Source organism: Pantoea sp. Taur (assembly GCF_009830025.1).
GTDB classification, from domain to species: domain Bacteria; phylum Pseudomonadota; class Gammaproteobacteria; order Enterobacterales; family Enterobacteriaceae; genus Pantoea; species Pantoea communis.
Genome location: NZ_SZZZ01000001.1, coordinates 457,555 through 514,230, shown reverse-complemented (window position 1 = coordinate 514,230; position 56,676 = coordinate 457,555). Strand labels below are relative to the sequence as shown.

56 protein-coding genes and 3 pseudogenes (2 of these 59 cut by a window edge) are annotated in these 56,676 nt (G+C 54.3%); 24 read left to right on the top strand and 35 right to left on the bottom strand.

The features are described 5' to 3' along the window. The 5 genes in view from FD744_RS02370 to FD744_RS02350 are tightly spaced (at most 12 nt apart) and all read right to left on the bottom strand, a layout consistent with a single transcriptional unit that may run on beyond the window. Nucleotides 1-673: the 5' portion of an ABC transporter ATP-binding protein gene (locus FD744_RS02370; RefSeq protein WP_160867158.1), read on the bottom strand. Its footprint begins 32 nt before the window's first position; 673 of the gene's 705 nt are visible here — the first part of the coding sequence; its start codon is at nt 671-673; the stop codon falls past the left edge of the window. Then, a complete protein-coding gene (locus tag FD744_RS02365) occupies nt 666-1,397 on the bottom strand; it encodes an ATP-binding cassette domain-containing protein (protein WP_160867157.1) in 732 nt (243 codons plus the stop codon). The genes FD744_RS02370 and FD744_RS02365 overlap by 8 nt, the downstream gene beginning before the upstream one ends. Continuing rightward, nucleotides 1,394-2,425: a branched-chain amino acid ABC transporter permease gene (locus FD744_RS02360; RefSeq protein WP_160867156.1), complete on the bottom strand. Its 1,032-nt coding sequence runs from the start codon at nt 2,423-2,425 to the stop codon at nt 1,394-1,396. The genes FD744_RS02365 and FD744_RS02360 overlap by 4 nt, the downstream gene beginning before the upstream one ends. Next, nucleotides 2,425-3,294: a branched-chain amino acid ABC transporter permease gene (locus FD744_RS02355; RefSeq protein ID WP_160867155.1), complete on the bottom strand. Its 870-nt coding sequence runs from the start codon at nt 3,292-3,294 to the stop codon at nt 2,425-2,427. The genes FD744_RS02360 and FD744_RS02355 overlap by 1 nt, the downstream gene beginning before the upstream one ends. A gap of 12 nt (nt 3,295-3,306) precedes the next feature. Further along, a complete protein-coding gene (locus FD744_RS02350; protein ID WP_160867154.1) occupies nt 3,307-4,542 on the bottom strand; it encodes an ABC transporter substrate-binding protein in 1,236 nt (411 codons plus the stop codon). Nucleotides 4,543-4,988: 446 nt separating this feature from the next. Between FD744_RS02350 and nthA the strand changes: the two genes are divergently transcribed. The 7 genes from nthA to FD744_RS02315 all read left to right on the top strand — a co-directional run bounded on the left by nthA (nt 4,989) and on the right by FD744_RS02315 (nt 11,202). Beyond that, nucleotides 4,989-5,573 (top strand): nitrile hydratase subunit alpha, encoded by a 585-nt coding sequence (gene nthA / locus FD744_RS02345; RefSeq protein ID WP_160867153.1) that lies wholly within the window; start codon nt 4,989-4,991, stop codon nt 5,571-5,573. Nucleotides 5,574-5,585: 12 nt separating this feature from the next. Next, on the top strand, nt 5,586-5,888 hold the full coding sequence (locus FD744_RS25950) for an SH3-like domain-containing protein (RefSeq protein ID WP_160867152.1): 303 nt from the start codon (nt 5,586-5,588) through the stop codon (nt 5,886-5,888). 9 nt (nt 5,889-5,897) lie between these two features. Then, nucleotides 5,898-6,266, top strand: coding sequence for an SH3-like domain-containing protein (locus tag FD744_RS25945; RefSeq protein WP_160867151.1), 369 nt, complete (start codon nt 5,898-5,900; stop codon nt 6,264-6,266). Continuing rightward, nucleotides 6,259-6,726: a nitrile hydratase accessory protein gene (locus tag FD744_RS02330; protein ID WP_160867150.1), complete on the top strand. Its 468-nt coding sequence runs from the start codon at nt 6,259-6,261 to the stop codon at nt 6,724-6,726. Before FD744_RS25945 ends, FD744_RS02330 begins: the two co-directional genes overlap by 8 nt. A gap of 15 nt (nt 6,727-6,741) precedes the next feature. Next, nucleotides 6,742-7,728, top strand: a complete 987-nt coding sequence (locus tag FD744_RS02325; RefSeq protein WP_160867149.1) for a HoxN/HupN/NixA family nickel/cobalt transporter — start codon at nt 6,742-6,744, stop codon at nt 7,726-7,728. Between the two features lie 193 nt (nt 7,729-7,921). Then, nucleotides 7,922-10,213, top strand: coding sequence for a TonB-dependent siderophore receptor (locus tag FD744_RS02320; RefSeq protein ID WP_160867148.1), 2,292 nt, complete (start codon nt 7,922-7,924; stop codon nt 10,211-10,213). Between the two features lie 89 nt (nt 10,214-10,302). After that, the gene (locus tag FD744_RS02315) at nt 10,303-11,202 is read left to right on the top strand and encodes an alpha/beta hydrolase (RefSeq protein ID WP_160867147.1); all 900 of its coding nucleotides are present in this window, start codon (nt 10,303-10,305) and stop codon (nt 11,200-11,202) included. Nucleotides 11,203-11,242: 40 nt separating this feature from the next. Here the strand turns inward: FD744_RS02315 and FD744_RS02310 are convergent, their stop codons facing one another. The 5 genes from FD744_RS02310 to FD744_RS02290 form a co-directional block, all read right to left on the bottom strand. Continuing rightward, nucleotides 11,243-12,352 carry a lactonase family protein gene (locus FD744_RS02310; protein WP_160867146.1) on the bottom strand — a complete coding sequence of 370 codons (1,110 nt, stop codon included), beginning with the start codon at nt 12,350-12,352 and terminating at the stop codon, nt 11,243-11,245. Between the two features lie 195 nt (nt 12,353-12,547). Beyond that, nucleotides 12,548-13,567: a C45 family peptidase gene (locus tag FD744_RS02305; RefSeq protein ID WP_160867145.1), complete on the bottom strand. Its 1,020-nt coding sequence runs from the start codon at nt 13,565-13,567 to the stop codon at nt 12,548-12,550. Continuing rightward, on the bottom strand, nt 13,564-14,127 hold the full coding sequence (locus FD744_RS02300; protein WP_202403363.1) for a carboxymuconolactone decarboxylase family protein: 564 nt from the start codon (nt 14,125-14,127) through the stop codon (nt 13,564-13,566). Before FD744_RS02300 ends, FD744_RS02305 begins: the two co-directional genes overlap by 4 nt. Further along, nucleotides 14,124-15,452, bottom strand: coding sequence for an aspartate aminotransferase family protein (locus FD744_RS02295; RefSeq protein WP_160867144.1), 1,329 nt, complete (start codon nt 15,450-15,452; stop codon nt 14,124-14,126). Before FD744_RS02295 ends, FD744_RS02300 begins: the two co-directional genes overlap by 4 nt. 128 nt (nt 15,453-15,580) lie before the next feature. Continuing rightward, nucleotides 15,581-16,438: a MurR/RpiR family transcriptional regulator gene (locus FD744_RS02290; RefSeq protein WP_160867143.1), complete on the bottom strand. Its 858-nt coding sequence runs from the start codon at nt 16,436-16,438 to the stop codon at nt 15,581-15,583. Nucleotides 16,439-16,634: 196 nt separating this feature from the next. On the opposite strand from FD744_RS02290, the gene FD744_RS02285 reads away from it, so the two are divergent. After that, complete coding sequence (locus tag FD744_RS02285; protein WP_160867142.1) at nt 16,635-17,273, top strand: LysE family translocator; 639 nt, start codon at nt 16,635-16,637, stop codon at nt 17,271-17,273. On the opposite strand, the gene FD744_RS02280 is transcribed toward FD744_RS02285, so the two are convergent. The 5 genes and pseudogenes from FD744_RS02280 to FD744_RS02260 all read right to left on the bottom strand — a co-directional run bounded on the left by FD744_RS02280 (nt 17,244) and on the right by FD744_RS02260 (nt 23,447). Continuing rightward, complete coding sequence (locus FD744_RS02280) at nt 17,244-18,044, bottom strand: AraC family transcriptional regulator (protein WP_160867141.1); 801 nt, start codon at nt 18,042-18,044, stop codon at nt 17,244-17,246. The two genes, FD744_RS02285 and FD744_RS02280, sit on opposite strands and share 30 nt — an antisense overlap. Nucleotides 18,045-18,204: 160 nt before the next feature. After that, nucleotides 18,205-19,005, bottom strand: coding sequence for an inositol monophosphatase family protein (locus FD744_RS02275; RefSeq protein WP_160867140.1), 801 nt, complete (start codon nt 19,003-19,005; stop codon nt 18,205-18,207). 14 nt (nt 19,006-19,019) lie between these two features. Further along, nucleotides 19,020-20,081 (bottom strand): ABC transporter ATP-binding protein, encoded by a 1,062-nt coding sequence (locus FD744_RS02270; RefSeq protein ID WP_097118858.1) that lies wholly within the window; start codon nt 20,079-20,081, stop codon nt 19,020-19,022. After that, nucleotides 20,078-22,300, bottom strand: a pseudogene (locus FD744_RS02265) (ABC transporter permease). Before FD744_RS02265 ends, FD744_RS02270 begins: the two are co-directional and overlap by 4 nt. Before the next feature lie 118 nt (nt 22,301-22,418). After that, on the bottom strand, nt 22,419-23,447 hold the full coding sequence (locus FD744_RS02260; protein ID WP_160867139.1) for an ABC transporter substrate-binding protein: 1,029 nt from the start codon (nt 23,445-23,447) through the stop codon (nt 22,419-22,421). Between the two features lie 214 nt (nt 23,448-23,661). Between FD744_RS02260 and FD744_RS02255 the strand changes: the two genes are divergently transcribed. Next, on the top strand, nt 23,662-24,696 hold the full coding sequence (locus FD744_RS02255; protein ID WP_160867138.1) for a LacI family DNA-binding transcriptional regulator: 1,035 nt from the start codon (nt 23,662-23,664) through the stop codon (nt 24,694-24,696). A gap of 59 nt (nt 24,697-24,755) precedes the next feature. Continuing rightward, complete coding sequence (locus FD744_RS02250) at nt 24,756-26,039, top strand: histidine-type phosphatase (protein WP_160867137.1); 1,284 nt, start codon at nt 24,756-24,758, stop codon at nt 26,037-26,039. Here the strand turns inward: FD744_RS02250 and FD744_RS02245 are convergent. Then, nucleotides 26,023-26,934, bottom strand: coding sequence for a LysR family transcriptional regulator (locus tag FD744_RS02245; protein ID WP_160867136.1), 912 nt, complete (start codon nt 26,932-26,934; stop codon nt 26,023-26,025). The two genes, FD744_RS02250 and FD744_RS02245, sit on opposite strands and share 17 nt — an antisense overlap. A gap of 132 nt (nt 26,935-27,066) precedes the next feature. Here FD744_RS02245 and FD744_RS02240 point away from each other — a divergent pair, with 132 nt between their 5' ends. Continuing rightward, nucleotides 27,067-27,747, top strand: a complete 681-nt coding sequence (locus FD744_RS02240) for an SDR family NAD(P)-dependent oxidoreductase (RefSeq protein WP_160867135.1) — start codon at nt 27,067-27,069, stop codon at nt 27,745-27,747. Between the two features lie 80 nt (nt 27,748-27,827). On the opposite strand, the gene FD744_RS02235 is transcribed toward FD744_RS02240, so the two are convergent. Next, entirely contained in the window at nt 27,828-28,751 is a 924-nt protein-coding gene (locus FD744_RS02235) for a LysR family transcriptional regulator (RefSeq protein WP_160867134.1), read from the bottom strand. Between the two features lie 102 nt (nt 28,752-28,853). On the opposite strand from FD744_RS02235, the gene FD744_RS02230 reads away from it, so the two are divergent. Next, nucleotides 28,854-29,675, top strand: a complete 822-nt coding sequence (locus FD744_RS02230; protein ID WP_160867133.1) for an MBL fold metallo-hydrolase — start codon at nt 28,854-28,856, stop codon at nt 29,673-29,675. A 4-nt stretch (nt 29,676-29,679) separates the two neighbouring features. Beyond that, the gene (locus FD744_RS02225) at nt 29,680-31,023 is read left to right on the top strand and encodes an amidase (RefSeq protein WP_160867132.1); all 1,344 of its coding nucleotides are present in this window, start codon (nt 29,680-29,682) and stop codon (nt 31,021-31,023) included. A 27-nt stretch (nt 31,024-31,050) separates the two neighbouring features. Here FD744_RS02225 and FD744_RS02220 read toward each other — a convergent pair whose 3' ends face one another. The 4 genes from FD744_RS02220 to FD744_RS02205 all read right to left on the bottom strand — a co-directional run bounded on the left by FD744_RS02220 (nt 31,051) and on the right by FD744_RS02205 (nt 34,667). After that, nucleotides 31,051-31,458: a DUF2000 family protein gene (locus tag FD744_RS02220; protein ID WP_045833270.1), complete on the bottom strand. Its 408-nt coding sequence runs from the start codon at nt 31,456-31,458 to the stop codon at nt 31,051-31,053. 34 nt (nt 31,459-31,492) lie between these two features. Further along, nucleotides 31,493-32,350 carry an AraC family transcriptional regulator gene (locus tag FD744_RS02215; protein ID WP_160867131.1) on the bottom strand — a complete coding sequence of 286 codons (858 nt, stop codon included), beginning with the start codon at nt 32,348-32,350 and terminating at the stop codon, nt 31,493-31,495. Between the two features lie 28 nt (nt 32,351-32,378). Continuing rightward, nucleotides 32,379-33,665 (bottom strand): SLC13 family permease, encoded by a 1,287-nt coding sequence (locus tag FD744_RS02210; protein ID WP_202403379.1) that lies wholly within the window; start codon nt 33,663-33,665, stop codon nt 32,379-32,381. Between the two features lie 102 nt (nt 33,666-33,767). Beyond that, the gene (locus FD744_RS02205) at nt 33,768-34,667 is read right to left on the bottom strand and encodes a LysR substrate-binding domain-containing protein (RefSeq protein WP_160867129.1); all 900 of its coding nucleotides are present in this window, start codon (nt 34,665-34,667) and stop codon (nt 33,768-33,770) included. Between the two features lie 98 nt (nt 34,668-34,765). Here FD744_RS02205 and FD744_RS02200 point away from each other — a divergent pair, with 98 nt between their 5' ends. Continuing rightward, nucleotides 34,766-35,536: a 2OG-Fe(II) oxygenase gene (locus FD744_RS02200; protein ID WP_160867128.1), complete on the top strand. Its 771-nt coding sequence runs from the start codon at nt 34,766-34,768 to the stop codon at nt 35,534-35,536. Here the strand turns inward: FD744_RS02200 and FD744_RS02195 are convergent. The 8 genes from FD744_RS02195 to FD744_RS02160 form a co-directional block, all read right to left on the bottom strand. After that, nucleotides 35,521-36,609, bottom strand: coding sequence for a DUF2817 domain-containing protein (locus FD744_RS02195; protein ID WP_160867127.1), 1,089 nt, complete (start codon nt 36,607-36,609; stop codon nt 35,521-35,523). The two genes, FD744_RS02200 and FD744_RS02195, sit on opposite strands and share 16 nt — an antisense overlap. A gap of 24 nt (nt 36,610-36,633) precedes the next feature. Further along, nucleotides 36,634-37,404 carry a transporter substrate-binding domain-containing protein gene (locus tag FD744_RS02190; protein ID WP_097118844.1) on the bottom strand — a complete coding sequence of 257 codons (771 nt, stop codon included), beginning with the start codon at nt 37,402-37,404 and terminating at the stop codon, nt 36,634-36,636. A 181-nt stretch (nt 37,405-37,585) separates the two neighbouring features. Next, nucleotides 37,586-38,449, bottom strand: coding sequence for a PfkB family carbohydrate kinase (locus tag FD744_RS02185; RefSeq protein WP_160867126.1), 864 nt, complete (start codon nt 38,447-38,449; stop codon nt 37,586-37,588). A gap of 2 nt (nt 38,450-38,451) precedes the next feature. Next, the gene (locus tag FD744_RS02180; protein ID WP_058960291.1) at nt 38,452-39,309 is read right to left on the bottom strand and encodes a MurR/RpiR family transcriptional regulator; all 858 of its coding nucleotides are present in this window, start codon (nt 39,307-39,309) and stop codon (nt 38,452-38,454) included. Beyond that, the gene (locus FD744_RS02175) at nt 39,309-40,280 is read right to left on the bottom strand and encodes an ABC transporter permease (RefSeq protein ID WP_160867125.1); all 972 of its coding nucleotides are present in this window, start codon (nt 40,278-40,280) and stop codon (nt 39,309-39,311) included. The genes FD744_RS02180 and FD744_RS02175 overlap by 1 nt, the downstream gene beginning before the upstream one ends. Before the next feature lie 31 nt (nt 40,281-40,311). Beyond that, complete coding sequence (locus FD744_RS02170; RefSeq protein ID WP_160867124.1) at nt 40,312-41,814, bottom strand: sugar ABC transporter ATP-binding protein; 1,503 nt, start codon at nt 41,812-41,814, stop codon at nt 40,312-40,314. 16 nt (nt 41,815-41,830) lie between these two features. Beyond that, nucleotides 41,831-42,871, bottom strand: coding sequence for a substrate-binding domain-containing protein (locus tag FD744_RS02165; protein WP_097118840.1), 1,041 nt, complete (start codon nt 42,869-42,871; stop codon nt 41,831-41,833). A 50-nt stretch (nt 42,872-42,921) separates the two neighbouring features. Beyond that, on the bottom strand, nt 42,922-43,902 hold the full coding sequence (locus tag FD744_RS02160; protein WP_160867123.1) for a TIM barrel protein: 981 nt from the start codon (nt 43,900-43,902) through the stop codon (nt 42,922-42,924). 249 nt (nt 43,903-44,151) lie between these two features. Here FD744_RS02160 and FD744_RS02155 point away from each other — a divergent pair, with 249 nt between their 5' ends. The 3 genes from FD744_RS02155 to FD744_RS02145 are packed head-to-tail and all read left to right on the top strand — an operon-like array spanning nt 44,152 to nt 46,990. Further along, entirely contained in the window at nt 44,152-44,913 is a 762-nt protein-coding gene (locus FD744_RS02155; RefSeq protein WP_160867122.1) for an alpha/beta hydrolase, read from the top strand. 26 nt (nt 44,914-44,939) lie between these two features. Then, on the top strand, nt 44,940-45,614 hold the full coding sequence (locus tag FD744_RS02150) for a heavy metal response regulator transcription factor (RefSeq protein WP_160867121.1): 675 nt from the start codon (nt 44,940-44,942) through the stop codon (nt 45,612-45,614). Continuing rightward, a complete protein-coding gene (locus tag FD744_RS02145; protein ID WP_160867120.1) occupies nt 45,611-46,990 on the top strand; it encodes a heavy metal sensor histidine kinase in 1,380 nt (459 codons plus the stop codon). The genes FD744_RS02150 and FD744_RS02145 overlap by 4 nt, the downstream gene beginning before the upstream one ends. 64 nt (nt 46,991-47,054) lie before the next feature. Here the strand turns inward: FD744_RS02145 and nfsB are convergent, their stop codons facing one another. Then, complete coding sequence (gene nfsB, locus FD744_RS02140; protein WP_160867119.1) at nt 47,055-47,708, bottom strand: oxygen-insensitive NAD(P)H nitroreductase; 654 nt, start codon at nt 47,706-47,708, stop codon at nt 47,055-47,057. Between the two features lie 87 nt (nt 47,709-47,795). Beyond that, complete coding sequence (locus tag FD744_RS02135; RefSeq protein WP_160867118.1) at nt 47,796-48,797, bottom strand: zinc-binding alcohol dehydrogenase family protein; 1,002 nt, start codon at nt 48,795-48,797, stop codon at nt 47,796-47,798. Nucleotides 48,798-48,940: 143 nt separating this feature from the next. Here FD744_RS02135 and FD744_RS02130 point away from each other — a divergent pair, with 143 nt between their 5' ends. The 6 genes from FD744_RS02130 to FD744_RS02105 all read left to right on the top strand — a co-directional run bounded on the left by FD744_RS02130 (nt 48,941) and on the right by FD744_RS02105 (nt 53,522). Next, nucleotides 48,941-49,846 (top strand): LysR family transcriptional regulator, encoded by a 906-nt coding sequence (locus tag FD744_RS02130; protein WP_160867117.1) that lies wholly within the window; start codon nt 48,941-48,943, stop codon nt 49,844-49,846. A gap of 99 nt (nt 49,847-49,945) precedes the next feature. Beyond that, nucleotides 49,946-50,896, top strand: a complete 951-nt coding sequence (locus FD744_RS02125; RefSeq protein WP_160867116.1) for an aliphatic sulfonate ABC transporter substrate-binding protein — start codon at nt 49,946-49,948, stop codon at nt 50,894-50,896. 150 nt (nt 50,897-51,046) lie between these two features. Then, nucleotides 51,047-51,235, top strand: coding sequence for a YjfB family protein (locus FD744_RS02120; RefSeq protein WP_160867115.1), 189 nt, complete (start codon nt 51,047-51,049; stop codon nt 51,233-51,235). Between the two features lie 103 nt (nt 51,236-51,338). Continuing rightward, the gene (locus tag FD744_RS02115; RefSeq protein WP_160867114.1) at nt 51,339-52,217 is read left to right on the top strand and encodes a permease; all 879 of its coding nucleotides are present in this window, start codon (nt 51,339-51,341) and stop codon (nt 52,215-52,217) included. A 120-nt stretch (nt 52,218-52,337) separates the two neighbouring features. After that, nucleotides 52,338-52,757, top strand: a complete 420-nt coding sequence (locus FD744_RS02110) for a VOC family protein (RefSeq protein ID WP_160867113.1) — start codon at nt 52,338-52,340, stop codon at nt 52,755-52,757. Nucleotides 52,758-53,105: 348 nt separating this feature from the next. Beyond that, nucleotides 53,106-53,522 (top strand): GNAT family N-acetyltransferase, encoded by a 417-nt coding sequence (locus FD744_RS02105; protein ID WP_160867112.1) that lies wholly within the window; start codon nt 53,106-53,108, stop codon nt 53,520-53,522. Between the two features lie 174 nt (nt 53,523-53,696). On the opposite strand, the pseudogene FD744_RS02100 reads toward FD744_RS02105, so the two are convergent. Together FD744_RS02100 and FD744_RS02095 are read right to left on the bottom strand one after the other, a co-directional pair. Next, nucleotides 53,697-53,792 (bottom strand): annotated as a pseudogene (locus FD744_RS02100) (VOC family protein); the annotation flags it as partial. A 96-nt stretch (nt 53,793-53,888) separates the two neighbouring features. Continuing rightward, nucleotides 53,889-54,347: a GNAT family N-acetyltransferase gene (locus FD744_RS02095; RefSeq protein WP_160867111.1), complete on the bottom strand. Its 459-nt coding sequence runs from the start codon at nt 54,345-54,347 to the stop codon at nt 53,889-53,891. 376 nt (nt 54,348-54,723) lie between these two features. Here FD744_RS02095 and FD744_RS02090 point away from each other — a divergent pair, with 376 nt between their 5' ends. After that, nucleotides 54,724-55,956: an IS110 family transposase gene (locus FD744_RS02090; RefSeq protein WP_160867110.1), complete on the top strand. Its 1,233-nt coding sequence runs from the start codon at nt 54,724-54,726 to the stop codon at nt 55,954-55,956. 91 nt (nt 55,957-56,047) lie between these two features. Here the strand turns inward: FD744_RS02090 and FD744_RS25510 are convergent, their stop codons facing one another. Together FD744_RS25510 and FD744_RS25820 are read right to left on the bottom strand one after the other, a co-directional pair. After that, nucleotides 56,048-56,401 (bottom strand): carboxymuconolactone decarboxylase family protein, encoded by a 354-nt coding sequence (locus FD744_RS25510; RefSeq protein WP_237449319.1) that lies wholly within the window; start codon nt 56,399-56,401, stop codon nt 56,048-56,050. An 84-nt stretch (nt 56,402-56,485) separates the two neighbouring features. Beyond that, nucleotides 56,486-56,676: pseudogene (locus FD744_RS25820) on the bottom strand (carboxymuconolactone decarboxylase family protein); its annotated part runs 67 nt beyond the window's last position; the annotation flags it as partial.

Below are 56,676 nucleotides of genomic sequence, written 5' to 3'. Positions count from 1 at the left end.
CACTGGCACTGGGCTGGGCGCGCGGATCAATCTGCTGCACGATCTGCCCTTTTTCGATCACATGAATCCGATCCGACAGCGCATACAGAAACTCAATATCCTGCTCTACCAGAATGATCGAGATATCCATTTCATGCCTCAGCCGCTGCAGCGTCTCGATGATCTCCTCACAGATATTCGGTTGGATGCCTTCGGTTGGTTCATCCAGCAACACCAGCTGTGGCTGCCCGCAGAGACAGCGCGCCAACGCCAGCAGTTGCTGCTCGCCGCCCGAGAGCGCCCCGCCCGGTTGAGCCAGTAAACGTTTCAGGCGCGGGAAAATCTCCAGCATCTGCTCAATGATTTGGCCCGCGCGCGAAAAGTGCTTCACGCAGCCCATGCGCAGGTTCTCTTCCACCGTCAGCAGCGGGAAGATTTGCCGCCCTTGCGGCACAAAACCGATGCCGGCCGCCGCCCGTTGGTGGGCCTGATAGCGGGTGATATCAATGCCGTTGAGCGCGATAGTTCCCTGCCAGGCGGGCAGCTCTCCCATGATGGTGCGCAGCAGCGTGGTTTTTCCCATGCCGTTGCGTCCTAACACACCGGTGAAGGATTTTGCCCCGACAAACAGCTCGGACAAGTGCAGGACCGGAATTTTGTTGTAGCCCGAGACCATCTCTTTTATTTCAAGCATGTTTAATCTCCAGATTGCCGAGATACGCCTCTTTCACCAGAGGATTCTGCGTCACCTCGCGGAAAGTCCCCTCCGCCAGCACCGCGCCCTGATTAAACACCGTGACCTGCTGCGCGATCATGCTGATGAACTCCATATCGTGCTCCACCACCACCACGGTGCTCTGTTGATTGATCGCTTTAATCAGCTGTGCGGTTTTGCGCACTTCCTGATGCGTCATGCCTGCGGCGGGTTCATCCAGCAACACCAGTTGCGGACGAGAAATCAGGATCATCCCTAACTCCACCCACTGTCGCTGCCCGTGCGCCAGTTCAGAGAGCACGGCATCTTGATGATCTTGCAATCCGATATCGTGCAGCACCTGATCAATGGCGCCAGGCAGAGCCGCTTTCGCCAGCTTGTTGGCTGCCGCCTGCCACAGATTCTCCCGTACGCTCAACCCTTCAAATACGCTCGGCACCTGAGTTTTGATGCCGATACCCATCCGGGCGATATCCCACGGACGTTTGCCGGAGATCACCTGATTGCGGTAGCGGCATTCACCGCGTGTGGGCGTTATCTGACCGCTGAGCATTTTGAAAAAGGTGCTCTTCCCTGCACCGTTCGGGCCGATCAGACAGCGAAGCTCACCTTCATGCAGGGTGAAATCCACCTCCTTCACCGCATGCACACCACCAAAACTGACGCCCATTTTGCGGGTTTCCAACAGGACTGTTGCCGTCATGGTTTCACCTCACTCACCGATGCGCGGGTTGCAGGCAGCGTGTTCGGACGCTTGCGTCGCCACAGCCGTTGTAAGGTCGGTAAAATGCCTCCGGGGATCAGCAGCACAAACACTGCCAGAATCACGCCGAGCACCAGATTGACATCCACCGTTTGCTGCGCGCCCAGCCGTGTCACCATCCACTGCAACAGCACACAACTGATCACCGGGCCGATTAACGTGCCGCGACCCCCGACAATCACCCAGATGATGATTTGCGCCGACTGGCTGATGCTGAACACGCCAGGACTGACAAACGCCCCCCAGTTGACATAAAGACAACCGGCTAATCCGGCAATCGCCGCGCCAATGGCAAAGGTCACCAGTTTATGAGCGGGCACGTTATAGCCAAGCAGCCCTGCGCGCTGTTCATTTTCCCGGATCGCCACCACGGTTTTGCCAAAACGGCTGAGCAGCACGAATTTTAGCAACGCATAGCAGAGCGCCAACGCACCGGCGGTAACCATAAAGATCGCTTCAGGCGACAAAATCGCATCCGGCTGGAACGGCATGTTTAACGTAGGCACCGACGGGATGCCGTTAAAGCCTCCCAGCAGCGCCTCGCCGATGTGGTATTCACTGCCCGAAGTGGAGTTCACCCAGTTAAACAACACCAGGCTCACCGCCAGCGTAATCGCGCCGAGGTACACATCACTGACGCCACCGTAGAAGATCACGTAACCGAGAAGCAGAGAGAACAGCGTGGGCAGGAGAATCGCCATCACCACCGCCCAGGTGGAATCCCCCCAGTTAATGGCGCAAATGGCGTAGGTATAGGCCCCCAGTCCAAAAAATGCCGCCTGACCAAAACAGAGGATGCCGCCGTAGCCCCAGATAAACGCCAGGCTGAGTGACAACAGTCCCATCACTAAAAACACCGTAATAGAGAGCAAGGTGTACAGCTCAATCACGCCAGAGAGCCAAAACGCCAGCAGGATCAGCATCAGCGCACTGAGCACAATGCGCACTTTTTCCGAAAACAGTTTCATTACAGCGATCTCCTGAAGAAGCGCCCGGTGATGCCCTGCGGCAGCAGACGCAGCAGCACAATGGCACTCAACAGCAGCGCCACCGCACCAAACACCGGCGTGGAGAGATAGGTCACCAGTTGTGAAATAGTGCCAAACAGCGTGGAAGAGGTCAGCGTGCCGGCGATGATGGCGCTGCCGCCGCCAATCACCGTGATAAAGGCCTTGGCAATAAAGCTGACGCCGATAGTCGGTATCACGCCGGTGATCGGTGCCAGCAGCGCGCCACCCAATCCGGAGAGCGCGGCTCCCAGACCGAAGGTCAGGCTGTAGATTTTACCGGGATTACTGCCCAACGCCGCTGCCATGCGCGCATTCTGCATGGTGGCACGCGCGCACAATCCCAATGTGGTGAAGCGCAGCAGCAGCCACAATGCCGCCACCAGACACAGCGCAAACACAATCATAAACAGCGAGTAGCCGCTGGTGCTGTAACTGCCCACATTCACACTGGGCAGCGGCGAACTGATGCCGAGCGTGGTGTTGCCAAACAGCATGGTCGCGGCACCGATCAACGCCAGACTCAATCCCCAGGTGGCCAGCATGGTGTCGATCATCCGGCCGTACAGATGACGAATAATGACGCGTTCAATCACCATGCCAAACACGCCAACACAAAGCGGCGCAACCACCAGCATGGAGATCCAGATCGGCATGCCAAAATGGTTAGTGGCCATAATGGCGCTGTAGCCGCCCAGCATCATAAATTCGCCGTGCGCCATATTGACGATTTTCATCATGCCAAACACCACCGCCAGCCCCAGACTCATGATCACCAGCACCGCGATGGCATTCAGCACTTCGATGCCATAGATAACCGACAGATCCATTAGCGCCTCCCGTTACAGCTCAATCTGATACTGTTTGGTATCACGTGGATTTTTCTTCAGGTCGCACACCATGGCGGTATCAACCGGTGCCTGGTTGGTGAAGGTTTCCAGAATTTTCATCTGATGGTTCTCCACCTCGGCAATGTGTACGTCCAGCGAACAGTGATGCGTGGTGGGATCGACACTCAGCTGACCGCTTGGCGAGGTCAGCGTAACGCCCGACTCCAGCGCTTCAATCACTTTCATGCGGTCGATATCACCTGCCTTGCGCACCCCTTCGGCCCAAATCAACATGCCCTGATACGCGCCCATCGCCAGATCGCTGATGTACATGTCGCCGTAACGAGCATGGAATTTATCGACAAACGCTTTGTTCTCGGCAGACGGAATTTCCTGCATGTAGTTCGCCGCCACCAGAATGCCGTTGCTCTCTTCCGGCGACAGGATGATGTGTTCATTACCGCCGCCGAATACGGTAGAGGCGATGGGAATCTTGCCGCTCATGCCTGCCGCATGCCATTGGCGGTAGAAGGAGATATGCGCCCCGCCCACCAGCGCTGACCACACCATGTCTGGTTTAGCGCTCTGGATTTTTGAAATGGCGGCACCGAAGTCCGTAACATCCAGCGGGAAGAACTCCACCGTCATCACTTCACCGCCGTTGTCACGCACCGACTTCTTCACCCATGACGAAACAATCTGGCCGTAGTTGTAATCCGCCGCCAGCACATAGACTTTCTTGCCCCACTTCTTCATGGCGTGCGGCACCAGCTTCTCCACGGTTTGTGCGGGCGTGGAGCCTGAAGAGAAGTAGTTACGATCGCAGACGCCACCTTCGTACTGCGCAGGATAGAAATAGAGCGAACGGAAACGATCCAATACCGGACGAATCACCTCGCGCGACGCAGACGTGATGCCGCCGTGCACCACCGCCACTTTGTCTTTCAGCGCGGCCTGCTGGGCGTATTGCGCGTAGAGTTGCATATTGGATTGCGCGTCGTAATTGATGATTTGCAGCGGTCGGCCCAATAATCCCCCTGCTGCGTTGATCTCATCTGCAGCTAAATTGATGGCGTTGGACATCGGCTTGCCATAAATATCCAGCCCGCCTGACAGGTCGAGAATGCTCGCCACTTTAATGGCGTCTTTGCTGTCAGCGGCTAAGGTGAATTTCGGTGCAACCCCTGCAGCCAGACCCAATGCGGATACGGCAGACCCCTGAATAAATGAACGACGACTAATAGCCATAGCACCCTCGCAATGAAGTTATTGGAATAAATAGAGATGAAGTATTCCGGGAACCGGAAGAGATAAGCGGATAAAACAGACAGCGCTGTCTGCATTAATGCGAGAAAAGGGCCACAACATTGGGGCACGTTTTTTAGATTAGCAATAAGCGGGCCAAAACCCACGTGGCCGTTCAAATTAACTTTATTCTCTGCCAGCAGAAGCGAAAGCGATGAGAAGTATTACTGCATTTAATCCCGCCCACCTTTAATTAATTTTATCCCTCTCACTTTTCTGCACTTAATTAAAGCAATCAGCACCAGAAGGGTGCAATTAAATTTTTTAACACTGCGCTGTCCGCTCAAACACAGCGAATGGCAGCATTAACAAAGATGTAATTACCAGAAGCGTTAACGTCTCTCACACACTCATTCATCTCATCAGTAAAAATCTTTGGAGGAGACATTATGTCGGACCCTTCGGTATTACCTTCGGATGCCGCGTTAAAGATCCGTGCTATCCAATCCCTGTTGTCAGAAAAGGGATTTCTGAGTCAGGAGGTCACTGACACCATCGTGGATTATTTCGAAACCAAAGTCGGACCCCGCAATGGTGCGCAGGTGGTGGCGAAAGCCTGGCGCGATCCCGCCTTCAAAGCACGCTTACTGGAAAATGGCCGCGAGGCGGTGAATGAACTCGGCTTCTCCGGTTTTGAAGCCGCTACCCTGCACGTGCTGGAGAATACCGACAGCGTGCACAACGTGGTGGTGTGCACGCTTTGCTCCTGCTACCCGTGGCCGGTGCTGGGCTTGCCGCCCATCTGGTTTAAATCGACACCTTATCGCTCACGTGTGGTGATCGATCCCCGTGGCGTATTAGCTGAATTTGGCACTGCAATCCCGGCCAATAAGGAGATTCGCGTATGGGACAGCAATGCCGAAATCCGTTACTTCGTGCTGCCACAGCCCCCTGCTGACAGTGAAAACAAGAGTGAGAGCGAGTTGGCCGCATTGGTCACACGCGACTCCATGATCGGCACACGCACGCTTTAAGCGGAGAACCCCATGAATAATATCCACGATTGCGGCGGCATGCAGAATTTAGGTCCAATCGAGATTGAAGCCGATGAGCCTCATTTTCACAGCCAATGGGAAAAAGATATTTTCGCCACCACGCTGGTGTTCTTTATGAGCGGAAAAATCGTGCTTGATGATTTCCGTTATGAAATCGAGAAAATGTCCGTAACGGAATATCTGCAATCCAGTTATTACGAGCACTGGTTATTTGCCATTGAGCAGTTGATGTGTAAAACCGGCGTATTCACTGAACAAGAATTGCAGCAGCGTCTCACCGAACTCTCCGCCTGAGGATACAACATGAATACTTATTCGCCGCAGGGCTACCTGGATTTAATTACTACACCGCCCAATTACCATCGTGATGTTGAGGTCGAACCGCAATATCAACCGGGTGATAGTATTATCACGCATAATTTAAATCCGCTGAGTCATACACGCCTGCCGCGCTATGCGCGTGGTAAAAAGGGCGTGATTGTTGCCAACTACGGTGCCTGCGTATTTCCCGATGCGCTGGTCGCAGAGCAACAGGAGAAACCGCAGTACGTCTACCTGGTGAAATTCAGTGCCGCCGATTTGTGGGGAGAGAATAGCGAGAATTTCAGCGTCCACCTGAGCGTCTGGTCCGACTATATTCAGGGCAGATGTGAGGATGCTGCGCATGGATGAGTTAAACGCGATTATTGCTCAGGTGAAGGAGGCCGATCCCGCCTTTGCACAACCCTGGGAAGCCGACGCGTTTGTCATCGCGGTGGCGCTGTCACAACGCGGCTACTTTAGCTGGCCACAGTGGGTGGAACAATTTGCCCAGGAGATTAGCGACTTCCCGCAGCGCAGCGATGAAAACGCCCACACCGCCTACTATCGCCAATGGCTGAGCTGCCTGGAAAAGATCCTGTCACAACTTCAATTGATTCCGATGTCCGAATTGCTGATTCGTGAAGAGCAGTGGCGTCAGGCTTTCCTCAACACGCCACATGGCAGTCCGGTGGATCTCGCTGCCGCCAGCTGTCCGCCCGACCACCCGCATGATCATGACCATCATCATCACCACCATCATCATCATCACGACCATCACGCCGCACAGCCGCTGATCCAGCCGCTACGCGTCTTTGCCGCCGTCGGGTAATTCTCAGGAGTCTTTATGAAGGTGCTGAGTCATAAGCAAAAAGGCGCTGCGGTGATTGGTGGCGCCATGCTGTTTAATTTGCTGGTCATCGGTACGGCATTGGTGACTTTTCAGCATTCACCGGCCGCGCTGAGTGTCGCACTGTTGGCCTATCTGTTTGGTTTGCGCCACGCCGTCGATGCCGATCATATCGCCGCCATTGATAATGCCACGCGCAAGTTGAGTAATGAGGGCAAGAGCCCGTTTACCGCAGGTATGTGGTTCTCACTCGGCCACGCTTCGGTGGTGCTGATCGCCTGCCTGATATTCGCTTTGACCACGCAACCTTTGCAGCAGATGTTTCCCGGCGTGAAAGAGATTGGCGGCATGATCAGCACACTGATCTCCGGTGCCTTTCTGCTGCTGCTCGCCTGGGCTAACTCCCGCACTTTGTGGCAATGTTTTCGCCAACGTCAGCGGTTGATGCGTGGCGATGCAACGCGGGTCCCGCAGGAGAGCCATCACCACGGCGTGCTCACCCGGCTATGCGCGCCACTGTTTCGCATGGTGAGCAAAAGCCATCATCTGTTCCTCATCGGTTTCCTGTTCGGCATTGGCTTTGATACCGCAACCGAAGTGGCGATTTTCGGTATGTCCGCCAACCACGCAGCGGGTGGCGAAGCGATGCTGCACATCATGTTGATGCCGCTTTTATTCACTGCGGGCATGATGCTGATCGATACCACTGATGGCGTCATGATGTTGAAACTGTATCGCTGGTCGCAATTCGATCCGTTGCGCAGCCTCAATTACACCCTCGCCATTTCATCACTCTCAATTGTGGTGGCCTTCGCGATTGGCTGTTACGAAGTGTCGACGGTGTTACAACTCAACACGCTGATCTCCCCTGCGCTGGATGGCGTGATGGAAGCAATCATCAGTCAGATGGGTTGGGTGCTGATTATAACGTCCATTGGTGTATGGCTACTGTTTTCACAGCGGGCTAAGCGTCGGGCGCTGTAAGTACAATGGCGGCTTTGTGCCGCCCTGTTGATAGAATCTGCTCAGGTAAAATCCTCTCTGCGTTAGTAAACATCCTGTTAAACACGCCTTTCCCGAAACATGCCACCAAAAGTCAAATTCATCATTGAAATTAAGAATCATTCTCACTAAGGTATTTTCTCTTTTTACTCCTACAAGGAAGTGGTTGAATATCATGGCAAAGCATATCTATGCTCGCTCGCTGCTCAGTGTCGTTATTGCAGCAGCATTACAGATTCCAGCGGTTCAGGCCGATGACAACACGAAACAAGACAGCCAAACCGCAGAAAACCCACCGCAGAAACCACTGACAATTTCCGATAAGAAAAGCAGTGCTGAAAACACCCTGGTGGTGACAGCCAGAGAACAAACTCTTCAGGCGCCGGGCGTCTCCACCATCGATAGCGAAGCCATTAAGAAACACCCTATCCAGCGCGATGTGGCCGAGATTATTCGCACTCAGCCCGGCGTCAATCTCACCGGGAACTCCAATAGCGGCCAGCGCGGCAATAACCGCCAAATCGACATTCGTGGCATGGGCCCGGAAAATACATTGATATTGATCGATGGCATGCCGGTCAGCAGTCGCAATTCAGTACGCTATGGCTGGAGCGATGAGCGTGACACGCGCGGTGATACCAACTGGGTGCCACCCGAGATGATCGACCGCATTGAAGTGATTCGCGGCCCGGCGGCGGCACTCTACGGTAATGGTGCGATGGGGGGTGTGGTCAATATCATCACCAAGCCCACCACTGACGAGTGGCATGGCAATTTCAATACCTACTTCAATGCGCCGGAACACAAAGATGAAGGCGCCACAAAACGCTATAACGCCAGCCTGAGCGGCGCACTGGCCGATAACCTCACCTTGCGCCTGTACGGCAACTGGAGTAAAACCCAGGCGGATGCGCAGGACATTAACGAGAGCCATACCACACCGCGTATTGGTTCCTATGCCGGCAGTTATCCTTCGGGCCGTGAAGGTTCGATAAACAAAGATATCCACTCTGCCCTGCGCTGGGAATTTATGCCGCGCCAGGCTTTGGAACTGGATGCCGGCTTTAGTCGTCAGGGCAACCTGTACGCCGGGGATACGCAGAACACCAATACCAACGCGCTGGTGCAGAAATATTACGGCAAAGAGACCAATGTGCTCTATCGCCAGACATTGAGTTTGAAATACACCGGCGCGTGGGATAGCGGTGTCACCACCAATAACTATGTGCAGTTTGAAAAAACGCGCAATACCCGTCTCAATGAAGGCCTGTCGGGCGGCATAGCCGGAATTTTCAGCCCATCGAATGAAGGTTTCTCCACCATCTCGCTGTATGACACCAATCTGCATTCTGAGGTGAATATCCCGCTGGAAGCATGGGTGAATCAGACATTGACCCTCGGGGCGGAATTCAATCATCAGGCGATGAAAGATCCGGCGTCAAATACCGAAACCACCACTGCTGGTGGTACGGTCAACGGCATCACCAGCGATGGACGCAGCCTGTATAGCTCGGCAGATATCTATGGCGTATACGCCGAAGATAACATCGAGCTAACTGATTCCACTCGCCTGACGCCCGGCATCCGCTTCAATCATCAAAGCATCAGCGGCAGCAACTGGAGCCCGGCGCTCAACCTCTCGCAGGATCTGGGTGACGACTTCACGCTGAAGTTGGGCATCGCACGCGCCTGGAAAGCCCCGAATCTCTATCAAACCAACCCTAACTATCTGCTGTTCAGTAAAGGCCAGGGGTGCTATGCCAGTTCCGGTTACTGCTATTTGCAGGGTAACAGTGATTTAAAAGCTGAAACCAGCGTCAACAAAGAGATTGGTATTGAGTATCACCATGACGATATTCAGGCCGGACTGACCTGGTATCGCAATGACTATCACGACAAAATCGAAGGTGGCTACAGCCCGGTTTATAACAACGGCACATCGGATGTGTACAAGTGGGAGAACGTGCCAAAAGCCGTGGTTCAGGGGCTGGAGGGCACGCTGAACTTCCCGATCACTGACTCGGTGAAAATGAACAATAACTTCACCTACATCATTGATAACGAGAATAAAACCACCGGCGATTATCTGTCGATCATTCCGAAGTACACCATTAACTCAACGCTGGACTGGCAGGCCACCAACGATCTCTCGGTTCAGGGAACGTTAACCTGGTATGGTCGTCAGAAACCGAAGAAGCTGAACTATAAAGGGGAAGCGACATCGGGCAGCGAAACCCGCCAGGTGGCGCCCTACGCTCTGGTGGGCATGAGTGCGACTTATAACGTGACGAAGTATCTGGATGTCACCGCCGGTATCGATAACCTGTTTGATAAACGCCACTTCCGTGAGGGTAATGCGCAGAGCACCGGCAATGCCACCACCGGCGCCTATCTTTGGGGCGCGGGCGCGAACACTTACAACGAATCAGGACGCACCTACTATATGGAATTGGGGATGCATTTCTGATGTGAACCAGCGGCTATCGGATGTGATGGCCGCTTAATTTTTGGGGTGCATCATGATGTGCACCTATCAACCAGAGTATCGGGATTTCAATGCTTTATAGATTTTCAGCAATAAACCGTCCCATTGGCCTGCTGCTGTTGTTGCTCAGCAGTGTCACCACCAGCGTTTTTGCACGCCCGAATATGACGCCACTCGGCCCGAATATCGCCGACAAAGGCTCCGCTTATTACCACTTCTCCATCAGTGAATATGACTCGGCTGATGGCCAGCGGCATTACAAAGTTTGGACTGCGGTGCCAGATAAAGCGCCTCCGCCATCTGGCTACCCGTTGATCACGATGCTGGATGGCAATGCGGTAATGGACAGGCTGACCGATCCGCTGCTGCAAAAACTCTCGGCAGGCAACCCTCCGGTTCTGGTGGTGGTCGGGTATCAAACCACTTTGCCGTTTGAGGTAAACGCGCGAACTTACGATTACACCCCGCCTGACAAAGAGCATGGCGATGCAGGATACACTTTTAGTCGCGGTCGCAAGGGCGGCGGCAGCAGCGCATTCCGAACCTTGCTAGAGCAACGTATTTTGCCCGCAGCGGAGAAAGGTGTGCATGTCGATCATCAACAACGCGCGCTGTGGGGCCACTCTTACGGCGGATTGTTTGTACTCGACAGCTATCTCTCCTCTCAGCTGTTTACGCGCTATTTCGCTGCCAGTCCATCGGTCGGCCAGGGATTTAACTCTCTGTTGAGTGAGATGCAGACCCGCAAAGCCAGTAATAAGCAGATCACTTTGATGGAAGGGAATGGCGATCGCCGCAGCGATAGCAACACGGCGGAACCTGAAGTATTGCGCGCGGTGCGCACCACTATCGAAGGTATGGCAGAGAACGGCACAGCTGCACGCTATCAACTTTATCCGGGACTGTCCCACGGACAAATGTTTGGTGCATCAATGGAAGAGGCGCTGCTGGAAATGTCACAGGCAAAATAGCGAGGAGAAGTAGGCGCAAAAAATGCGCCCACCGAACGGCTTAATTAAAGAACTTTATATCAGTGGGCGTGGATATTTTTGCTGCATCGCCCGCTGCTTTCAGCTCACCGCTCTTTTCATCGAAATGGAACAGGGAAATATTGTTGGTGAACACGTTAGTGACATAGAGATATTTTCCACTGCCATCAAATGAGAACGCCCGAGGTTCAATGCCGTTGGCTTTATAACTGACCGGCTTGCCTAACTGGCCATCCGCCTCAATTTTAAACACCAACAGCTTATTATCTGAACCACGATTCGCTGCAATCACATATTTACCGTTCGGACTGAGAATAATTCCGCCGCCGCTACGGTATTCAGCACTGTTATTTTCAGTGTTCAGCTTCACGGTATTGCTGAAATCCAGGTGATCGTCTTTCACTGTAAATACCGCGATCTCACCGGCCATTTCGGTGGTGACATAGGCATGTTTGCCATCTGGTGAGAACACCATATGACGCGGGCCAGAACCAGCGGTAAAGGTCACGTCATGCGCGGTATCCGCTTCCAGAGGCTCAGCCTTATTGGCGTGATAACGATAGGCATGGAGCTTGTCACCGCCGAGATCGGCAGCGTACAGATATTTACCGTCGTGGGTAAAGGTGGTCGAGTGTGCGTGACCGCCATCCTGACGCCCTTTCACCGCGCCCGTGCCGTGGTCGAAAGCAAAGTGCTGCACCTGCTCACCCAGTTTACCGTCATGATGAATCGGGAACACCGAGACGCCCGCGCCGCCTTTCGCCACCGAGTAGTTAGCGACAAACAGGAACTTACCGTCCGGGCTGATGGTGGCGTGCGTCGGCTGTTGCCCATGGCTATCCACCGCATTTAGCACTTTCACCTGACCGCTTTTATCAATGGACAGTGCGGTAACGGCCCCGGCGTTTTCTTCGTTGGTGGTATAGGCAAAGCGACCATCCTGAGATTTTACAATCCATGACGGGCTTTTCATTTTGATCACATCAAGTGGCGTTAAAGTGCCATCCGCATTCACCTTGAAACGATATAAACCTTCGCTAGGATGATCCGGTTTCTGCTCTAATGGGGCATCTGGAATCGACGTCCAGGTACCCACTAAAGCGATTTGTTGATGTTCCGCAGCATTTGCCATAGCGCTCCCCGCCAGTGAAAAAACAGCTAAGGATAATGCCATGGTTATGTTTGATGCTAAACCGCTGAATGCGGCTTTTTTATTTCTATTCATTTTCGTACCCCACCATAATCGGAATGTTTAACGACTATAGTGGGATTAATTTGAATAGCGCCCGGCCAGGGTGACCGGGTTCACAATATAGCAGATTAGTTTTTAGGAAATCGTGCCTTTAAATTCTGGCTCATCACGATTCAAGGTAAATATCTGCCAGTCAACTTGTTTGGCATGCAGCGTAAATACCGCTGTCGCCAGGGTGTTCTCTTCATCCGGATCGTTCGGCGAAAGGCGATAAATGGGCAGCACCGCATCATGCTGGTCAGAGAGAATCGCTTTTGCTGCATCGCCATCCAGCTGCGTTTGCGTCTCCAGCCACTCAATTAACCGCTGCTGGCGTGATCCGGAGCTGGCAGTGATCACCTGTTCCACGCCATCAAGTTGCGGATGAATCAGGTGATTGGCATGGGCGAACACTGCGGTCAGTGGCGTTATGGAGCAACCCGAACCCGTGGCTTCCATACTAAACAGACGGCTATCACCCATCTGTCCGAGCGTATGGTGGAACGATCCGGCGCGCGGTGATGTGGTCAGAATAGCGATAGCCTCATCCAGCGTGGCCGCATTCAACGCGGCGCGGGCCAGGATTTGACGCGGCACTCCTTCCGGACGATGCAGCGCACGAATATTATTCACCGTATTCACCACGCCCTTCTCGTTTACGGCAACGGTATGACCGCAAATTGACCCCGGATAAGCAAAGCTGGTAAACGCCATGCCGCTATCCGGACGGATGCTGACGATGGCACAGTCATCGCGTAATTGCGGAAAACCATCTTCATTGTGCGCGATAGTTAACACGCCATCAGCACGCTGTCCCGCCACGGTGGTACATCCATCCGAGGTTGAACGTACTAAATCGCCACGGCAGTTCCAGGCAAAAACCTCCTCAATCGGCGCCTGTAATCCTGCGGCCAGCCCTTCCAGCTCTTGCCAGATCAATGGATAGCGCGCTTGAACCAGTGCGCGCATGCGCTGCGTTTGCTCTTCGTTTTTCATGGCTGTCACTGTCTGCCACAGCGAAGTCTGCGTCAGTTTCTGGTGCCAGGCATCACGGCCAAATTCACCCAGTTGCTGACCGATCTCAAAGACGGAACCCCGGATTGCGAGTTTTTTCATGTTGATGCACTTTGCAAAAGAATATCTGAAGAATCAGGAGCGGGCGTCTGCGCACCGTTCATGATCATCGAGAGGAAGCTGTAATAACCGTTAATGCCAATCAGATCCACCACGCCCTTTTCGCCCCATAAATCGATGGCTTGTTGCCAGGTGGTGTCAGTGACTTTTTGCTGTTGATGCAGTTGCTGGCAAAAGTGGTAAATCACCCACTCATCCGGCTGTAAGTCATCCGGCAGGCGCTTCTCATTAATGGCCTGCACGGCGGCGGCAGAGATACCCTTCTCACGTGCTATCGGGGCATGAATCGCCCACTCCACCGGCTGCGACCAATGACGCGCCGTCATGAGAATCGCCAGTTCCGATAAGCGCTGACCGAGCGCGCTGCGATAGCGCAGGTACTCTCCCATGCGCTGCGCGTGCGCCATCAATTCCGGGCTGCGCAGTAAAGGCTCAAACGGCGGAAGCAATGCACCGCGCGGCCCATTAATGATCTCTTCTGCCAGTGGACGTTGCTGGTCGTCCCACTCGTGCTCCGCCAGCGGCGGCAAACGATTAATCATAATTTACCGGTCTCTTCACGAATCACAGTCGCCAGCGTATCCACCACAAAATCGAGCTGGCTCGGCGTAATAATAAATGGTGGAGCAATCAGGATGTGGTCGCCATACTGCCCGTCAATGGTGCCGCCCATCGGATACACCATCAGGCCACGAGCCATACAGTTGGCTTTAATGCCAGCATGTAGTTTCAGTGCAGGATCGAACGGGGTTTTGCTCTCTTTATCGCGCACCAGTTCCACACCGGCAAATAAGCCGCGCCCACGCGTGTCGCCCACATGCGGCAATGCGCCCATCACTTCACGCAAAGCATTTTGCAGATACGCGCCCTGCTGCTTCACCGCATCGAGCAGGTTGTCGCGTTCAATCACCTGCTGGACCGCCAGTGCCGCTGAAGCCGCCGTAGCGTGGCAAATATAAGTATGACCGTGCTGGAACAGACCACTGCCCGACTGGAGTGCGGAGACGATCTTTTCGCTGGCCAGCACGGCACCAATCGGCTGATACCCGCCACCCAACCCTTTGGCGATAGTGACCAGATCCGGCACCACATCATCTTGTTCAAACGCGTGCAACGTCCCGGTGCGTCCCATACCGCACATCACCTCATCGGCGATATACAGGATGCCGTATTTATCGCACAGTGCGCGCACGCCTCTCAGATAACCCGGCGTCGGCGGAGTCGCGCCGGTGGTGGCACCCACTACCGTTTCAGCGCAGAAACCAATAATGGTTTCCGGACCGGCATCAACAATTGCTTGTTCCAGTTCATTGAGCAGACGCGTGGTGTATTGCTGCTGCGTTTCATCAGCACGACGATCGCGATATTCATTACAGGCTGACACGCGAATCACGTCGATCAGTAATGGGGCAAACTGGCGACGGCGCCACTCATTGCCGCCGACGGCCAATGCACCCAGCGTGTTGCCGTGATAGCTCTGCTTGCGCGCGATAAATTTGGTACGTGACGCCTGCCCGATTTCAACGAAATATTGACGCGCTAATTTCAGCGCGGTTTCCACGGCTTCCGAACCACCGGAAACGAAATAGGCGTAGTTGAGATCGCCAGGCGCCGTGCGCGTCAACTGTTCAGCGAGTTGCTCAACGGTGTCGCTGGTAAAAAAGCTGGTGTGAGCATAGGCCAGTTGGTCGATTTGACGATGCATCGCGGCTAACACATCAGGATGCGCGTGGCCTAAGCAGGAAACGGCAGCACCACCGCAGGCGTCGAGATACTGCTTTCCTTGTTTATCGAAGATGTACGCCCCTTCGGCGCGAGCAGCCACGGCGGGCGTGCTACGCAAACTGCGGTGAATAATGTGGCTCATACTGGGTACTGCTCCTGAATACGCTACGGTGATTAAGCGCATCTTGCAGGATTCATTTGGATCACGTCAATGCAATAATGATTCACATGCATTCTATTTTCTTATGACGGATACAAATGAATCATTACTCAGGATTTGCCAGGCACCACATATGCTCCAGATTCAATCAGATAGCGTTCGGCATTTTCGATTTTATGCACAGCATCACGGCCATGGCGCGCCACCAGCATTGCCAGTAAGCACTCTGCCAGCCCCATGCCAGAGACCACTGAGGGGAAGAACGACGGACTGTCGATAGAGAATAACAGGGTGCAGTCGGCGGCCTGCGCCAGCGGGGAAACCGGTGAATCGGTAATCGCGATGATCTTTGCGCCTGACTGCTGCGCGGCGTGCAGCACATCCAGTGACTCGCGAGAATAAGGCGCAAAGCTGGTCAGCAGTACACAATCCTGGGCGGTGAGTTCACGAGTAAACACCTCGATATTACTGGCGAGGCCATCAATCAACGAGACCTGACGATTGAAGAGTCGGTAAACATAAAACAGTGACCAGGCGATGGGAAAACTGGCGCGAAAGCCGCAGATATAGACGTTATCAGCCGCATCGAGCAGGGTCACAGCTTGTTCCATTTCCGCCTGATTTTCGTTTTGCGTAAAGGCCAGATTGGCCTGATGCGCGCTAAACACCTCATCATACAGCTGCGGCTGTGTTCCTTTGGCGATCAGTTTTTCGGCCTTGGATACGTATGTATCATTGCGCAGGCCAATGTCATCAATGAAGGCATCTTTCAGTTCGCCCCAGCCGTTGTAGCCCAAACGCTGCGCCAGGCGCAGCAGCGTGGCAGGTTTCACCCCGGCTTCAACGGCAAACGCGCGCATCGATTGCACCACCAGCTGATTGGCATTTTGCAGAGAGAACTCAGCCGCGCGCTGCAGTTCTGGTGACAGCTCACTGAACTGGCCGACAATTTTTTCCCGAAGATTCATGGCGTTTGGTCGTTGATGGCAGATGGATGCATATAAACATAATTGCGACGGCGAGAAAACCAGACGCAGAGACGATTCATCCTGGAGCGAATGCCGTGGTGCTCCGGGCGCTGAGGCGCAATTCTTTCCAATACAGTTTGATCCGTGCCGTGGTTTAATCACGCCCACGGAAAATAATAAGGACAGGCTCGTTGTTATGCTGCAGTTTTCAAATGGTTTTCTGCTGAGTTTATCGCTGTGCCTTGATATTGGGCTTGCCAATATCGCCATGATTACCCTCGCGATGCAGCGCGGCTATTTTCATGGCTTTTGGTTAGGGATTGGCACCTGCATTGGCGACCTGATTTATGCGCTGCTGGCGCTGGCAGGCATGGCGGTGGTATTGCAGTTTACTGCGGTACGCTGGGTGTTGTGGATTGGCGGTGGATTATTACTACTGTGGTTCGCAGGTAAAATGTTGATCGCTGCACTGCGTAAAGACGCGGCGTTACCCCCAACGGAGCAACAGCCTTATCGTTCGTTACTGCGCGAGTTCAGCCGTGGCGTGGTGCTGGCGATGTCATCTCCCACGGCGATTTTGTGGTTTGCCAGCGTGGGCGGTGCACTGATTGCTCGCATGGGGCACGGCAGCGTCAATGCCACCTCTTCTTTCCTCGGTGGGTTCTTTATCGCGGGAGTGGTCTGGACCTGTGTGTTGTGCCTGGTGGGCAGCATGGGCGGTAAGCTGTTGGGGCAGCGCCTGTTAAAATACTCCTATCTCGCCTCCGCACTGATCTTCTGCTATTTCGCCGCCTATGTGATGGTGTCAGGCTATCGGGAGTTTGTACTGGGCTGAGGCAATCTGCTGCGCGTAATGGTGTGGCGTGGTGCCCATCACTTTGCGAAAGGCGTTAATGAAGTGGCTCTGATCGTAAAAACCCAGTTGCAGCGCGGCCTCCTGCGGATGTACCCGGCGGCGCAACAGTTCCCGCGCCTGCTGTAGCCGCAATTGCATGTGATATTGCAACGGTGGCAATCCGGTGAGCTGGGTGAAACGACGCACCAGATGATATTTACTCAGCCCGGCCCGTTGCGCCAGCGCATCCAGTTGCGGCTTCTCGTGCAAGTGTTCACCAAGAAACTGCTTTACCTGTTCGATAATCTGCACTTCCCCCTGCTCGGCACACTCTTTATCGTCGAGCAGTTCACCACACAGCCACAGCAACTGTTGTTCCAGCAGTAACTCATCTCCTGCGCGTGCGGCCTGGTCGAATTCAGTGATCGCCTGAAACAACCGCGCGTCATGGAACACCCCTTCGCGCAAAGCGGGCGCAGCGGTGGTGCCAAACATTTCGGATAAGATCACCTGCGGCAAGTGAATGCTGATAAAACTCACCGGATCATTGCTGAATAAGGAGGACTGAATCGCGCAGGGATTATAAATCGTCACCTGCCCGGCAAACACGTCAGAGACTTTGCCATCGAGCCAAATCTCTTCGCGCCCGCTGAGGTTAGCGCAAATTACATATTCATCATGCAGATGACGTGGAAAGCGGCTGCCAGTGGCGTTCACGCGCGAACATTCAATGCCATTGCGGCTAAACCATTCTGATGAGGAGAGCGACACGCGATTACCCGGTAAATATGGTGATGGGTTATAACAGCATCGCCAGGGTCGAATTGCAATGCTGTTGGGGTGTGAAGGCTGATTCGCATCCTTGCCGATTTTGAAAAAAACGATTGCCGGAAGTCGCTGCTGCAACGGCTTCCGGCAGCGAGGATAAGGCTTAAATTCCCGCAATCCGTTTTAAATCAGCTTCTGCGCCAGGCGCCACCGCCAGCACCTGAGCGCCTTTCAGCAAACGTTCGCCTTCGGTATTGAACGGGTGATACCAGCCGCCCGCCTCTTTCACCAGGCAGTAGCCCGCCAGACAATCCCATGCGTGCATATAAGGTTCGTAATAGCCCACCACGCGGCCAGCGGCTACCCATGCCAGCATCAAGGCACCAGAGCCGATACGGATGAAGTTGCCCCCGGCTTCCAGCAATGAGGCCAGGATTTTACCCACTTCAGCGGGGCTAACGTGGCTGTTAGCGCCAAAGCCAGTGACATGGTTTTGCAGCGTGCGGTTTGGATCGACCTGCAAGCGACGACCATTCAAAGTCGCGCCTTGCCCCAGCGCCGCTACATAGCACTCCTGATAGGTGGGCGCATAGATCACCCCGATCACCGGCACGCCGTCATGCAGTACCGCGACGGAAACGCACCAGTTAGGCATGCCGTTCAAAAACGGGCTGGTGCCATCAATCGGATCGACTACCCAGGTGTATCCCGATGTGCCTTCCTGCAATCCGTACTCTTCCCCCAGGAAACCGTCGTCGGCAAACTGAGCGCGAATCTGCTGGTCGATCATCTGCTCGACTTCGCGGTCAGCACGAGACACCACATCCTGCAGATCATACTTGGTCTCGACCACCAGCGTGTCGCGATGATGGAAATACTCCAGCGCCTTCTCGCCCCCTGCGCGTGCCACTTTCTCTGCCAAAATCAAACGTGCCAGCAGCGCGTCATTCACGGTGTCACTCATTATCTGTCCTTAAATTATCCGGCAATCAGGGCTAATCCCTGAGGTTTAAAATCAATCGCCACGGCAGAAGCCAGCGGCAGACGCTGCTCCATCTGCGCATCAACGATAAACAAGGAACCGAGCGGCGTGGCCACTTCATATTCGATGTGATCACCCAGCCATGTGCTGTGGGTCACTTCGCCTTGCAAGGCTCCCTGCCCATCGCTGTGCAACGTAATAAACTGCGGACGCACCGACAATTGGGCCGAGCCGGTTGGCACGCCGTTACCGCGCACGCGATAACGCAGATTTCCCAGCCGCACCAGCGCATCGTTGCCCTCCACTTGCTCGACTTCGCACGGCAGAATGTTGGCTTCCCCCATAAAATCAGCGATGAACACCGAATTCGGGGAGTGGTACAGGCTTTCAGGTGCGCCCTGCTGGGCAATATCACCCTCTTTCATGACAATAATTTTATCAGATACCGCCAGCGCTTCTTCCTGATCGTGGGTGACATAGACTGCGGTAAAGCCAAGTCTTTGTTGTAGTTCGCGAATATCGGTGCGCACGCGGCGACGCAGACGTTCATCAAGATTGGATAAGGGTTCATCCAGCAGCAGCACCTGCGGTTCCAGCACCAGCGCACGCGCCACTGCAATACGCTGTTGCTGACCGCCCGAAAGCTCAGACGGCAATCGCTGGCCCTGGTTTTCCAGTCCCACCAGTTTCAATCCTTCGCGCGCCCGGTCTTGCGCTTCCCGCTTGTTCATTCCCGAGGACTGAAGCCCATACATGATGTTGTCGAGCGCGCTCATATGGGGAAACAGCGCGTAAGATTGGAACACCATTGCCACATCGCGCTCGTTGGCAGGCAAATGTGTTACGTCTTTGCCGCCAATCAGAATGCGCCCGGAGGTGGGATGTTCCAGCCCCGCCAGCAAGCGCAGCGTGGTGGTCTTGCCGCAACCAGAGGGGCCCAGCAGCGTAACCAGCGTGCCAGGTTCCACCGTCAGTGACAGATCCGGTAAGGCGTTGAAGCCCGCAAAACGTTTAGTGACATGCTCAAATACCACGGAACCCGCATTGATACTGGTCATACGGTTCTCTCCTGAGTTAACGAAGTTGATGTCGACGGCACAGCGATATCCGCGGGGCGGGCAACACGACGCAATTTTCGCTCACCCACCAGCCACTGAAACACGCCAATGATCAGTAACATCACCACAATCAATACGGTGGAGTAAGCAATCGCCACACCGTACTCACCGTTTTCCACCAGCCCGACAATGTAGGAGGTCGCCATGTTGTACTGCGCACTGACAAGGAAGATCACGGCGCTAATGGAAGTAATAGCGCGAACGAAGGCATACACTAACGCGGCGCTGATCGCCGGTTTGAGCAACGGCAGCACCACTTTGCGCAGCGTGCGGAAACTGTTGGCACCCAGCGTCAATGAGGCTTCATCAAGGCTTTTATCCAGTTGGCTCATCGCCGCAATGCCCCCGCGCACCCCCACCGGCATATTACGAAACACAAAGCAGGCAATCAGGATGAGAGCCGTACCGGTGATCTCCAGCGGCGGCAAGTTGTACGCCATCACATAACTCACACCAATCACCGTGCCCGGAATAGCGAAACTCAGCATCAACAAGAATTCAAACGTCTGACGGCCGGCAAACTTCTGTCGCACAATCAGCCAGGCGGTGAGCAAGCCGACAATCGCGGTGAGCGGCGCGGCAATCAGCGCTATCTCCAGCGTGGTCCAGAACGAGTTCCACGCCACGCCGGTCCAAAGCAAATGCCCGTCACTGCTGCTAACACGGAAAGCTCGCACCTAATGCTCGACAGTGAGGGCGTCATTTAGCCCCCATGACTGCACAAACCCACCGACGACGATCATGCCGTAAATCACCAACGTGAAGAGCCCCCACGGGATCACCATGCCATACACGCCATAGCGTAATAGTCTGGGCAGTTGACCATGTTTGCCGCCGTCGCCCTTACCGGTGACGGTGGCGAAATTTTTGCCGCCCAACCACCAACGCTGCAGTACGAACGCCGCCAGGGTGAAGCTGAGTAAAATCATCGCCAACACCGCTGCCCGACTGGGATCATTCTGCGCGCCGACTACCGAGAAGAAGATTTCGGTGGAGAGCACACCGTGACTGCCGCCCAGCACCATCGGGTTACCAAAATCAGCCATGCTTTCGATAAAGCTGATCAGGAAAGCGTTGGCCAGACCGGGCGCCATTAAAGGAAGGGAAATGCGGCTGAAGGTGCGCCAGCGGTTGGCGCGCAGCGTTTGTGAGGCTTCTTCCAGTGAAGGGCTTACCCCCTCGACCACACCAATCAGCACCAGAAACGCGATAGGCGTGAATGACAGCACCTGCGCAATCCAGATGCCGGTTAAACCATACAGCCATCGTCCAGGTTCGATGCCAAACAGCGCCGCCAGATATTCCGTGACCACGCCTGAACGGCCAAACAGCAGAATCAGCGCCAGACCAATCACAAACGGCGGCGTGATAATCGGCAAAATGGTCAGCATACGCAGCGCTTTTTTACAGGGCAGCGGCGTGCGCGTGGCGGCCAGCGCAAAGGCCAGCCCCAATAACGTAGAACCAGAAGCCGTCATCAGCGCCAGCCACAGCGTGCGCCAGGCCGTACCGCAGGTGCCTCCTTGCAAACAGGCCAGACTCCAGATTGAAGGATCCTGAATATTGCTGATCAGTCCGTCGGGTTTAAAACTGCCATCAACGTCCTGCACCGAGACCACAAACATGCTCAGCACCGGATAAAGCACAAAAATACTGACCAGCGCGGTCAGTAATACCAGGGACGCCACCACAAAGGCATCGCCTTTCAACACGCCTCGCTCGGCCAGCGCAAACGAAAACAGCAGCAAAAAGGTGGTCATCAACAGCAGTGCACCCGCGCCCATCGCCGGTTGGCCCTGCTCCAGTGCCCCGAAGCGATTTTCCAGCCATAACCAGCTCCAGCCGCTGTAGCCGATGGCATGCCCTTCAATCACCAGAAAAATGACGCCCAGCGCGCTAAATAACAGCATCAGCCGGCTGCGCGCGCCAGGTGGAAGTAATCCGCACGCGGCACAGAGCGCGAACAAGGTTAACGCAATGGCCAGCCACGGATGTGTACTGACCTGCCACAAGGCGGGCGCATTAGCAGGATCGCCCCACAGATTGAGCAGCCAACTGCCATCGAAAAAGCCGGCTTCCAGGCTGTACCACGGCAGTACGAGTAGAGATGACAGGCCGATCAACAGTGCGCCGGTGAGCCGACGATTATTTGCATTCATGAAACACCTCAAGAGGGAGAGACGCACTCTCCGGCTCGCAGTGGAATGATGTGTTGAAAGGCGCCACGGCAAGGATAGGATCTCGCAGGATGTGGCGCGGGTTCACGCAGTCAGGCCATCACTGTGCGCTGGCACCAATCTCTTTATCCCAGCGGCTGAGCAGCGCTTTGCGTTTAGCGGAGTCGCCATAAGTTTTGAAGTCGTAATCAATCAGCTTGATGTTTTCGAAGCGTGGGGCGTATTCCGAGATTTCTGCGTTACGATTTGACGGCAGCTGGAAGGATTTCGCTTCCTTCATATGCGACTGCGCCTCTGCGCTAAGCGCCCAGTCGTACCAGACTTTGGCATTCGCCAGGTTGCGCGCCCCTTTCACAATCGACATTGAGCCGATTTCATAGCCTGTGCCTTCACAGGGCGCCACGGTTTTGATCGGGAAGCCATCCACTTGCATTGCAACGGCATCATGCATGAACACGATACCGACCGTGGTTTCACCTCGCGCCGCGGCTTTCACCGGTGCAGAGCCAGACTTGGTGTATTGCGAAATGTTGGCATTAAGTTTTTTCAGGTAGTCGAAGGCCTGATCTTCCCCCATGATTTGCACCAGGGTGGCCAGTGTGTTGTAGGCGGTACCGGAGGAGTTAGGGTTAGCGATTTGAATTTCCCCCTTAAAGCCGGGATCCAGCAGATCTTTCCAGCAAGTGGGTTCTTTCAGTTTTTTATCGGCTAACAGTTTGGTGTTATAGCCCCAACCCAGTGCACCCGCGTAAATTCCCACCGTGCGATAGCCCGAGTTTTCAGCCTGTTTTTGTGCCCAATCCTGCTGCTGGTCAAGCAGTGGAGATTTGTACACTTGCGTTAACCCCTCATCGGCCGCCTGCATATGCGGATCGCCGGTACCGGCCCACCAGATATCGGTACGCGGATTACGCGCTTCACTGCGTAAACGCGCATACGCTTCCCCCGCCGACAAACGCACCATACTGACTTTGATATCTGGATGGCTCTGGCTGAAGATACGTGTCATGTGTTCACACACCACCACGTCAGCGGAACAAACCATGTTGAGGTTGCTCGCCGCAGAGGCAGCGAAAGGCAGTGCAGTACAAGAGAGGGATAGTGCGACGGCGATTGAGGTGGCTCGCATGGTGTTCTCCTTGGATTGTAGGGTGGTGCTTCACTGGCACCTTTTGCACATCTGTGCAAAGTAGTAATGAACAAAAAAACAGCTGTCAATTTGCTTGCTGCGCAATTGATAGCCTATGTCACAAAAATGCAACAAATTAGATCCTGAACGGTTTGCACACCTTTGCAATTTGAGGCAGACTCTTTTTCAACCGATGTTTGCCCAGGAGTTGAGCATGCAGAGTGAGAAAACCGTGGTCAGTGCCCAGGATGTGGCAGAGCGTGCTGGTGTATCGCGCTCTGCGGTATCGCGCGTGTTTACACCGGGTGCCAGCGTGTCCTCTGCCATGCGAGCCCGCGTGATGAAAGCCGCACAGGAATTGGGTTATCACGTCAATCATCTGGCGCGCGGCCTGGTGCGTAATCGCAGTGGGATTGTGTGCTTAATAGTCTCGGAGATCGCCACACCCTATCGCGCCAGCCTGGTGCGCTGGCTGACCCAGTTTCTGCAGGAAGCGGGAAAAATTGCCATGCTGATCAATACGGATCGTTCCGACAACAGCGTGTCAGCCGCGTTACAGCAGGCGATTAACTTCCGTGCGGACGCCTCGATCATCCTTTCCGGTATGCCGGATCGCACCATCACGCGTCAGTGTTATCAGCATGGTCAGCGCATCATTTTGATTAACCGCGATGAAGCACTACCCGGTTCACTCAGCATCAATCTGGATGCACAGCGAGCCGCTGCCACAGCGGTGATGGCGTTTCAGCGTGCTGGCTGTCGCCACCTCGCCTTTGCTAACTCCCTGGCGGGCACACCCAGTCTGATGAAACGGGAAGCGGCATTCGTTGCCGAAGCGCAGCGCGTTGGGATGACGGTTACCGTTGAGCGCTTTGGCTCCACCTCTTATGAAAGCGGGCAGATTCTGGCCCACCGATTGCTGACTCAGCATCAACGACCCGACGCCGTGTTTTGCGTGACCGACCTGGTTGCTTGCGGATTTATGGATGAAGTGCGCCACCGCTTTGCCCTGCGCGTACCCGAGGACTTGTGTCTGATCGGCTATGACAATATCGCGCAAGCGGGTTGGTCTTCTTACCATCTCACCACCTTTGCCCAACCGGTTGAGCTGTTTGCGCGCGATGCCGTGAACTGGCTGATGCAAACCGAGGCCGATGAGACCGGCTTTACTCCGCAAACCGAACAACAGCATGACAGCTTGCTGTACCAGGCCGATGTGGTGTGGCGCGGGTCCGTGCGCGGTGCCTAAACACAGCGTGTTATCCCACCCGGTTCTGCATAAACGCCCTATTTCGTATAAGGATCACGATGAACCTTCGTAGAAATCACTTTGCCGCCAGCCTGTTGATTGCCGGTGCGTCCTGGTTTAGCGCCCTACCGGCACACGCTGAAGCGCAGTATCAGCTGGAAAAGGTCGTGGAACTAAGCCGACATGGTATTCGCCCACCCACGTCTGGCAACCGTAAAGAGATTGAAGCGGCGACTCAGCGCCCGTGGACCATCTGGACCACACACGATGGCGAGTTGACCGGGCATGGCTACGCTGCCGTGGTGAACAAGGGGCGCTGGGAAGGCGATCATTATCGTCAGTTGGGTTTATTGACGTCAGGCTGCCCACAGGCACAAGAGGTGTATGTTCGCGCCAGCCCGTTGCAACGCACCCGCGCCACTGCCCAGGCGCTGGTGGATGGTGCATTTCCAGGCTGTGGCGTTACGGTGCATCACGTGGCGGGTGAGGATGATCCCCTGTTTCAGACCGAAGCGTTTCCGGCTACCGATACCGATCCCGCACAACAACTTGCCGCCGTGACCGCTACGACGGGGAATCTGGTCGCACGTCAGCAGGCGCTACAACCTGCCGTTCTGGCATTAAAAAGTGCTGTCTGTCAGCCAGGCAGCGATTGCTCGGTCTTTGGCAAACCGTGGCAGATCAACCAGAGCAAGAGCGGCAAGACCTATGTGCAGGGATTGAGTGTTCTTGCCAGCATGGTGGAGACGTTGCGTCTGGGCTGGAGTGAGAACCTGCCGGCAGATCAACTGGCCTGGGGCAATATCACCCACTCTACACAGATAACCGCTGTATTACCGCTGTTAACCGCTAATTACGACCTCAGTAACGACGTGCTGTATACGGCGAAAAAGCGTGGCTCCATTCTGCTGAATGAAATGATTCAGGGTGTTGAACAGGGTGTCAGCCCCGTTTCAGATGCCGTGCCGGATGCACGCTGGCTGCTGTTTGTCGCACATGACACTAACATCGCGATGGTGCGCACGTTGATGGGCTTCACCTGGACTTTGCCGGGTTACACGCGCGGGAATATTCCGCCCGGCAGTAGCCTGGTGTTTGAACGCTGGCGCGATAAGCAGAGTGGCGAGCGATGGCTGCATGTTTACTTCCAGGCACAAAGCCTCGATGACCTTCGTCATCTGCAGTCTGTCGATCAAGCGCATCCGCTGTTGCGGGAAGAGTGGCGAACGCCTGACTGTCGGGTCACCGAGGTGGGTACGCTTTGTCCAATGGCATCCACGTTAGCGAAATTCGGTCAGCAACGTGATCCTACCGCCATTACGCCGATCAGTTTCGCGCCATAACGCAAACCTGTTTCACCACGCCGCGCAACCAGCGATGCGCGGCATCATTCTCCAGTCGAGGATGCCACATTTGTGACACTGTCATTTCCGGCGTGGCAAAGGGCAACTCAACCATCGCTAACGCCTGGCTGTGAGCGATCAATGGGTGATGTGCAACCAGCGAACGGGGCACCAGCGCCACCCAATCCGAATCGACCACCAGCGCCACAGCGGCAGAGAAAGCCGGCACAACAGCAACAACCTTGCGCTGCAATCCGGCTTGCTCGATGGCGTCATGGATCGGTCCACCCCGTTCTGCGCGACGAGACGCCACAATATGGCCAAATCGGGCCAATTGGGTGATGTCCATCTGCTGTGTCAAAGGATGGTCCGCGCGCACCACGCCGACAAAACGATCGCGAAACAGCGCCTGCAAGCGGATTTCAGGCCCCATATTGCCGAGCACGCCAATCTCTATATCAATGCTGCCATCACGCAATTCACGATCACTTTTCTCCGGCTTTGCCACAAAGACCAACTCGACCTTCGGTGCCTGCGCGGTCACAGCAGCAATCAACGTACTGCCAAACGCTTCGACAAAGCCTTCGTTGGTGCGCAGCCTAAAACAGCGATTCAGCTGTGCTAAATCCAGCGTTTCAGCATCCGGGCTGAGCACTGCATGTGCTTCCCGCAACGTACGCTGCGTCCGTTCCCGTATCGCTTCTGCATAAGGGGTCAGCACCATCTGGCGGCCGGCCCGTACCAATAACGCATCGCCCGTGACATTGCGCAGGCGACCCAGCGTGCGGCTCATCGCGGATTCGCTCAGGTTCAACTGGCGTGCCGCGCCCACCACGCTGCCCGTGGTGAGCAGCGCGTCGAGTGCCGTGAGTAAATTCAGATCGGTGGTGTTCATGGACACTATCCTGCTGGATGTCGAGCGGCATAACAAGGCGTTTGATGCAGGTTATCACTGCATAGGCTGCGTGTTCCGCCTCCCCTCACTCCGCGCTAGACTTTTCTTAAGAACTCAACTGAGGAACACAGGATGAAAACATTATTGATTGGCGCGTCACGCGGGTTGGGATTCGCACTGGCAGAAACCATGCTACAGCGAGGCTATCAGGTTGTGGCGACGGGGCGAGCCCATTCTACCGATAAACTGTCGCAGTTGGCTGAGCGCTATCCGCAACAGCTGACGGTGGAAACGGTGGATATTAGAGACCCCGAGCAAGTTCGCGCTCTGCATCAACGCCTGGCGGGCACGGAGTTTGACATGCTGTTCGTCAATGCCGGGGTGAAAAATGACGATCGGGAAACGATAGCCGACGTTTCGACCGAGGAGTTCACCCGTGTGATGGTGACCAACGCGCTCAGCCCATTACGCGTGATCGAGACATTCAAAGATCGGGTCAGCCCCAACGGCACGATTGCTGTGATGTCTTCCGGTCAGGGCAGTCTTACCAACAATACCAATGGCAATTACGAGGTGTATCGCGGGAGTAAAGCAGCGCTGAATATGTTTATGCGCAGCTTTGCCGCACGCCACCAGGATGCGCGCACACTGCTGTTAATGGCGCCGGGTTGGGTGCAAACCGATATGGGCGGGCCGGAAGCTCGCCTGACCATCGACGAAAGTATCCCGAATCTGCTCAACACGATGGAAGCCTATGCGGGTCGCACCGGGCTGCATTATCTCGATTATCTGGGTCGCGTCGTGCCCTGGTGAAGTCAAAGGGATGAGCAGGACGCTAAAGCCTGAAGCCTGAAGCCTGAGCCTGAGCCTGAAGCCTGAGCCTGAAGCCCAAACTACATCTTCCGCTGCAGCAGACTGCGCAATGTCTCGCGCAGCCAGCGGTTTGCCGGATCGTCTTGCTGCGCGTTGTGCCACAACAAAGACAGTTCATAATCCGGCATTTCAACCGGCACGGGCGCTGCTTTTAAGCCATAGCGTTGGCACCACGCGGGAGCCAGCCCCTGCGGTACAGTGGCGAACAGCGGCAACTGCTGGAGTAGCAGCGGTAAGCTGGAAAAGTGCGGCGTGACATAGCGTACACGTCTGGATTTCCCCAGGCGCTGCAGAGCATGGTCAAGAGCACTTTCACTGGCGCCGCGATAAGAAACCAGCGCATGCTGATGACGCACAAACTGCGCCAGCGTTAGCGTTTTCAGCGCAATTTGCTGCTGGCTCCACAAGGTGCGAAAGCCCGCCGGGCCGACTTTTTCGCGGGTTAAGTCACGACTGGCTTCATTTCCGACGGTGATTACCACATCCGCCTGCTGCTGCTCCATCAACGGAATCGCCTGCCAGGGATCGGCAGCCACCACATGAATATCGATACCCGGTGCGTGGCTTGCCAACTCCGATAACAAATCAGCCATCAGCCACTGTTCCAGCCAGTCGCTCATGCCGATGCGAAAACGGCGGGTATCACGCTGTGGATCAAATGCATCGGGCGTGAAGATCACCCGATGCAGCCCCTGCATCAGCGGTGCGAACTGCTGCACTAATTGCTCGGCACGCGGCGTCGGTGTCATGCCGTATGACGTGCGAATAAACAGCGCATCATCGAACATTTCACGCAACCTTTTCAAAGCGGCACTCACCGCTGGCTGGCCGAGGTAAAGGCGATTGGCGGCCTGCGTGACGCTGCGTACCTCGTACATCACCATCAACACCACCAGCAGATTGAGGTCGATACGAGAGAAATCATTTTCATTGATGTTGTTCATGATTTTAATCGATTTAAATAATTTTTTCCGCCTCAGTATAGTGACTTTCAACTTACTGTCACGGGCGCTGTTAAACGCGTCCTCTATCAAGTGGAGCACAGCATGAACATTCAGATAGGAGAATGCCGGGTTGAAAAAATCACTGAGCAGCGCGCCGCTTTTCCGTTTGGGGTGTTGTTTAAGGCACATCGTTCTGAGATGAGTGACGCCTTTGCCGAACAGCCGGCTGAAGTGTCGATACACAGCTGGGTGGTGCGTGCCGCTGATCACACGATTCTGATTGATACCGCAACCGGCAATGGGCGCAATCGGGATAACAAACCATTATTCCATCAGCTGAATACGCCTTATGTCGAAAATCTGGCACGGGCGGGCGTGGATCCTGCTGAAGTCACGCTGGTATTGATGACGCATATCCATACCGATCATGTTGGCTGGAATACGCACTGGGTGGACGGTAAATGGCAGCCATTGTTCCCCAACGCGCGTTATGTCTGCTCGGCGATTGAATTGCAGCACTGTCAGGACGATCCCGCCAGTCAGGAACTGTATCGCGACAGTATTCTGCCGCTGATCGAACGCGACCAGCTGCAGACCATCAATGTGCAGGAATCTCCTCTGTTCGCCGGCGTGCTGCGCTATATTTCCACGCCGGGTCACAGCATCGATCACGCATCGATTGTGCTGGAAAGCCAGGGCGAGTATGCGATTTTCCCGGGTGATGTGATGCACCATCCGGTGCAATTTCAACACCCGCACTGGAACTCGCTGTTCTGTGAAGACCTTCCGCTCGCGATGACTTCACGTCAACGCGTTATAGACTGGTGCCAGCAACATCAGGCAATCTGGTTCAGTTCCCATTTCCACAGCAGCTCTTTGGGCCGTGTTACGCCTGATGGGCAATGGAGTCCAATCGAGGATTGACCGGATGCAATACGCTGATTATCTCACCGCGTCGCTGAGCGACTTATCCCTGGCACTGCAACGCGGTGATGTTACCGCGCGCCAGCTGACCGACTTCGCACTGCAGCGCATAAGTGAGGCAGACCAGCCGCGCTACAACGCCATCACCTGGCTGTTTGCGGATGACGCGCGTGCGGCAGCAGAACTGAGTGATACACGCCGTCAACGCGGTGAGGCGTTGGGTCAGCTGGACGGCATCCCGGTGCTGATTAAAGACAATATTGAAGTACAAGGCTGGCCCACCAGCGCGGGTTCGGTGATGTTGCGTGACGTCATCGCCCAAACCGATGCCCCGCTGGTCACCACACTGCGCCACCAGGGCGCGGTTATTATCGGTAAAACCGCGATGCATGAATTGGCAGCGGGCATTACCGGCGCCTCGTCGCTGACCGGCTTCACCCACAATGCCTGGCGGGAAGGACGTTCACCGGGCGGATCGAGCAGCGGCTCTGCAGTTGCCGTTGCCGCCGGTTATGTGCCGCTCGCCATTGGCAGCGACACAGCAGGTTCGGTGCGTATACCCGCCGCGTTTAATGGCCTGTTCGGCTTACGCATGACACGAGGTGCACTTAGCACATCGGGCATTGTGCCGCTGTCGCCGACGCAGGATATCCCCGGCCCGCTGGTGCGCAGCGCGGCCGATCTGCGTATCGCCAGCGAAGTGCTTACCGGCAAGACATTTGCTACTGCGGGAGAAGCATTACGGGTTGGCATCTGGCAGGAAGGATTTGCCGCTGATGAAGATGAGATTAACCAGGCGGTGCAGACTGCCGTGGCCGGATTCGCGCCATCCATCCTGAGTTGGCCTGAACTGGAGGCGCTGGCGGCAGAGGCGAATATTATCGGCTATGAATTTGCTGAAGCGCTGGCAGAGTATTTAGCCGATAAGCCGCAGGCGCAGTTCCATACCCTGCCGGATATCGCTGCGTCCGGGCTGTATCATCCTCAGCTCGAAACGGTATTTAAGACCCGCGCGGTTCATCCTGGCACAGCCAGCGAAGGTTATGCACGGGTGCAGCAGCGCCAACATGATCTTTACCAGCAGCTGGTGGCGATGTTTGACCAGCACAACATTAACCTGCTGGCCTACCCGGTGGTGCGCCGTGCGCCAGTCAAACACGGCGAGATGCAGGAAGGCAGCAATGCGCTGGTTTCAGCGGTGACTGGTGCGCCAGCCATTTCGATTCCCGCAGGCCTCAGTCAAGACGGATTGCCGATTGGCGTCGAATTGCTGGCGCTGCGTGGCCGGGAAGATTTGCTGTTGCGCGCGGCTGAAGCTTTCGAGCTGCGCATTTCGCTAAATAAATAAAAGCGTCGCCACAGTTGGCGACCGCGTTTATCCGTGCAGTGACAGCCCTTTAATCGCCTTATCCACCGCTTTCTTTGGCCCACGAATCGCGATGCCGACCAGGTTCAGGTTGTCGGCATCTTCAGCCATGAATACCTCGCGGTTGGCGGCATCATGTCCGGTGGCGAACATCGCTTCCACATACGGGATCACCGTCAACTCCCGTTCCAAACCCTGGCGATGCGCCCGTTGTAATCCCGTGACATCACCCGCAAACACCAGCATCGGCTGGCCTGCCATATTGCCGTATTGGCGCCCCTTCGCATCCACGTATGGTTCGCCCATCATGTCAGGCGCGGCAGAAGCAATGCCGGTGGCGAGAAAGGCCACCACATTCAGGCGCTGCCAGGTGGCTAAATCATCACGAACAATCAGGGCGATTTTGGTATCAAACATCTGTCACTACTCTCCGATGGGGTCTAAAACAGCATCATCTAAGAGTCGCGGGGGTGGAATATAGAACGTTTGTGCACTGTCGTTGATAGGAGGCCGGTGTCATGCGGTAGGCGCGTTGGAACCAACGCCCTAAATGGCTCTGATCGGCAAAACCAACCTGAGCGGCAACCTGCACTGGCTCAATGCCCTGCGCCAGCAGCACACGTGCGCTGCGCAACCTCAGTCGTACCAGGTAGGCATGCGGTGACTGACCAAACGCCTGCTTAAACTGACGCGTCAGCTTAAAGCGATCGATGCCCGCCAGCCGTGACAGCTCATCCAGCCCTATATCCTGCGCCATAAAATCGTGCAGATAGTCGCGTAAAAGTTGCATATGCTGCATCGCTGCGCCTGATTGCGCATTGGGTTTGGTTTCAAGATGGCGGGAAAGCATCGTCATCAGATGATCGAGGCTTTGGTCGCGCGCCAGTCGCCCTTCACTGTGATGCACTGAAAACCACGCCTGCTGGATGGCACTGGCCAACAGCGCATCATCATTTAACGTGTGGCGAAACGCACCTTCGATGTTGGATACATCGCCCAGACCGCGTCGCTGCATCATCTCTGCCACCCAGCGCTGCGGCAGATAAAGCATGGTGTAGGTGAAACCCTCTTCGTTAGGCGCGTGGCCGTCATGCACCGCGCCCGGCTCAATCAAAATGGCGCGGCCCGGCGTGCTGGTGTGCAATGCGCGATGACAATTAAAACGCTGTAAGCCTTGCTGCGTCACGCCCACCAATAATTCGTCGTGATCGTGCGGATCGTAGGCGTGTCCGCGAAAATGCGCGTTGACGCTTTCGATACCGGTTTCGTCATCGCGACGAAAATCGACCCAATCATTATTGGCTGACATAACGGCGTGCTCAGGCAGTGAGGGAAAGTCAGGCATAGCCTAGCAGCCTGAACCAGAGATAATCCAGTGGTAACAGCAGCAGCACGCTGAAGATAAACACCAGCACGCACAGTTGCAGGCCCGCTTTGGCAGGCACATTACCCAGCCCCATCGCCACCACCACTGGCGAAGCCTGATAAGGCAACAGCGGCGTCGCGTAGGCAAACACCTGCATCATGACGACGCTCATCAGAGAAAAGCCGGATGGGTTTGCCAACTCTTGCGCGATCGGCGTCACCATCGCTGGCACGCCGTTCGCAGTCAGCACAAAGTTGAGCAGCGAGACCAGCGAGTTAAGCACCGCGAAATTACCAAACGAAGCGTGATCCTGCAGAGGCAGCACGCTGAGCAGCAAATTGGCAATCAGTCGGCCAAGTCCTGAATCCACCACCACTGTCGCCACCCCGAGAATACCGGCGATATAGATACAGGTGCGGAAATTAACCCCGCTGGCGAAATCATCTCCTGAAAGAAAGCCAATGCGCGGCAGCAGACAAATACAGGCCGCCGCCAGCCCAACCCATGCGGCAGGCAAGCCGTGCAGGCTATCGGTCATCCACAGCAACAGAGTGATAGCCAACAGGCCCATCAACCGCCATTCGCTGCGGCTGAGCGGCTCAAGTTGATCGCGATGGCGCACGGGCTGAGGTTGCGCGCGGAACAGGAACAGAATAGCGGCTGCGAGTATCATTCCCTTGCCGATCCCCACCACCGGCATATGCAACAGCCACCAGGGCAGCCACTGAAGATGGATCTGGTAAGCGTTTTCGGCAGCACCGCTCAGCACCAGATTGGGCACGTTAGCCGGTAAGATGCTGGCGGAGAGCTGGAAAGTGCCAAATCCCACGGCTAATGCCAGACCAATGCTGCCGCGACTCCCCGCTTTAATGCCTGCACGCTCACCCATCGCCAGCACCACAGGCATTAACAGCGCAATACGTCCCATATTCGATGGCATCACCAGCGCCAACAGATAGGTCAGCACCAGAGTCCCCACCACCATGCGCGGCCAGCTCTGGCTAAACGGCACCACCAGATAGTTAGCCCAGCGTTGTGCAAGCCCGACTTTGCGGATCGCCGCGCCGAGCACAAAACCGCTCAATACCAGCCAGAAGGCTGAAGAGGCAAATCCGCTGAAGATGGTGCTGGTCGGGGCGATGTTAAGCAGCGTGGCGGCGGCAAAAAACAGCAGCGCGGTGAGATATTCCGGCAGGCGTGCACTTGCCCACAGCAAAATGGTGATGGCTATGACCAACGTGGTAAGCCAGAAATGCATATCTAAAGTCACTGACTGAACTCCCTGTCTACGATCCGTCGCACAAAGCGGATAAGCATAGTGCAATCCACGATTTGCAATGCTGAGTCAGTTAACAGTTTGTTAAATTGCCAGCTGTCCGAGCCAGTTTATTAACGCTTCACTGCCCGGCTGGCTGCGCGAACGCTGCGGCCAGGCAAGAAAATAGGGTTTACTTAATGGCAGGCTTAACGCATCAACCATAACCAAATCCCCTCGCGCCAGCTCAGCGGCAATCAGTCTTTTCTGCCCTAACAGCAAACCCGCCCCTGCCACCGCAGCATCTATCGCCAGGGAGGTGAGATTGAAGCTTAACGCGGGTTGAGGCGCAGGTTCCGCCATCCCTTTCGCCTGATACCAGCTGCGCCAGTCCGGCAAAAATCGCCCTTCATTACCCCAGTCAAGATGAATCAATGGAGCCTGTTGCAACACACTCTCCAGCGGATATTGTGTGAGCAGCGCGGGACTCGCCACCGGCACCACTTCATCCAAAAACAGACGCTGCTTATCAAGCTGAGGATAGCGATCTTCACCAAAGCAGATAACAAAGTCTGCTGGGGTGGCATTAAAATCCACCTGCGCATGAGTGCCGTGCAGCGATAAATCAATGCCAGGACAGTGAACGCGCCACTGCGCAATATTGGGCAGCAGCCACTTCGAGGCTAGCGCGGGCAATGAATAGAGCGTGAGCTTGGGCATCGCCGCCACATGACGCAGGTTTTGCTGACCGAGATGCAAAATATCAAAAGCTTCCGTGACATAGCGCAGATACTCTTTACCGGTTTCAGTGAGCATTACCCCGCTCTGCGTACGCACAAACAGCGCGCTGCCCAGCTGTTCTTCCAGCTGGCGGATCTGCTGACTTACCGCCGCAGGCGTCAGGGCCAGTTGCGCGGCGGCTTTTGCTAAACTGCCTAATTCCGCCGCCACCTTAAATGACTGGATAACGCTGATTTTCGGTAAACGTGGTGACTGTGCGGGCATTAAAGTTTCCTTAGCAGGGCATTAAATTTATATCGTTACGCACTAACATATCAGTGAGTTACTGTGATAACACACCTGTCACAATGAGAACTGTTGCTATGTCTGCATTGATTCGTTTCGACTTGCATCCCCTGGCCGACGCCGACTGGCGACGTGAATGCCGTGAACAGCTCAACCAGCATGGCGCGCTGGTTCTGCGCCAGTTTTTACAACCCGACGCGCTGCAAAGCATCATTGCCGAAGGAAACGCTCAGCGCCATCTGGCCTATCACACCCTCAGCAAGCATAACGTCTATCTGATGAAGAAAGACGAGGCGTTCGACGCTGACCATCCGCGCAATCGCGATGTGATCAGCACTAAAGGCTGTATTACCGACGACGTGATCGCCGCCGAATCGCCGCTGCGCCAGCTGTACAACGACGAACTGTTTAAAAGTTTCCTGTGCGACGTGCTGGGTGAAACCGCGCTCTATCCTTACGCCGATCCGCTCTCTTCCATCAATCTGCATTACGCGCCTGATGGTCAGGAGCTAGGCTGGCACTTCGATAACTCCTCCTTCGCCATCACCCTGCTGGTGCAGAAACCCCGCGCGGGTGGTGTATTCCAGTATGTGAAGGATCTGCGCGATGCCGATGCCGGTGAGATGAACTTTGATGGCGTGGCGGCGGTTTTGGATCAGCGCCAGCCGGTGGACGCGCTGGCGATTGAAGCGGGTGACTTAGTGCTGTTCCGTGGCCGCAACTCAATGCATCGAGTGACGCCAACCGAAGGCGACATCACACGCATGCTGGCGGTGCTGGCGTACAACACGCAGCCGGGCATCGCCCTGTCGGAAACGGCGCGCATGACCTTTTATGGTCGGTTGTGATCGGCGTTTAACAAACCCTGCCAGCCGCGTACAAAAATCTGCTGGGTCCGAAAAGCCACCAGATCGCGCCAGTCGCGGTCTGCTGGCCAGAAGCCCTCTACCAGTTGTTGCTTGAGCGCACGCCCTGACTCACTGGCCGGGTCGCCCTGCAAATGCAGCCAATGATCGTCACGCACGCGACGATGCATCTCTTCGCCGGGATAGGTTCCGCACTCCACCACCAGTGGCAAGATATGCGTCTGCGGCAGTGATTCCAGCAGGAACTGTGACAGATAACCCGTTGCGGTCGCGGTCACTCCGGTGACACTGTCACGACCTGCACCGGTAAACAGTAGCGTCAACCACTCGCCATACAACGATTTTCCCCACTGATGCGCAGCGACCTGCTGCTCAGCAATCGAGAGCAACATTGGATGCCCCCATGCTCCGGCTCCCGTATGCAGATCGAAGCTCAGGATGGTTTTTGCCTGCGATAAATGGTCGGTGATAATGGTTTGCATGGTGCGATAAGACCAGCTCGGTTGCTGTCCACCGTATAAGAAGCCGTCAGCGAATTGGTATTGCCCGGCTTCCACCACCCGTTTCACCGCCAGCCAACCTGCACCGTTAAGGGTTTCAGCTAATAGCTCATCAGCTTGTATCCGATCGCCGTGGTAAATCCCGTGCCATGACGGGTATTCCGGATTGGCGGGGGCTGGCTGAGTAAAATCGATAAAATTGCGATTAAGATCGATGTTGTCTTCGTTGACACGCCGCAAATGGGCTGCGCCCCAGGGATTCAACAGGTGCAGCAACACAATCGCGGTGTCATCGGGCAAGGCAGTCAGACTAAAGCGATTAAGCCACTCAATCTGGCTGTCCGACCCGTAGTAGCCCTCCACCCCATGCGTGCCCGAGATGATCATCATCAACTTGCTGGCACCGGGATCGCCGATCACAGCGACATCGGTATAAAGCGTTTCACCTTGTGGGCCCGGCAGCGGATGCGGGTATGAAGTCAAAGCGCCGTGCTGGCGCTCGACTGCCGCAACAAAACGGGCACGTTGGGACGAGTAATGCGGCAAATCTGACATGCTGTTTCCTGTAAATAAGGGCGCTTACGGATAAACCTTAAACTTGAAGTATTTTTTCGCCAGCTGATCGTAAGTGCCATTGTTGTGCAGTTCGGCCAGCGCATCATTGATCAGTTTCAGATGCACGGTATCGCCCTTACGCAGGCCAATTCCCACACCGTTGCCCAGCAGCTCTTTATCCACCAGCGTGGCTTTGATGACGTAATCTTTGCCTTCCGGCGTATTCAGGAAACCCTGATCCGCAGACACCGCATTCGCCAGAGTGCCATCCAGTCGCCCCGCGACCAGATCGGGATAGATCTCCATCTGGTTCGGATAGGAAACCACATTGACACCCTGTGCCGCCCATTTTGCTTTGGCGTAGGTTTCCTGAATGGTGCCCTGCGCCACGCCGATGTTTTTACCGCGCAGCGTGCTGATATCTTCGGTCAGGGTGCTGCTTTTTGGCGTCAGCAACGCACTCGGCGTGATATACAGCATGTTGCTGAAATCCACCTGCTCACGGCGTTTCTCCGTCATCGACATCGCCGACAGAATCGCATCAAATTTTTTAGCCTGCAGTGCCGGAATACTGCCATCAAAACCAATCTGCACCCACTGGCATTTTACTTTTGCCTGGGCGCAAATGGCGTTGCCCAAATCGATATCAAATCCTTTGAGCGAGCCATCGCTGGCTTTGGATTCAAACGGAGGGAAAGTCGGATCGACACCAAAGCGCAGCGTCTGCTCAGCAAATGAGAGGTGGCTGAATGCGCCAAGTGACAGCAGTAACGCGAAGGACAAACTCTTTTTCATTGTTATCTCCAGCAGGCAGGTAAATTCACAACGGCATGGAGATTTAATAACATGACGGAAACATTACCACCACTAAAAAAATGGATTTGACGCAGAGGGAATTCTTATAAAAAAGAAGGAGTTAAGCGATTTTATCTCCGGCAGTAAGAGAATCTTAATGCCGGAAATGTGAGGTGGGTTATTAAGCAATGGCAGGACGAGAAACGTGCTCTGCGGCAGCCTGATTCGCTTTCTCCGCCGCCTCAGGCAGCGAGGAACCGGATACCAGCGCCTGACTCAGCACCCCGACAAAGCAGTCGCCTGCGCCGTGAGTGCTGATCAGCTTCACCGGAATCGCGGGCAAACTCTGCACCGGTTCACCCGACTGGCACACCGCCAAACCGTGCTCGCCCGCTGTGACAATCACCTGCGCGAAATCTTCCGCCAGTTTTTGTGCCGCTCGCTCCGCAGAGGCCAAATCAGTGACTTCGATCTGACACATATCGCGTGCTTCTACTGCGTTCACGATCAGCAGATCAATGCAGGCGGCGAGCGCGCCTTCAATCTCGCGCGCCGGTGCGGCGTTAATACACACCGCAATTCCCTTCTGCCGGGCCTGCTGCGCCAGTTGCAGATTCACACTGGCGGGCACTTCATTTTGCAACACCAGCAAGCCCGCCCCCTGCCACAGCGAGTCAGGCAGCGTAGTCACATCAATATGCAGATTCGCGTTGGACACCACCACCGCACCGTAATCGCCTTCCGCATCGCTGATCGCCACGCTCATTCCTGACGGCATATCCGGCAAAATCGCCACCGCATCGGTGTTAACGCTGGCATCGCGCAGCGCCGCGAGCAGGAATTCGCCCTGCGCATCGGCGCCCACCGCGCCAATAAAACTTACCGCGCCACCCGCACGTGCGGCCGCCACCGCCTGGTTGCCGCCTTTACCACCAAATTTATAGCTACAGCCGCTGCCTATTACGGTTTCGCCCTTTTCCGGGCGATGGTGGGCCGCCAGCATAATGTCGTAATGCAGGCTACCGGCGACAATAATTTTGTTCATGACTAAAAGTCCCGCAGATCCTGAACCGCACGCTGGGTTTTCATCAGATTCTTTTCCGCCAGCTTTAAATCTTTTTTGGCGATTGCCACAAACAGCGCATCGAGAATATTTAATTGCGCGATACGTGCTGCCGCATTTTCCCCAAGCAGATGCGATCCCTGAGAAGTTGATGTCAATACCACGTGCGCATTACGCGCAATAGGCGACTCGGCATAATTGGTAATAGCAATTATCTTTGCACCATTTCGTGCCGCCAGTTTAATCGGATCGTTTACTGCCCGCGTTGCCCCAGAATGACTGATGGCGATCACCACGTCATCGTCGGATAACACCGCTGCTGACATCAGCATAATATGCGCATCGTCATAAGGCGTGGACTTGATCCCGATCTTCAGCAGCTTGTGCGATAAATCCCGCGCCACGGTGGCTGAACCGCCCACCGCATAAAGATCGATATGGCGCGCTTTAAATAAAATATCGGCAGCACGATTAAACTCAGATATATCCAGAATCGATAATGACTCTTCAATTGCCTGAATCGAGGTTCTGAATACTTTAGCCAGTAATTGTTCCGACGAGTCTTCCGGCTCAATTTCTGCATGCAAGCCAGCCACTTCAGATTGATTATAATAAATCAGTCCGGTGCGAAAATGACGGAAGCCAGTAAAATTAAGCTTCTTAGTAATTTTCACAATCATCGCCTGTGAGACATTATTCTCTTCGGCAATTTCCTGCAGCGAAGTCTGTTCACTAATGTCGGTTCTGGCGATGATGGCTTCGGCAACACGCCGCTCCAGCGGCGTCAGCTGCGGTAATCGCATACGAATTTGAGCGCCAATGGCTCGCGGATCTTGCTTCATTACCTGCCTCTTGTCGCCCGGTCAATCAACATCGCTATGATAATGATTAGGCCAGTGGCAAGCAATTGATAAAAGGCCTGAATATTCAGCAGAGTCAAGCCATTACGTAATGCTCCGAGGATGATGGCGCCGATAATGGTGCCGACGATACTGCCTTTGCCGCCCATCAGTGAAGCACCGCCAATCGCCGCTGCCGCAATCGCATCTAACTCCCACAAATTCCCGATAGTGGGTTCTGCTGCGCCTAAGCGCCCAATCAGAATCAACGATGCCAGTGACGCTAAAGTGCCTGAGATAATGAACACCGTCACTTTGGTGCGTTTAACCGGTACACCGGCCACGCGCGCCGCTTCTTCGTTACCGCCCACCGCCAGAATATATTCGCCCAACGGGGTTTTATTCATCACCAGCCACAACACCAACGCTATCACTGCAACAATGATGATCGGGGTTGGAATACCGAATAGATCGCTGTTAATTAGGCTGCGAAACTCCATCGGGATGCCAAACACCGGATTCCCGCCGGTATAGATCAGCGCAATGGCGCGGAACAGCGAAAGTCCCCCCAGCGTGACGATAAACGGCTGCAGTCCTGCATAGGCCACCAGCATCCCGCTGAACACCCCACATAATGCGCCGATACCCAGCGTGGCCAGAATCGCCACCGGAACCGGCACACCCGCCACCATCAGAGTGGCGCCCAATACCGCAGAGAGTGCAGCGGTCGGCCCAACTGATAAATCAATACCGCCGGAAATAATCACCAGCGTCATCCCCAGTGCGATCAGCGCATTAATGGAAGATTGCTGCAAAATATTCAGCAGATTTGGCACGGTAAAAAATACCGGCGACAGGAATGAAAATGTCACCACGATAATGAGCAGTCCGATTAAGGTGCCGGCATCGCGCAGATTGAGTTTAAATTTTGCCGACGGCGCAGCCGCTGGCTGTGTATTTGTTTGCGTCATCATAATTGTGCCTATATAGAGTGCAGATTGAGTGCTATACAGCTTCTTTAATGTCGTTAATAGCAAAGCGCGCGATGTTCTCTTCGGTAATGTCATCACCGGTTAATTCACGCGTAATTCTTCCTTCACGCATCACTAAGACGCGGTCGGATACACGTAATATCTCGGTCATTTCTGACGACACCACGACAATCGCTTTACCTTGCTGGGCCAGCTTTTCAATCAGGTTATATATTTCAGCTTTAGCCCCGATATCAATTCCCCGGGTTGGCTCATCAAATAAAAACACTTCGGCATCCGCGGCTACCCAGCGGCCAATAATCACTTTCTGCTGATTACCACCACTCAGTGTGCCGATCGGTTTTTCAATATTCAGCGGACGCAGTTTTAAGTCGGACATCACCTGCTGCGCCACCGCGTCCAGTTTCACTTTACGAATAACGCCCGCGAGCGTGAAGTTGCGCATCGACGGCAGCGCCATGTTCACTTTCACTGCACGCGCTTTGATGATGCCCTCTTTCTTACGATCTTCCGGCACCAGACCAATACCGGCACGAATCGCCGCACTGACGTTGTGATTGCGTACCGACTGACCATTGACGCGTACGTCACCCGCGCTACGTTTGTCGATACCGGCAATCAGTTTCAGCAATTCGGTGCGGCCTGCGCCGACCAGACCTGCCACGCCCAATACTTCCCCGGCGCAGACGCTGAAACTGGCCGGTTTTATCTCCGTTCCGCGCGTCACATTCTCAACCTGCAGCACTTCGCGATCGGTGGCCCATGACTGGTGCGCCTGCTTATCGATTTTGCGCCCTACCATTTTCGCGACGATGCTCTCTTCAGTCTCATCGCAAATGTTCACCACCCCGACCTGACGGCCATCGCGCATGATGGTGGCACGATCGCAGACCTGGAAAATTTCATTCATCTTGTGCGACACATAAATCAATGAGACGCCGGTGGATTTCAGATCTGCAATCAGTTCCGCCAGACGCTCAAACTCACGCGGCGTCAGGCTGGATGTCGGTTCATCCATGGCGATGATTTTCGCCTCATCCAGCAGTGCGCGCGCAATCTCCACGATCTGCTGCTGCGATACCTTGAGGTTCTTGATCGGCTCAGCGGGATTAATGCTGGGATCAAGCTGTTTCAGAATATGCGTAGCACGTGCCAGCTGAGCGCGTTTATCGACAAACAAACCGTTCAGGGTGGTCATCGGGCGACCCAGAAACATATTCTGGGCGACGGAGAGCTCAGGAACATGCTGCAACTCCTGATGAATCATCGCGATGCCCGCATGACGCGCACTGAGCGGATTTTTCATCTGCACTGACTCGCCGTTGACGTGGATGTCACCGCTATCCGCCGGACGCACGCCAGAGAGAATGTTCAGCAACGTGGATTTGCCTGCCCCATTCTCACCGATCAGCGCGTGCACTTCGCCCGGTCGCACCATAAAGTCCACATCCTGCAGCGCGATGGCGCTACCGTAGGTTTTATTGATGCCGCGCATCATTAAGCGATACTGTTCCATACGCTCTCCGCCTGTGTTACTGCTGTGCCAGCAATTGACGCAATTTGTCGTTGTCTTTGGTTGAGAAGGCATCGGCATTCTCTTTGGTGATCAGCGCCTGTGGCGTGGCAATCACACGCGACAGTTTCTGTCCGTTCACCAGACGCAACATCACTTCCATCGCCACTTCACCGGTCAGGATCGGGAAGCTATCGACGGTGCCGGTCAGTTCACCGCGCTTAATAGAAGCATAGGCATCGGAAATACCGTCGGTACCAAATACTGCGGTCTGCTTCGCTTTATTCAGCGAACGCACCGCTTCCACCACGCCGAGCGCCATGGTGTCGTTGTTGGCATAGAAACCAATCAGATCCGGATGCTGTTGCAGAATGGTCGATGCAGCGTTAAAGGCCTGCTCGCGGCTCCAGTTAGCGGGCACGCTGGCAACAATGTTGAATTTACCATTCGCCTGCAGCGTCTCTTTGAAGCCAGCCGTGCGCTGACCCGCCGCGTACACGCCAGGCTGGCCTTCAATCACCGCCACTTTGCCGCCCTGCGGATAGTGCTGAATAAACCATTTGGCGACGCGCACACCGTTGTCTTTCTGCACGTTCCCAACGTAGTACTGGGCACTTGGCACCACCGCATCGTTGACGTTCACCACGGGAATGCCTTTGCTGCTGGCGCTTTCCAGTGCTGGCTCAAGGTTGATATCGGTCTGAGGTGACACCAGCAAGCCATTAAAGCCTTGCGCAATCAGGGTTTCAGCGATGGACAACTGGCCCATTTGGTCATCTTCATTGGCGGCGGCCTGGTAAGCGACGGTGAAACCATACTTCTTCGCGACGTTCTGATACCCCTCGCCGAGTGAACGCCAGTACTCATTGGTCAGCGTTTTCGACACGCCGCCAATTTTCAGCTTGCTGTCGACTTTCGGCATCGGGCCGTATTTGCTTTCCAGCTGCGTCCAGTCTGTGCGGTCAGGCTCGGAGTCAGATTTCAGCGGCGCTAAGGTAGCAGCGTGCACGCTGGAACACAGCAGTGCGGAGGTCAGTACAGAGAGTAAGAGCTTTTTCATGGTGGTAGCCTTTTTATCGTTTTATTTGAGGTGCAGGGTTATGCGCTTGCTTATTGTGCAAGCATGATGTCATTCACAATTTGCTGTGAGGCCACCGCATCCTGACGGCTAATTGCTTCTTCCAGTGCTGGGTTATTGTTGAGTTTTTCGCTCAACTTCAGCAGACGCTTCACAGTCACAATGTTGATTTCCGCTTCACGGATCGGGTCGAGGCCGCTGGCATCCGGGAAGGTGTCGAAGTAATAAGCACCCTGATAGCCATCGCGCTGCATCTGCCACAGGAATTCCAGCGTGGCGCGCGGATTCACTGAGCCCGCCATCAAGCCATCATCGCGTTTGCCCCAGCCATCATTCAGGTCCAGTCCTAACAAGCGTGAACGACGGGCCACCATGGCGGCCGCAAACGCCGGCACTTCATTGGCAAACAGCACGTGAGCGAAGTCCAGCGTGATGCCGAGGTTGGCGCATCCGGCTTCTTCCACGGCCAGCAAACAGGTGGTGGCATTGGGGAAGATGCTATAAGCACGCGGTTCATTCGGTTTGTATTCAATGCTGACGTCGATTTCCGGCGCATATGCAGCCACTTCACGCACCGCGCTGACGGCGTCTTCCCACATCTTTTTATAGTCGGCCTGGAAGCAATAATCGAAACCGTCCTGGCCCATCCACAAGGTCATCAGGCGTGAACCAAACTCGCGGCCCGCATCAATACCGCGCTTGGTCAGTTCGATAGCTTCACGACGAATTTTGGCGTCAGGGTTAGTAAAGGCGCCAATTTTGAATTGGGGAGCATCCCAGCGCATCTGCATGCCATTGACCGCCAGACCTGCATCAGCAATCGCCTGACGCATAGTGGGAATGTCACTGGTCATGTGCTGCGGATAGTTAAGGTCGAGATGCGTCAGGCCATTCACCTTACCGGCGCGCGCAATCATCTGTAATACAGAAGGTTTTCCCTGGAGATCTGGCCAGTATAAGTGCGCCCCAGAGGCGAAAGAGTTCAAACGTGTGGCAAACTTTAATTCTGACATGAGGAAGGATCCTTCAGTGCTGGTTGTAATGTACTTTCCTTCTTCACGATTATTTGTGAAGTTATGGCATAAATTACACAAGCCAATTTGTTTAGCAATACGGCATCGCTTCAATTTGCGAGGCCGTTCACGAAATCCTGCGATCGATCAGCGCACAGCCCTGTCATTCTTTTGTCATAACTCGCTCACCCTGCTGTCAGCGCCGTTTTCATATCCTGTGCCCGAACCTTCCTTATCTGGAGCACGATCATGAAACTGAAAAAACTGACGTTAGCGGCGGGCATTTTATTGGCGATGGCGGGCGGCGCGGCACACGCCCAAGCGCAACCGGTGAAGAATATTGTGTTAGTACACGGTGCATTTGTGGGTGGTGCAGGATGGCGTCCGGTGTATGACCGCCTGACGCACGATGGCTATAAAGTGACGCTGGTGCAGGAGCCGCTGACCGGTTTCCCGGAAGATGTCACGGCGACACGCCGCATCATCGATCAGCAGAATGGACCGGTGATTCTGATCGGCCACAGTTATGGTGGCGCGATCATCACCGAAGCCGGGAATGACAGCAAGGTGGTGGGTCTGGTGTATATCGCTGCACACGCGCTGGATAACGGCGAAACCGAAGCCATCAACGGCAAGAAGTTCCCGAACAGCGCGCATCCGTTTGCCAAATCGACTGATGGCTACCTGACCATCGCGCCAGAAAATTATCACAGCGATTTCGCTGCGGATTTACCGGCGGCGCAGGCGGATTTTGAAGCGCATGCGCAGATGCCAACCAACGCCGCTGTGTTCACCGCCAACATTCCAGACCCGGCGTGGAAGACCAAGCCTAGCTGGTACATGGTGGCGAAAGCTGACAAAATCATTAACCCTGATCTGGAGCGGATGTACGCCAAACGCGCGCATAGCCACACGGTTGAAGTCGCGGGCGCCAGCCACTCGGTGTATGAATCTCATCCGGATGATGTGGCGAAACTGATTGAACAGGCCGCTCAGCAGGCGCAGCCCTAACCCACTGATCCCGCCCGGAGATGCGCATGAAAATTTTGGTGATTGAAGATGAAGCCAAAGCGCGCGATTACATGCGCAAAGGATTAACCGAAGCGGGATTCATCGTGGATGTAGCGGAAAATGGGCAAGACGGTTTGTTCTATGCGCAGGAGCATCATTACGACCTGATTTTACTCGATGTGATGATGCCCGGCATGAGCGGCTGGGAAGTCATGGCCGAGCTGGATAAACAGATCCAGACGCCGGTAATTTTCCTCACGGCTAAAGGCACGTTGGAAGATCGCATCAAGGGGTTGGAACTGGGCGCGGATGATTACCTGGTGAAGCCCTTCTCGTTTGCGGAACTGCTGGCACGCGTCCGCACGCAACTGCGGCGCGGCGGCCAGCAAAAACTTCCCGATGTGCTGACCCTGGCCGATCTGCAACTCGATATCCTTAAACGTCGGGTGGAGCGCGCGGGAGAACGCATCGACCTCACCAATAAAGAGTTCAACCTGCTGCATCTGTTTATGCTGCATCCCGGTGAGGTGTTGACGCGCACGGTGATCGCCTCCCGCGTATGGGACATGAATTTCGATAGCGATACCAACGTGGTGGACGTGGCAGTGAAACGCCTGCGCCAGAAGATCGATGGCCCCTTTGCTCAACCGTTGATTCATACGGTGCACGGCGTCGGATATCGCTGCGAAGCTGAAACATGAAAAAACTCTCGCTTGCCACTCGCTTATCACTACTGCTCAGCACCGCAGTGATTGTGATTTTTGCCCTGAGCGGCTTTGCGCTGTATCAGTCCCTGGCGAAGCAAATTGGCGTGCGTGATGACGCGGCTTTACTGACGCGCATTGATCAGATTCGTACGCTGCTACGCGATGAAGACGCCATTACGCTGATTCAGCAAAAACCGCGCCTGTTTGCCAATATGCTGGGCAATACAGAATCCTTGTTAGTGCTGCGCTTTCCTGGCCAGCCGCCGCTGATTGTGGTCAATCCCGGCGCACGACCGATGCCCGACATCACGCCGGTGCCCGCCGATCAGCCACTCAGTCTGACCTCAGTGCATCACCAGCAGGCAGAGGACGGCACGCCTTTTATTTCCGCCGCTGCATTAGCGCCGACGCGTGATGGTAATGGGCAAATTGAGATCATCACCGGCCGCCTGATGAGCGATCGTACCCAAACTCTCAACAGCTATCGCGATCAGATCATTGTCTCGACCGCACTGGCTGCGCTGCTGGTCGCGGCACTCAGTATCTGGCTGGTGCGTCGCGGCTTGTTGCCATTACGTCGGCTGGCAGCGGAAACTGATGCCATAGACGTGCGGCGTTTATCGCACCGTATCCAGTTCAGTGATGCCCCGACAGAGCTACAACCGCTGGTCGCCGCTTTCAACCAGATGCTCAGCCGTCTTGAACAGGGCTACCAGCAACTCAGCCAGGTCTCTGCGGACATGGCGCACGACCTGCGCACGCCGATTGGCACCTTGATCGGTCAGACCGAGGTAGCGCTGAGCCAGCCGCGCAGCGTGGGTGATTACCAGGCACTGCTGGGCTCCAACTACGAGGAACTGGAGCGACTGGCGAAGATGATCGATAACATGCTGTTCCTCGCCAAAGCGGAAGACGCCAGTCAGGCAATGGATTGGCAGATAATCGATTTGGCACAGCTCGGCGAGAAATTACAGGACTATTTTGATGGTATGGCCGAAGAGCACGACATGCAGTTGGAGATGCGCATGCAAGGAGAATTACGCGCAGATCCACAGCTGCTGCAGCGTGCACTGGCGAATCTGATGGCAAATGCCTTGCGCTATGGCGAGCGGGATACCACCATTCGGGTGTTAAGTGCGGTGCGCGATCAGGGAATCGAGTTGGTGGTGGAGAATCAAGGCGCGGCGTTGAGTGCTGAACAGCAGTCACGCATGTTTGATCGCTTCTGGCGCGCTGATGCATCACGGCATCAAAGCAGTAGCGGACTGGGATTATCGATTGTGCGCAGCATCATGCGTTTGCATCACGGTAGCTGTGCGGTGAGCAGTGAGAACGGGGTGAACCGGTTCAGTTTGCTGTTTCCGCGATGAAACGTGTAGCGGCGCGATTCATCGCGCGGGGTTAAAACCACGCAAAAAATTGCGCCGCAACCGCTTAAACAAAGGTGAAAATCTCTTCGCGCGGCAAACGTGATTTTGGCAATGCCGCATTGAAATCTTCTTCGCTGCGATAGCCCAGCGACACCAGTACCACGCTGGTAAAGCCTTTCTCACGCAGGCCTAACGCCTGATCCAGCGCACGCTGATCGAAACCTTCCATCGGCGTTGCATCAATCCCTAACATCGCGGCACCTAGCAGCAGACCACCGAGCGCCAGGTAAACCTGTTTTTCCATCCACTGCGGGATATCACGCTGCTCATAACGGTGCATATCGACATAGCCACGGCGGCTCTTATCCTGACCGGCTTTGCCTTCTGGTTTGGCAAAACGCCCATCCTGCTCTTCCTGCGCCAGCACGTTTTGCAGATGCGCGTCATCCAGATCGGTGCGCATGCACAGCGCGATCACATGGGAAGCATTCAGTACTTTCGGGCCGTTATAAACAAACGCGCCGGTAGTGGATTGCGCGATCTGCTCACGACCTTCTGGCGTGGAAGCCACCACAAAATGCCACGGCTGAGAGTTGACGGAAGACGGGCTGTTACGCAGCACGTTCAGCAGCGTTTCGATCTCTTCCTGCGGCAAGCTTTTACCACTGGCGAAGGCTTTAACGGTGTGGCGACGAGCCACTGCGTCATTAAGTGTCATGGCAATCTCCTGAATCGATTATTTTAAAAGTGCCGTTACCTTAACCGCCGCGTTGACGCAGCGGTTAACGAATTGTGTTTCAAAGGGTTAAAAGCCGCTGAGCACGATCTTGCCGCGTGCGCGACCACTTTCGATAAGCGCATGGGCTTTGCGTAGATTCGCCGCATTAATAGTGCCGTGATGTTCGCCTGCCGTGGTTTGCAGCGTCTGGTCATCAATCAGCTGGCTTACGCGCTCTAAAATATCGTGCTGACGCTGCATATCGCGGGTCTGGAACAGTGAGCGGGTGAACATCAGCTCCCAGTGCAGCGAGATGGCTTTGCGCTTCAGCGGCACCACGTCCAGCGTTTCAGGATCGTCGATCAGGGCCAGTTTGCCCTGTGGGGCCAGCACATCCACCAGCTGGGAGTAATAGCTGTCGGTGTGCGTCAATGAAGCCACATAGCGCACCTGAGGGTGACCAATGGCCGCCAGTTGTTCGCCCAGCGGCTGCTGATGATTAACCACATGATGTGCACCCAGAGAACGCACCCAATCCGCGGTTTCAGAGCGCGATGCGGTGCCAATCACCGTGAGGTTGGTCAACTTGCGTGCCAGCTGCGTCAGGATCGATCCCACACCGCCGCCTGCTCCAATTATCAGCAATGCGGCATTGTCATCCGCCTGCACTTCCAGACGATCAAACAGCAATTCCCATGCGGTGAGTGATGTCAGCGGCAACGCGGCGGCATCGGCATCATTCAGCGTACGGGGTTTATGTCCGGCAATGCGTTCATCCACCAGACCATACTCGGCATAACTGCCCGCGCGCGTAATATCGCCGGCGTAAAACACTTCATCGCCCGGCTGGAACAGCGTGACTTCCTCGCCCACCGCCTCCACCACGCCGACCGCATCCCAACCGAGAATGCGCGGTTTATCGGTTGGCGCGCCGTTACGCACTTTGGTATCTACCGGGTTCACGGCAATTGCGTGGATCTTTACCAGCAAATCGCGCGCACCCGGCTGCGGTTGAGCGACATCCAATTCGTACAACGCATTTTCATCGGAAATCGGTAAACCGTTTTGGCTATAAACAATCGCTTTCATCAAGCCGTTCCTCAATTCATCAGGGTGTTAGGTCAGTTGTACTCAGCATAGCGGCCTGCACGCTGAGGAAAAATGCCGATTGCACAGCAACACTTTCACTCTTAGAGTGAAAATCCCTGCCTGTTTTGACGATGAGTAAGAAAATGATCCGACTGGAAGATGTCACGCTGTTTGTGCGTTCGGCAGCACTGGGCAGCTTTTCGCGCGCGGCTCGTGAAGTGAATTTGCTGCCAGGGCAAGTGAGCGCCGCCATTCAGCGTCTGGAGCGAGAACTGGATCGTCGCCTGTTTGCACGATCCACGCGTAGCCTGCGCTTAACCGCCGAAGGGGAAAAATATCTGCCTTACGCACAGGAGATGCTGGCCCTGATGCAAGCGGGTGCCGATAGCCTGCAAAGCCACGAAGACGCACTCAGCGGCGAGCTTAAAATCGCGATGCCCTCGGATATTGGCCGCAATATCCTCTTGCCGCTGATTACCGAATTTTGCTGTGAGCACCCTGCCTTGTCGGTTCGGTTATCGTTATCTGATCAAATAAGTGATGTGTTCCGCGATCCGGTAGATATCGCCATTCGTTACGGCAAACTCGAAGACAGCAGTTACGTGGCATTGCCGCTGGCCGAAGACAATCGCCGCATTATGGTGGCATCGCCAGCCTATCTCGACCAACATGGACGCCCGCAGAAGCTGGAGGATTTGGCCCAGCATCACTGCCTGCCGTTTGTGATGGGCGGCCATGTCTATGACAAGTGGACGTTCCCGCAGGAAGGTATGCGCCGCCAAATCACGGTGAAAAGTCGCCTGCTGTGTGATGACGCCGAAGTGGCGCGTCGTTGGGCTATCAATGGCATGGGCATCGCGTATAAATCCTGGATTGACGTCTGTGAAGACATTAGGCAGCACCGCCTGGAACGGGTGCTGCCTGAGATCCCCGGCGAAAGCACGCCGCTGCATTTAATCTGCCCGCATCGTAAACAGTTTTCCCCCGCAATTCGGGCGCTGCATGGCGTATTGCGGGCGCATTTGCGTGCGATGACCGCGCAACTTTGATAGCTGTAAATGTGCAGAGCTTATGCGAACTTGCGGTTTTGATTGCCTCCTGAGCGGCTTTATCATTTTAAAAAATTGATAACACCTTCAGGGACTCACATGCGCAACATCACAAAGACAATACTTGCTTCACTGCTTTTCTCCTCACTGCTTGCCAGCGCCAATGCCGAAGAGACACTTCGCATCGGCTATCAAAAATCTTCCACCTTGCTGACGTTGATAAAGCAGCGTGGCGATCTGGATAAGGCGCTCGCCGAGCGCGGCATTAAAGTGACATGGCACGAGTTCACCAGCGGCTTACCGCTGCTGGAGGCGCTGAATCTCAACAACGTTGACCTCTCTGCTGATGTCGCCGATACCGTGCCGGTGTTCGCGCAAGCGGCAGGCGCCGACCTCACATATTACGCACGCGAGACGCCCTCTCCTGAAGCTCAGGCCATTCTGGTGCCCGCCAACTCCAGCATCAAATCACTGCAGGATTTAAAAGGTAAAAAGATTGCCGTTACCAAAGCGGCTGGCAGCCATTATCTGCTGATCACCGCGTTGCAAAAGGCGGGACTGAAATTCAGTGATGTCACACCTGCATGGCTGACACCTGCCGATGGGCGTGCCGCGCTGGAACATGGCAGCGTTGATGCGTGGGTGACCTGGGAACCCTTTGTCACCAGCTCGAAAGTCGAGCAGCACACGCGCGTGCTGGTTAGCGGTAAAGGTCTCGCCAGTTACCAGCGCTACTATCTGGTATCGACGCCTTATGCGCAGAAGCACCCTGAGGTGCTGGGCATTGTGTATAAGACGCTGGATCAGGAAGCTCAATGGCTGAAAGCACATCCAACGGATGCAGCCAAGATTCTCTCTCCATTGTGGGGTAATTTGCCGCTCGCCACGGTGGAACAAGCGAACCAGCAACGCAGCTATCAGATCGAGCCAGTGAACAAGAGCGATTTGGCTGAGCAGCAGAAGATTGCAGATGCGTTTTATCAGGCGAAGCTGCTGCCGAAAGCGATTGATGCGCAGGATGTGGGCACCTGGCAGCCGCAGGCGAAATAGCCGCCCTGCCAGAGAATAATCTGATTAAGCCAGTTGGCGTCGGGGATGTTCGAAGATAGCAGTGAAGCTTTGCCCCTGGATGCCGATAGACGTATCAGGCTTTCTCAAAGCCGTTTCCGCCCCCTATTAGTCGTATTAAAGGAGAGCAAGATGGATGTATCACAGATTACTTCACTGGCTATCGGTCTGGATAATATGGACCTCAGCAGTAAAGTGAGCACCCTGGTACTGAAAAAGACCCTGGATAATCAGCAGTCGATGGCAGCAGGAATTCTTAATTCGATTCCGCAACTGCCTGCCAATCCGGCAGTTGGCCGCAACATCAATACCACCGCATAAACTCGCGTTGCATCGTTGCACTGACTGAACGACCTCTGATAGCGTGTATTTTTAACCACTCCCTACTTCAGGGAGTGGTCGACACGCTAATCAGGGACGTTTCGTGACGATTTTCTTTCCGCTTATCTATCTGTTTGCCGGATGGTTGCTGGGCAAAACCGCCTGGGATTGCAAAACGGCTGCGTCATGGATATTGACGCGCATCGCTATTCCCATCGTGGTCATTTTTAATATATCGACCCGCTTCCACAGCATGAGCACCATTATTACTGCCACCGCGATATGCATGATGTTGCTATTGCTGGCTGGCCGCTATGTTTTTGCTGACCCCATTAAAAACCTCTGTTTCAGCTATCTTAATATCGGCTGGCTGGGTCTGCCCGTCGCCAGCGTGCTATTCGGCAATGATGCTGCGACCATTATCATTGCCGCCTACGTCGGCAGCTCAATTGTCGGAAACTCGCTGGGCGCAGGCATGCTCTCCAGCGAGAGTTTTAATCCAATCACGTTGATGCGCACCCCGCCCGTCATCGCTCTGATGATCGGCGTAGCATTGATTCCGCTGAGTGATTCGGTGGCTCTTCACTTTGATAGCCTGTATCAAATTGCCAAATTTATGATGAGTTTTCTTGGCATGGCCGTTTTAGGAATTTGGCTTTCAAAGACAACAATATCGATGCGCGATTTTCGACTCGAACTGCGTCCGTTTATCACTCGCTCAATAGTTTTCGCTGTGCTGATTTCGTTGCTGCTGCTAATAGCCAATCAGTTCAACTCGCCACTTATTACACAAAATCCGGCAACGCTGTATCTTTTCTGCCTGCTTCCCCCGGCAGCCAATATTATCGTGCTAGAGACGCATTACCTGGGCACTGGAAATTCAGCGCGGGCGATTTCATGTGGGACTTGTATCAGTATCGTAGCGATAGCGATCTATTCAGCTGCTGTTTTGGGTGGCAGAGCCTTGGGGATATGGGGTTAAGGAAATGCCCGCTCGGATTATCGTAACGCACATCCTCACTCGTATATCATCTGTTGCGATATTAGCGAGCCGGTTAAGCACCATCAGATTTGAGTGATGTTATTTAAAAGGACATAAGCAATGACCGTTCAGCATGAACTCTACTGGAACCGAATGGTGCCCGAACTGACCGTGACGGACTTCACTGCCTCACTGCATTTTTACACTGAAGTATTGGGGTTCCAGATTATGGTCAAACGAAGCGATCCCGAATTTGCTTACATCAACCTCGGCGAAGCACAGCTGATGCTTGAGCAGTTTCACGCCGAAGGCTGGAATACCGCAAAACTCGTCAAACCGCTCGGGCGCGGCGTGAATTTCCAGATTGAGGTGGATGATATTGCGTGTGTGCTGGCGCGGGTGAGGAAACATGGTGTGCCGCTGTATCGGGAGCTGCGTGAAAACACCTATAGGATTGGAGAAACCAAGGCTTGCCAGAGAGAGTTTCTCGTTCAGGATCCGGATGGCTATCTTTTGCGTTTTAGCCAGTTTGTTGAGTGAGGGGGATTGTGGATGTTGGGGGCGGGTTTGGGGATTTGGATTCATGGGGCTGGGGATCCACTTTGAAAGAGGATCGGACTCTTTTATCCATTTCTACTATCGTGGCTTACGAAATTGAGCTTACGGTGTCTCTCGGTAGAAAATAGTGAGAAACTGCTATTAATTTTTTATCTCAACCTGCCCTATGGGAAGCAAATTCGATTAAGGAGGAATGAATGTCACAGGGCGTGAAGCGGACGTCAAAATGATGGCGACCGGAAAGTTCTGCCACATTAGACATCACCCCTTGTTGCTAATCATGCCCCATACGCCTATATAATCAGAAACCTAATTGGAAATGGGGGCACTATGTACATCTCTATCAGAAAATTACTGCCGCTTGAATGGGATCATGCTTACAGTCTGATTTCACAGCTCCGGAATATTTCCAAAGAGAAGTTTATTGAAAGCGTTAGAATTCAGACCATGAACGGTTATGAGCTTGTTGGCGCATTTGGCGATGAGAAAATGCTTGGCCTGATGGGCTTCCGCCCCGTTCATACTCTGGCCAGAGGATCACATCTCCATATTGATGATTTGGTCGTAGATGAGGCATCAAGAAGTTCGGGGATAGGGAAAAAACTGCTGGATTTTGCCACCACTGAATCAGAAAGCAGGGATATGAATTTCGTGTTTCTTGATGCCCGACAGCAGGCGATACCATTTTATGAACGTAATGGTTTTGTGGCTCACACTTCACCTTCAATGAAAAAGCCTCTCCGATAAACCAAAGAGCCTGTAACTGAGTGTTTTACAGGTTTGCTATCATTAATGCGCGGGCATTCTGATTATCATAAGAGTTCGGCTACGCGCCGGACTTGCGCAGCCTCAGAGATGTCAGGGCTGCGCGTTCTGGTAGAGATCCCAGCGTTTGCCTGGCTGCTGCGTGTCCTTAACCTAGGTAAAGCCCAGCTTTTCGGTGTAATACTCAATCGCGCGGTCGTAGTCATCGACCACTATCGCTACGTATCCCATGCATCGCTTTTGCGTTCTCATTTCTGCTCCGTCAGGTTTTAGGCACAACAGCCCGGACACTCTCTTTTATCATAACAGTGCTGACTCGGCCTCTCCTGGAGCTATAGCAAACTGAAGTTACGTAAGCTCTTTGTACATAAAAATACTCAACGGATCTGGCGCATACGGAGGGAATGCATCGCATATCTCGTAACCGCATCTACGATAAAGTCTTATAGCCGGCTGCTGGTAAATCCCTGTTTCAAGACGTAGTACGCGCGTACTCCTTTCTGAAGCAATCGACTCGATTGCACTGACTATTTGCTCTCCGAGCTTCCTGCCCCGGTATTCCGGCCGAATATAAACCCGCTTAATCTCGGCTGAGCCGTCAGCCTGAAATAGTAAAGCACCACAACCCGCAGGTAGGCCATCATGGTCGTTTACAATAATGCACCGGAGCTGCTCGTTACTGACTGTTGAAAAATCCAGACAGTGATTACTTTCTGCCGGATACAGCTGGCTTTGAAAGGCATCGAGCTCGCTGACCAGCAAGGCCAGATCAGAATTACTTGTATCTACTTCTGAAATGCTGAACATTCGCTATCCTCGATTCATTTTTAACTAATGAATCTAACATAATGTTCCATCAGTGACGGCTTCCAATATTTAATATAGAAATTCGTTTGCAACGTCTGCTTCTGGCACGCAGCAGACATCCACAACAGCCAATGTCCGCTGTGAGCGAGGTATAGTCATTCGCACCCTGAGAATTACACTTTGAAGTGATTCAGGGTATGCGCTTACTGGTTACGAATATTGAGCGAGAATCATGTGATGATCGCCGCTTTTCTTTCGAACCAGTAGGTGCTCCACGTTCGCTAACGAATACTCAGGGCATGCAGATAAACTGCTGGCTATATTTCTTTCGAAGAGCGTGGAATGCATACCAATCCCCGGTGAAAAGGAGTTGGTGATGACTGCGATTAATCAGTTTGCTGCACATGTTGGTCTGGACTGGGCAGATAAAAAACACGATGTCTGCGTTCAGTTCAAAAACGGTGAACGCGTGTTCCATGTGATTGAACATACTGCAGAAGCGCTTGATGCTTGGCTTACTGAGTTACACCAGAAGGTTAAAGGCAGAATCGCAGTGGCTCTCGAACTGAAGAAAGGCCCCGTGGTATATGCACTTCAAAAATATCCCTTTATCACCGTTTTCCCCGTCCACGCTTTGTCCCTGGCTCGTTACCGGCAAGCCTTCTCGCCTAGCGGCGCTAAAGATGATCCGCAGGATGCCGAGTTGGCATTAGAGTTAATGTTGCGTTACCCCCAGAAGATAAAAGCTATTGAACCCGACAATTCGGATATCCGGTTACTCCAGCAACTGGTTGAGCAACGTCGTCAGCTGGTTGAAGATAAACGACGTTTTGTGAACCGGATAATCAACACGCTTAAACAGTATTATCCTCAGCCACTGGAATGGTTCTCACATCGGGGTAGCTTACTGTTGTGTGAACTGATTATACGGTGGCCCAGTCTGCAACAACTGAAACGAGCCAGGCGCGAGACGATCCGCAACTTTCTCAATGCCAAAGGTGGCCGCGCAATGGCCCTTACCGAGCAGCGTGTGGTGAGTATTGATAACGCGATCCCATTGACGACAGACCCGAGTGTTATAGAGGCTAATGCTTTGATGGCAACAGCACTGGCGACACAAATTAAAGTCGTGAGTGAAATCATCAAAACCTATGACGAACGAATCGAAACGCTGTTTGACACATTGCCAGATGCAACTCTGTTCAAATCGCTTCCGGGCATGGGGCCGTGTATGGCCCCACGTATGCTTGCTGCGCTTGGTGATAACCGTGACCGGTTTAACAGCGCTGAAGAAATTCAAAACTACGCAGGTATTGCACCGGTGACAGAAAGAAGTGGACAGAAATCCTGGGTTCACTGGAGATGGCAGTGTGCCAAGTTCGTCAGGCAGACCTTTGTTGAATGGGCTGCAAAAACGGTTAACTCATCATACTGGGCCAAGCTGTATTATCAGGGACTGCGAGAAAGAGGAAAATCTCACCAGTCTGCAATCCGGGCTCTTGCCTTCAAATGGATAAGGATCATTTACCGCTGCTGGAAGACCAGAACCCAGTACGATGAAGCGAAGTATTTGCTGGCTCTTGAAGCGCGACACTCGCCCTTACTGTAGCCATAAAAGCTTGTCGAATGTCTCAGGGCGTGAAGCGGACCTTCAGGCCTTCCCCGCAACAAAAAAACTGATGCTAACTGGCGAAACCTAATTAAATCAGGTTTCGATCATCGAAAGTTTCTCTAGCGGAGAAAACACCATTCAACGCTGCCGGGAAACCTGCATAAATAGCCATCTGCTGGATAGCCTCGATAATCTCAACTTCTGTGACGCCTACATTCAAAGCAGCGCTGATATGCACTTTCAATTGAGGTTTGGCGGTTCCTAATGCCGTTAGCAAACTAATAATTGCCAGTTCTTTAGTACGATTATCAATTATCGGTCTAGATAAGATATCCCCATATGAAAACTCAATAACGAATCGCGCAAGGTCAGGAGAAATCTCCATTAACTGCTGAGTAACTTGTCTGCCAGCACCAGCACTGATTTCTTCAAGCGCTACCATGCCTTTTTCATACCGATCGTCGGTGGGTGCCAAGACTTCAGGGTTAAACTTGATACCGCATTCAGTAAAGATTTCTTTTGTGAGCATTAAGGCATTACCCGCAGTGGGAAAGCCTGCGAAAACGGCACATACCAAAATCACCTCGACAATAGCCGCTGGAGTGCATCCTGCATTGAGGGCGCCATGGATATGGTATTTCAATTGAGGTATGGCATTCCCCATCCCTGTTAGTGCTGCAACAGTGCACAGCTGCCGAGTCGGCAAATCCAATTCTT

Excerpts from the sequence above, each read along its gene's own strand:
- FD744_RS02200 (WP_160867128.1), top strand. The coding sequence starts at position 34,766 with ATGTCTGCATTGATTCGTTTCGACTTGCATCCCCTGGCCGACGCCGAC.
- FD744_RS02255 (WP_160867138.1), top strand. The coding sequence starts at position 23,662 with ATGCAGAGTGAGAAAACCGTGGTCAGTGCCCAGGATGTGGCAGAGCGT.
- FD744_RS02105 (WP_160867112.1), top strand. The coding sequence starts at position 53,106 with ATGTACATCTCTATCAGAAAATTACTGCCGCTTGAATGGGATCATGCT.
- nfsB (WP_160867119.1), bottom strand. The coding sequence starts at position 47,708 with ATGACACTTAATGACGCAGTGGCTCGTCGCCACACCGTTAAAGCCTTC.
- FD744_RS02155 (WP_160867122.1), top strand. The coding sequence starts at position 44,152 with ATGAAACTGAAAAAACTGACGTTAGCGGCGGGCATTTTATTGGCGATG.
- FD744_RS02110 (WP_160867113.1), top strand. The coding sequence starts at position 52,338 with ATGACCGTTCAGCATGAACTCTACTGGAACCGAATGGTGCCCGAACTG.
- FD744_RS02205 (WP_160867129.1), bottom strand. The coding sequence starts at position 34,667 with ATGCCCGCACAGTCACCACGTTTACCGAAAATCAGCGTTATCCAGTCA.
- FD744_RS02195 (WP_160867127.1), bottom strand. The coding sequence starts at position 36,609 with ATGTCAGATTTGCCGCATTACTCGTCCCAACGTGCCCGTTTTGTTGCG.
- FD744_RS25510 (WP_237449319.1), bottom strand. The coding sequence starts at position 56,401 with ATGGTAGCGCTTGAAGAAATCAGTGCTGGTGCTGGCAGACAAGTTACT.
- FD744_RS02185 (WP_160867126.1), bottom strand. The coding sequence starts at position 38,449 with ATGAACAAAATTATTGTCGCCGGTAGCCTGCATTACGACATTATGCTG.
- FD744_RS02275 (WP_160867140.1), bottom strand. The coding sequence starts at position 19,005 with ATGAGTGACACCGTGAATGACGCGCTGCTGGCACGTTTGATTTTGGCA.
- FD744_RS02210 (WP_202403379.1), bottom strand. The coding sequence starts at position 33,665 with ATGCATTTCTGGCTTACCACGTTGGTCATAGCCATCACCATTTTGCTG.
- FD744_RS02170 (WP_160867124.1), bottom strand. The coding sequence starts at position 41,814 with ATGGAACAGTATCGCTTAATGATGCGCGGCATCAATAAAACCTACGGT.
- FD744_RS02330 (WP_160867150.1), top strand. The coding sequence starts at position 6,259 with ATGGATGAGTTAAACGCGATTATTGCTCAGGTGAAGGAGGCCGATCCC.
- FD744_RS02350 (WP_160867154.1), bottom strand. The coding sequence starts at position 4,542 with ATGGCTATTAGTCGTCGTTCATTTATTCAGGGGTCTGCCGTATCCGCA.
- FD744_RS02290 (WP_160867143.1), bottom strand. The coding sequence starts at position 16,438 with ATGAATCTTCGGGAAAAAATTGTCGGCCAGTTCAGTGAGCTGTCACCA.
- nthA (WP_160867153.1), top strand. The coding sequence starts at position 4,989 with ATGTCGGACCCTTCGGTATTACCTTCGGATGCCGCGTTAAAGATCCGT.
- FD744_RS02325 (WP_160867149.1), top strand. The coding sequence starts at position 6,742 with ATGAAGGTGCTGAGTCATAAGCAAAAAGGCGCTGCGGTGATTGGTGGC.
- FD744_RS02360 (WP_160867156.1), bottom strand. The coding sequence starts at position 2,425 with ATGAAACTGTTTTCGGAAAAAGTGCGCATTGTGCTCAGTGCGCTGATG.
- FD744_RS02150 (WP_160867121.1), top strand. The coding sequence starts at position 44,940 with ATGAAAATTTTGGTGATTGAAGATGAAGCCAAAGCGCGCGATTACATG.
- FD744_RS02120 (WP_160867115.1), top strand. The coding sequence starts at position 51,047 with ATGGATGTATCACAGATTACTTCACTGGCTATCGGTCTGGATAATATG.
- FD744_RS02215 (WP_160867131.1), bottom strand. The coding sequence starts at position 32,350 with ATGTCAGCCAATAATGATTGGGTCGATTTTCGTCGCGATGACGAAACC.
- FD744_RS02190 (WP_097118844.1), bottom strand. The coding sequence starts at position 37,404 with ATGAAAAAGAGTTTGTCCTTCGCGTTACTGCTGTCACTTGGCGCATTC.
- FD744_RS02175 (WP_160867125.1), bottom strand. The coding sequence starts at position 40,280 with ATGATGACGCAAACAAATACACAGCCAGCGGCTGCGCCGTCGGCAAAA.
- FD744_RS02130 (WP_160867117.1), top strand. The coding sequence starts at position 48,941 with ATGATCCGACTGGAAGATGTCACGCTGTTTGTGCGTTCGGCAGCACTG.
- FD744_RS02310 (WP_160867146.1), bottom strand. The coding sequence starts at position 12,352 with ATGGCAAATGCTGCGGAACATCAACAAATCGCTTTAGTGGGTACCTGG.
- FD744_RS02355 (WP_160867155.1), bottom strand. The coding sequence starts at position 3,294 with ATGGATCTGTCGGTTATCTATGGCATCGAAGTGCTGAATGCCATCGCG.
- FD744_RS02295 (WP_160867144.1), bottom strand. The coding sequence starts at position 15,452 with ATGAGCCACATTATTCACCGCAGTTTGCGTAGCACGCCCGCCGTGGCT.
- FD744_RS02160 (WP_160867123.1), bottom strand. The coding sequence starts at position 43,902 with ATGTCAGAATTAAAGTTTGCCACACGTTTGAACTCTTTCGCCTCTGGG.
- FD744_RS02300 (WP_202403363.1), bottom strand. The coding sequence starts at position 14,127 with ATGATTAATCGTTTGCCGCCGCTGGCGGAGCACGAGTGGGACGACCAG.
- FD744_RS02285 (WP_160867142.1), top strand. The coding sequence starts at position 16,635 with ATGCTGCAGTTTTCAAATGGTTTTCTGCTGAGTTTATCGCTGTGCCTT.
- FD744_RS02320 (WP_160867148.1), top strand. The coding sequence starts at position 7,922 with ATGGCAAAGCATATCTATGCTCGCTCGCTGCTCAGTGTCGTTATTGCA.
- FD744_RS02180 (WP_058960291.1), bottom strand. The coding sequence starts at position 39,309 with ATGAAGCAAGATCCGCGAGCCATTGGCGCTCAAATTCGTATGCGATTA.
- FD744_RS25950 (WP_160867152.1), top strand. The coding sequence starts at position 5,586 with ATGAATAATATCCACGATTGCGGCGGCATGCAGAATTTAGGTCCAATC.
- FD744_RS02235 (WP_160867134.1), bottom strand. The coding sequence starts at position 28,751 with ATGAACAACATCAATGAAAATGATTTCTCTCGTATCGACCTCAATCTG.
- FD744_RS02125 (WP_160867116.1), top strand. The coding sequence starts at position 49,946 with ATGCGCAACATCACAAAGACAATACTTGCTTCACTGCTTTTCTCCTCA.
- FD744_RS02260 (WP_160867139.1), bottom strand. The coding sequence starts at position 23,447 with ATGCGAGCCACCTCAATCGCCGTCGCACTATCCCTCTCTTGTACTGCA.
- FD744_RS02090 (WP_160867110.1), top strand. The coding sequence starts at position 54,724 with ATGACTGCGATTAATCAGTTTGCTGCACATGTTGGTCTGGACTGGGCA.
- FD744_RS02095 (WP_160867111.1), bottom strand. The coding sequence starts at position 54,347 with ATGTTCAGCATTTCAGAAGTAGATACAAGTAATTCTGATCTGGCCTTG.
- FD744_RS02230 (WP_160867133.1), top strand. The coding sequence starts at position 28,854 with ATGAACATTCAGATAGGAGAATGCCGGGTTGAAAAAATCACTGAGCAG.
- FD744_RS25945 (WP_160867151.1), top strand. The coding sequence starts at position 5,898 with ATGAATACTTATTCGCCGCAGGGCTACCTGGATTTAATTACTACACCG.
- FD744_RS02305 (WP_160867145.1), bottom strand. The coding sequence starts at position 13,567 with ATGAAAAAACTCGCAATCCGGGGTTCCGTCTTTGAGATCGGTCAGCAA.
- FD744_RS02165 (WP_097118840.1), bottom strand. The coding sequence starts at position 42,871 with ATGAAAAAGCTCTTACTCTCTGTACTGACCTCCGCACTGCTGTGTTCC.
- FD744_RS02225 (WP_160867132.1), top strand. The coding sequence starts at position 29,680 with ATGCAATACGCTGATTATCTCACCGCGTCGCTGAGCGACTTATCCCTG.
- FD744_RS02145 (WP_160867120.1), top strand. The coding sequence starts at position 45,611 with ATGAAAAAACTCTCGCTTGCCACTCGCTTATCACTACTGCTCAGCACC.
- FD744_RS02245 (WP_160867136.1), bottom strand. The coding sequence starts at position 26,934 with ATGAACACCACCGATCTGAATTTACTCACGGCACTCGACGCGCTGCTC.
- FD744_RS02270 (WP_097118858.1), bottom strand. The coding sequence starts at position 20,081 with ATGACCAGTATCAATGCGGGTTCCGTGGTATTTGAGCATGTCACTAAA.
- FD744_RS02220 (WP_045833270.1), bottom strand. The coding sequence starts at position 31,458 with ATGTTTGATACCAAAATCGCCCTGATTGTTCGTGATGATTTAGCCACC.
- FD744_RS02135 (WP_160867118.1), bottom strand. The coding sequence starts at position 48,797 with ATGAAAGCGATTGTTTATAGCCAAAACGGTTTACCGATTTCCGATGAA.
- FD744_RS02315 (WP_160867147.1), top strand. The coding sequence starts at position 10,303 with ATGCTTTATAGATTTTCAGCAATAAACCGTCCCATTGGCCTGCTGCTG.
- FD744_RS02250 (WP_160867137.1), top strand. The coding sequence starts at position 24,756 with ATGAACCTTCGTAGAAATCACTTTGCCGCCAGCCTGTTGATTGCCGGT.
- FD744_RS02365 (WP_160867157.1), bottom strand. The coding sequence starts at position 1,397 with ATGACGGCAACAGTCCTGTTGGAAACCCGCAAAATGGGCGTCAGTTTT.
- FD744_RS02240 (WP_160867135.1), top strand. The coding sequence starts at position 27,067 with ATGAAAACATTATTGATTGGCGCGTCACGCGGGTTGGGATTCGCACTG.